This window comes from Vreelandella profundi (genome assembly GCF_019722725.1).
Lineage (GTDB): Bacteria > Pseudomonadota > Gammaproteobacteria > Pseudomonadales > Halomonadaceae > Vreelandella > Vreelandella profundi.
In genome coordinates, this window is record NZ_CP077941.1 from 2066964 (window position 1) to 2124634 (window position 57671).

The 57671-nt window shown below is 52.4% G+C and carries 55 protein-coding genes (2 of these 55 cut by a window edge); 19 read left to right on the forward strand and 36 right to left on the reverse strand.

Going from position 1 to position 57671, the window contains the following annotated elements; all coding sequences use genetic code 11:
• From KUO20_RS09510 to zwf, 4 genes are all read right to left on the reverse strand, one after another.
• Positions 1–587 carry the beginning of a solute:sodium symporter family transporter gene (locus tag KUO20_RS09510; protein WP_235039643.1) on the reverse strand. Its footprint begins 1009 nt before the window's first position, so 587 of the gene's 1596 nt are visible here — the first part of the coding sequence; its start codon is at positions 585–587; the stop codon falls past the left edge of the window.
• Between the two features lie 242 nt (positions 588–829).
• A complete protein-coding gene (locus KUO20_RS09515; RefSeq protein ID WP_235039644.1) occupies positions 830–1492 on the reverse strand; it encodes a bifunctional 4-hydroxy-2-oxoglutarate aldolase/2-dehydro-3-deoxy-phosphogluconate aldolase in 663 nt (220 codons plus the stop codon).
• 59 nt (positions 1493–1551) lie between these two features.
• Positions 1552–2217, reverse strand: coding sequence for a 6-phosphogluconolactonase (pgl, locus tag KUO20_RS09520; RefSeq protein WP_235039645.1), 666 nt, complete (start codon positions 2215–2217; stop codon positions 1552–1554).
• 1 nt (position 2218) lies between these two features.
• Positions 2219–3724: a glucose-6-phosphate dehydrogenase gene (gene zwf / locus KUO20_RS09525; protein WP_235039646.1), complete on the reverse strand. Its 1506-nt coding sequence runs from the start codon at positions 3722–3724 to the stop codon at positions 2219–2221.
• A gap of 237 nt (positions 3725–3961) precedes the next feature.
• Here zwf and KUO20_RS09530 point away from each other — a divergent pair, with 237 nt between their 5' ends.
• Positions 3962–5452, forward strand: a complete 1491-nt coding sequence (locus KUO20_RS09530; protein WP_235039647.1) for a TrkH family potassium uptake protein — start codon at positions 3962–3964, stop codon at positions 5450–5452.
• Here the strand turns inward: KUO20_RS09530 and KUO20_RS09535 are convergent.
• The 10 genes from KUO20_RS09535 to gap form a co-directional block, all read right to left on the reverse strand.
• On the reverse strand, positions 5449–6174 hold the full coding sequence (locus tag KUO20_RS09535; RefSeq protein ID WP_235039648.1) for a response regulator: 726 nt from the start codon (positions 6172–6174) through the stop codon (positions 5449–5451). The two genes, KUO20_RS09530 and KUO20_RS09535, sit on opposite strands and share 4 nt — an antisense overlap.
• On the reverse strand, positions 6164–8851 hold the full coding sequence (locus KUO20_RS09540) for a sensor histidine kinase (protein WP_235039649.1): 2688 nt from the start codon (positions 8849–8851) through the stop codon (positions 6164–6166). The genes KUO20_RS09535 and KUO20_RS09540 overlap by 11 nt, the downstream gene beginning before the upstream one ends.
• A 4-nt stretch (positions 8852–8855) precedes the next feature.
• Positions 8856–9503: a potassium-transporting ATPase subunit KdpC gene (gene kdpC / locus KUO20_RS09545; protein WP_235039650.1), complete on the reverse strand. Its 648-nt coding sequence runs from the start codon at positions 9501–9503 to the stop codon at positions 8856–8858.
• 10 nt (positions 9504–9513) lie between these two features.
• Complete coding sequence (kdpB, locus tag KUO20_RS09550) at positions 9514–11550, reverse strand: potassium-transporting ATPase subunit KdpB (protein ID WP_235039651.1); 2037 nt, start codon at positions 11548–11550, stop codon at positions 9514–9516.
• A gap of 10 nt (positions 11551–11560) precedes the next feature.
• Complete coding sequence (gene kdpA, locus KUO20_RS09555) at positions 11561–13252, reverse strand: potassium-transporting ATPase subunit KdpA (RefSeq protein ID WP_235039652.1); 1692 nt, start codon at positions 13250–13252, stop codon at positions 11561–11563.
• A gap of 9 nt (positions 13253–13261) precedes the next feature.
• Complete coding sequence (gene kdpF, locus KUO20_RS16835) at positions 13262–13342, reverse strand: K(+)-transporting ATPase subunit F (RefSeq protein WP_422823141.1); 81 nt, start codon at positions 13340–13342, stop codon at positions 13262–13264.
• 368 nt (positions 13343–13710) lie between these two features.
• Complete coding sequence (locus tag KUO20_RS09560; protein ID WP_235039653.1) at positions 13711–14442, reverse strand: anti-sigma factor; 732 nt, start codon at positions 14440–14442, stop codon at positions 13711–13713.
• On the reverse strand, positions 14439–15002 hold the full coding sequence (locus KUO20_RS09565; protein ID WP_235039654.1) for a sigma-70 family RNA polymerase sigma factor: 564 nt from the start codon (positions 15000–15002) through the stop codon (positions 14439–14441). The genes KUO20_RS09560 and KUO20_RS09565 overlap by 4 nt, the downstream gene beginning before the upstream one ends.
• A gap of 113 nt (positions 15003–15115) precedes the next feature.
• Positions 15116–15637, reverse strand: a complete 522-nt coding sequence (locus tag KUO20_RS09570) for a DUF3455 domain-containing protein (protein WP_235039655.1) — start codon at positions 15635–15637, stop codon at positions 15116–15118.
• A 177-nt stretch (positions 15638–15814) separates the two neighbouring features.
• Positions 15815–16816 (reverse strand): type I glyceraldehyde-3-phosphate dehydrogenase, encoded by a 1002-nt coding sequence (gap, locus tag KUO20_RS09575; protein ID WP_235039656.1) that lies wholly within the window; start codon positions 16814–16816, stop codon positions 15815–15817.
• A 199-nt stretch (positions 16817–17015) separates the two neighbouring features.
• On the opposite strand from gap, the gene KUO20_RS09580 reads away from it, so the two are divergent.
• Entirely contained in the window at positions 17016–17492 is a 477-nt protein-coding gene (locus KUO20_RS09580; protein ID WP_235039657.1) for a methylglyoxal synthase, read from the forward strand.
• Positions 17493–17512: 20 nt separating this feature from the next.
• On the opposite strand, the gene cra is transcribed toward KUO20_RS09580, so the two are convergent.
• Positions 17513–18496 (reverse strand): catabolite repressor/activator, encoded by a 984-nt coding sequence (gene cra / locus KUO20_RS09585; protein ID WP_235039658.1) that lies wholly within the window; start codon positions 18494–18496, stop codon positions 17513–17515.
• Between the two features lie 262 nt (positions 18497–18758).
• Between cra and ptsP the strand changes: the two genes are divergently transcribed.
• The 6 genes from ptsP (at position 18759) to KUO20_RS09615 (ending at position 26960) form a co-directional block, all read left to right on the forward strand.
• Positions 18759–21653 carry a phosphoenolpyruvate--protein phosphotransferase gene (gene ptsP, locus KUO20_RS09590; RefSeq protein WP_235039659.1) on the forward strand — a complete coding sequence of 965 codons (2895 nt, stop codon included), beginning with the start codon at positions 18759–18761 and terminating at the stop codon, positions 21651–21653.
• On the forward strand, positions 21653–22624 hold the full coding sequence (pfkB, locus tag KUO20_RS09595) for a 1-phosphofructokinase (protein WP_235039660.1): 972 nt from the start codon (positions 21653–21655) through the stop codon (positions 22622–22624). The genes ptsP and pfkB overlap by 1 nt, the downstream gene beginning before the upstream one ends.
• A complete protein-coding gene (locus KUO20_RS09600) occupies positions 22621–24354 on the forward strand; it encodes a PTS fructose-like transporter subunit IIB (protein ID WP_235039661.1) in 1734 nt (577 codons plus the stop codon). The genes pfkB and KUO20_RS09600 overlap by 4 nt, the downstream gene beginning before the upstream one ends.
• Positions 24355–24547: 193 nt before the next feature.
• Positions 24548–26197 (forward strand): glucose-6-phosphate isomerase, encoded by a 1650-nt coding sequence (gene pgi, locus KUO20_RS09605; RefSeq protein ID WP_235039662.1) that lies wholly within the window; start codon positions 24548–24550, stop codon positions 26195–26197.
• 237 nt (positions 26198–26434) lie between these two features.
• Positions 26435–26707, forward strand: coding sequence for a type II toxin-antitoxin system Phd/YefM family antitoxin (locus KUO20_RS09610; protein WP_235039663.1), 273 nt, complete (start codon positions 26435–26437; stop codon positions 26705–26707).
• A 28-nt stretch (positions 26708–26735) separates the two neighbouring features.
• Positions 26736–26960: a Txe/YoeB family addiction module toxin gene (locus tag KUO20_RS09615; RefSeq protein ID WP_235042458.1), complete on the forward strand. Its 225-nt coding sequence runs from the start codon at positions 26736–26738 to the stop codon at positions 26958–26960.
• A gap of 101 nt (positions 26961–27061) precedes the next feature.
• Here the strand turns inward: KUO20_RS09615 and KUO20_RS09620 are convergent, their stop codons facing one another.
• From KUO20_RS09620 to KUO20_RS09670, 11 genes are all read right to left on the reverse strand, one after another.
• Positions 27062–27694 (reverse strand): hypothetical protein, encoded by a 633-nt coding sequence (locus KUO20_RS09620; RefSeq protein ID WP_235039664.1) that lies wholly within the window; start codon positions 27692–27694, stop codon positions 27062–27064.
• Positions 27695–27825: 131 nt separating this feature from the next.
• On the reverse strand, positions 27826–28347 hold the full coding sequence (locus tag KUO20_RS09625) for a hypothetical protein (RefSeq protein ID WP_235039665.1): 522 nt from the start codon (positions 28345–28347) through the stop codon (positions 27826–27828).
• Between the two features lie 101 nt (positions 28348–28448).
• Positions 28449–31532, reverse strand: a complete 3084-nt coding sequence (locus KUO20_RS09630) for a TrlF family AAA-like ATPase (RefSeq protein WP_235039666.1) — start codon at positions 31530–31532, stop codon at positions 28449–28451.
• Positions 31533–31708: 176 nt separating this feature from the next.
• Positions 31709–32332 (reverse strand): LysE family translocator, encoded by a 624-nt coding sequence (locus tag KUO20_RS09635; protein ID WP_235039667.1) that lies wholly within the window; start codon positions 32330–32332, stop codon positions 31709–31711.
• A 180-nt stretch (positions 32333–32512) separates the two neighbouring features.
• Positions 32513–33013: a hypothetical protein gene (locus KUO20_RS09640; protein WP_235039668.1), complete on the reverse strand. Its 501-nt coding sequence runs from the start codon at positions 33011–33013 to the stop codon at positions 32513–32515.
• Between the two features lie 249 nt (positions 33014–33262).
• Positions 33263–33859, reverse strand: coding sequence for a GNAT family N-acetyltransferase (locus tag KUO20_RS09645; protein WP_235039669.1), 597 nt, complete (start codon positions 33857–33859; stop codon positions 33263–33265).
• Between the two features lie 254 nt (positions 33860–34113).
• Complete coding sequence (locus KUO20_RS09650; RefSeq protein WP_235039670.1) at positions 34114–35340, reverse strand: metal-dependent hydrolase family protein; 1227 nt, start codon at positions 35338–35340, stop codon at positions 34114–34116.
• A gap of 23 nt (positions 35341–35363) precedes the next feature.
• Entirely contained in the window at positions 35364–36671 is a 1308-nt protein-coding gene (locus tag KUO20_RS09655; RefSeq protein ID WP_235039671.1) for a TRAP transporter large permease, read from the reverse strand.
• A gap of 10 nt (positions 36672–36681) precedes the next feature.
• Positions 36682–37182 (reverse strand): TRAP transporter small permease subunit, encoded by a 501-nt coding sequence (locus KUO20_RS09660; protein ID WP_235039672.1) that lies wholly within the window; start codon positions 37180–37182, stop codon positions 36682–36684.
• A 20-nt stretch (positions 37183–37202) separates the two neighbouring features.
• Complete coding sequence (locus KUO20_RS09665) at positions 37203–37808, reverse strand: TetR/AcrR family transcriptional regulator (protein ID WP_235039673.1); 606 nt, start codon at positions 37806–37808, stop codon at positions 37203–37205.
• Positions 37809–37868: 60 nt separating this feature from the next.
• Entirely contained in the window at positions 37869–39005 is a 1137-nt protein-coding gene (locus tag KUO20_RS09670) for a C4-dicarboxylate TRAP transporter substrate-binding protein (RefSeq protein ID WP_235039674.1), read from the reverse strand.
• 237 nt (positions 39006–39242) lie between these two features.
• Between KUO20_RS09670 and KUO20_RS09675 the strand changes: the two genes are divergently transcribed.
• Both KUO20_RS09675 and KUO20_RS09680 read left to right on the forward strand, forming a co-directional pair.
• Entirely contained in the window at positions 39243–39905 is a 663-nt protein-coding gene (locus KUO20_RS09675; protein WP_235039675.1) for an AzlC family ABC transporter permease, read from the forward strand.
• Positions 39902–40216: an AzlD domain-containing protein gene (locus tag KUO20_RS09680; protein WP_235039676.1), complete on the forward strand. Its 315-nt coding sequence runs from the start codon at positions 39902–39904 to the stop codon at positions 40214–40216. The genes KUO20_RS09675 and KUO20_RS09680 overlap by 4 nt, the downstream gene beginning before the upstream one ends.
• Before the next feature lie 17 nt (positions 40217–40233).
• Here KUO20_RS09680 and KUO20_RS09685 read toward each other — a convergent pair whose 3' ends face one another.
• Both KUO20_RS09685 and KUO20_RS09690 read right to left on the reverse strand, forming a co-directional pair.
• Positions 40234–40602: an MliC family protein gene (locus tag KUO20_RS09685; protein WP_235039677.1), complete on the reverse strand. Its 369-nt coding sequence runs from the start codon at positions 40600–40602 to the stop codon at positions 40234–40236.
• A gap of 69 nt (positions 40603–40671) precedes the next feature.
• On the reverse strand, positions 40672–41403 hold the full coding sequence (locus KUO20_RS09690) for an SDR family oxidoreductase (RefSeq protein WP_235039678.1): 732 nt from the start codon (positions 41401–41403) through the stop codon (positions 40672–40674).
• 170 nt (positions 41404–41573) lie between these two features.
• Between KUO20_RS09690 and KUO20_RS09695 the strand changes: the two genes are divergently transcribed.
• Both KUO20_RS09695 and KUO20_RS09700 read left to right on the forward strand, forming a co-directional pair.
• On the forward strand, positions 41574–42656 hold the full coding sequence (locus tag KUO20_RS09695; protein WP_235039679.1) for a PA0069 family radical SAM protein: 1083 nt from the start codon (positions 41574–41576) through the stop codon (positions 42654–42656).
• Positions 42657–42698: 42 nt separating this feature from the next.
• On the forward strand, positions 42699–42998 hold the full coding sequence (locus tag KUO20_RS09700) for a winged helix-turn-helix domain-containing protein (RefSeq protein WP_235039680.1): 300 nt from the start codon (positions 42699–42701) through the stop codon (positions 42996–42998).
• Between the two features lie 9 nt (positions 42999–43007).
• On the opposite strand, the gene KUO20_RS09705 is transcribed toward KUO20_RS09700, so the two are convergent.
• The 7 genes from KUO20_RS09705 to KUO20_RS09735 form a co-directional block, all read right to left on the reverse strand.
• A complete protein-coding gene (locus KUO20_RS09705) occupies positions 43008–43853 on the reverse strand; it encodes a DUF2797 domain-containing protein (protein ID WP_235039681.1) in 846 nt (281 codons plus the stop codon).
• A complete protein-coding gene (locus tag KUO20_RS09710) occupies positions 43837–44121 on the reverse strand; it encodes a YeaC family protein (protein ID WP_235039682.1) in 285 nt (94 codons plus the stop codon). Before KUO20_RS09710 ends, KUO20_RS09705 begins: the two co-directional genes overlap by 17 nt.
• Positions 44122–44131: 10 nt before the next feature.
• Positions 44132–44983, reverse strand: a complete 852-nt coding sequence (locus KUO20_RS09715) for a rhomboid family intramembrane serine protease (protein ID WP_235039683.1) — start codon at positions 44981–44983, stop codon at positions 44132–44134.
• Positions 44984–45225: 242 nt separating this feature from the next.
• A complete protein-coding gene (locus KUO20_RS09720; protein ID WP_235039684.1) occupies positions 45226–46242 on the reverse strand; it encodes a metallophosphoesterase in 1017 nt (338 codons plus the stop codon).
• Positions 46243–46244: 2 nt separating this feature from the next.
• Positions 46245–47177, reverse strand: a complete 933-nt coding sequence (locus KUO20_RS09725; protein WP_235039685.1) for an NAD(+) kinase — start codon at positions 47175–47177, stop codon at positions 46245–46247.
• 81 nt (positions 47178–47258) lie between these two features.
• Complete coding sequence (locus tag KUO20_RS09730) at positions 47259–48131, reverse strand: carboxylate/amino acid/amine transporter (protein ID WP_235039686.1); 873 nt, start codon at positions 48129–48131, stop codon at positions 47259–47261.
• Between the two features lie 88 nt (positions 48132–48219).
• On the reverse strand, positions 48220–48747 hold the full coding sequence (locus KUO20_RS09735; RefSeq protein WP_235039687.1) for a YqaE/Pmp3 family membrane protein: 528 nt from the start codon (positions 48745–48747) through the stop codon (positions 48220–48222).
• A 277-nt stretch (positions 48748–49024) separates the two neighbouring features.
• On the opposite strand from KUO20_RS09735, the gene KUO20_RS09740 reads away from it, so the two are divergent.
• The 5 genes from KUO20_RS09740 (at position 49025) to putP (ending at position 55878) form a co-directional block, all read left to right on the forward strand.
• Positions 49025–49447 (forward strand): CBS domain-containing protein, encoded by a 423-nt coding sequence (locus KUO20_RS09740; RefSeq protein WP_235042459.1) that lies wholly within the window; start codon positions 49025–49027, stop codon positions 49445–49447.
• A gap of 267 nt (positions 49448–49714) precedes the next feature.
• Positions 49715–50074, forward strand: coding sequence for a hypothetical protein (locus KUO20_RS09745; protein WP_235039688.1), 360 nt, complete (start codon positions 49715–49717; stop codon positions 50072–50074).
• 66 nt (positions 50075–50140) lie between these two features.
• Positions 50141–50974 (forward strand): AraC family transcriptional regulator, encoded by an 834-nt coding sequence (locus KUO20_RS09750; protein ID WP_235039689.1) that lies wholly within the window; start codon positions 50141–50143, stop codon positions 50972–50974.
• Between the two features lie 150 nt (positions 50975–51124).
• Positions 51125–54316, forward strand: coding sequence for a bifunctional proline dehydrogenase/L-glutamate gamma-semialdehyde dehydrogenase PutA (gene putA / locus KUO20_RS09755; protein ID WP_235039690.1), 3192 nt, complete (start codon positions 51125–51127; stop codon positions 54314–54316).
• A 71-nt stretch (positions 54317–54387) separates the two neighbouring features.
• A complete protein-coding gene (gene putP / locus KUO20_RS09760; protein WP_235039691.1) occupies positions 54388–55878 on the forward strand; it encodes a sodium/proline symporter PutP in 1491 nt (496 codons plus the stop codon).
• 96 nt (positions 55879–55974) lie between these two features.
• On the opposite strand, the gene KUO20_RS09765 is transcribed toward putP, so the two are convergent.
• A complete protein-coding gene (locus tag KUO20_RS09765; RefSeq protein ID WP_235039692.1) occupies positions 55975–56307 on the reverse strand; it encodes a YqcC family protein in 333 nt (110 codons plus the stop codon).
• A gap of 289 nt (positions 56308–56596) precedes the next feature.
• On the opposite strand from KUO20_RS09765, the gene KUO20_RS09770 reads away from it, so the two are divergent.
• Positions 56597–57634: a DUF3549 family protein gene (locus tag KUO20_RS09770; protein WP_235039693.1), complete on the forward strand. Its 1038-nt coding sequence runs from the start codon at positions 56597–56599 to the stop codon at positions 57632–57634.
• A gap of 36 nt (positions 57635–57670) precedes the next feature.
• A protein-coding gene (locus KUO20_RS09775; RefSeq protein ID WP_235039694.1) for an ATP-dependent zinc protease family protein crosses the window boundary here: on the forward strand, position 57671 shows a 1-nt sliver of it. 440 nt of this gene lie beyond the right edge of the window; only 1 of the gene's 441 nt is visible here; the start codon is cut by the window's right edge — 1 of its three bases falls inside, at position 57671; the stop codon falls past the right edge of the window.

The window sequence follows — 57671 nt, forward strand, 5'->3', positions numbered from 1 at the left end:
ACGCCATTAAGCGTGTCGGAAACCGCCACCGTACGCAGCCCACCAAATAGGGCATACACCGCGCCGATGATGCCCACAATCCAGACCGTTAACCAAAGCAGCGTCGTGGAAGACTCAATGCCGGTTAACCCCTGCAGATCAAGCATGCCCTGAAGCCCTATCGCTCCCGAATAGAGGATGATCGGCAGCAGAATAACGGCATAAGCAAGCAGGAAAATAATGTTGGTAATCAGCTGTGTATCTTTATCGAAACGAATTTCAAGCAGCTGCGGCAGCGTTGCTATACCGCTTTTCAAAAAGCGTGGCAGGAAAAACAGTGCTAGCGCCACCAGCGCGATAACCGCCACGACTTCCCAAGCCATCACGCTCAAGCCATCAGCGAAGGCCGCGCCGTTGAGCCCCACCATCTGTTCGGTGGAGAGGTTGGTCATCAGCAATGAACCGGCGATCAGTGGGAACGTTAGCGTACGCCCCGCTAGAAAGTAGCCGTTGGTACTCGAATGATCATCTCGGCGGGTGATACGCCAAGTGATAAAGGCGACCAGTCCTGTAAAAAACAGAAAAGACGCCAGGGTCAACGCGTGCATAGGGCTCACCTCATCATCGTTATTAGTGGCACGCACGTCGAAATCAGTGCGCACTCAAAATGTCAGACATATCGCCTGTCATTTTAGACGAGCTGAATATAACTTAGTTATGAGTCTTTGGTCTTAAATCTGTGCCGGAGCGCTTAATAACTGCCGCGAGGCCATAAAAAAACCCTAACAGTTATTTAAAACAGTTAGGGTGCATGTTGCTTAGCTAGCGGTTACCCGCCGATGTAGCGTGATTAGTGGTGAAAGCGCTCGGCCGCTTGACGGGCCAGCTCACGAATGCCGTCCCAATCTTCCGCCTCGACCATGGCTTTCGGCGTTAGCCAGGAGCCACCGACGCACATCACGTTAGGCAGCGACAGGTAATCATCGGCGTTATCTACCGTGATACCGCCGGTAGGGCAAAAACGCGCTTCGGGAATAGGGGCGCCAAACGCTTTGATTGCTTTAGCACCACCGCTAGATTCTGCCGGGAAGAACTTAAACCGACGATAGCCGTACTGCCAGCCGGTCATTAGTTCAGAAACCGTCGACACACCCGGCAACATAGGCACTGCGCTTTCAATGCCATATCGATAAAGCGCTTCTGTCGCGCCCGGCGTCACGATAAAGTCAGCACCTACCTGCTCAGCCTGGCGATACTGCGCCGGCGTTAGCACTGTTCCAACGCCAATGCTGGCGCCCGGCAACGCTTCACGCATCCGTTTAACGGCTTCGAGCGCACAGTCAGTACGTAACGTCACTTCAAGTACGGTCAAACCGCCTTCGACCAAAGCACGCCCAAGCGGCACGGCGTCTTCCAAGCGCTCTACAGTAATCACTGGAATAACTTCGGCTTTTAGGCAGATGCTATCAAGCTCGGCGGTGCGGGTAGACGGTAACTGTTTTTCAATGCTCATGTGCGAGTCTCCATAAAAATCTGTTATTGCCCGGCTGTTGAATGGTTAAGCGCGAAGCGTTAAGGCGCCCAGTAAATCGCCAGCGGGCAGGACAAAAAGGCCCGGATAGGCAGTTGGCGTACATCGTCGCCATTTAGAGCTTTCGCCAGCACGGCGCGCTTATCTTCACCGGTAATGTGCAAAAAATGACGGCGCGCTTGATGTAAGCGATCCGCTGAAAAGGTAATGCGTGGCTGTAACTGGCTTGGTGTTCTTACCGCGACCAGCGGCTCATCTGTCGCCAGTGCCAGCGTAAGCTCTGGACTGTCGGGGAATAGCGAGGCCGTATGGCCATCGCCGCCCATACCTAAAATCACCGCACTGGCAGGCCAAGCAAGCAAAGCAGCCTGCTTAGCGACGTGCTCGACGCCCTCTTCGGGCGTCTCAGCATCGCAGGTTAACGGTAGAAAGGTGGCGGCCGCGGCGTTGGCTTGCAACAAGTACTCACGCACTAACTTGGCGTTGCTGTCGCTGCTGTGTTCGTCTACCCAGCGCTCGTCGGCAAGCGTGATGTCTACGCGCTCCCAAGGCAGTGGTTTCGCCGCCAGTGCGGTGAAAAAAGGCACCGGCGTGGAGCCACCAGACACCACTAGCAGGGCACGCTCGTGGTGCGTTAAGTCTTCATGCAAGGCCTGAGCAACGGCTTCGGCAAGCTGCTCAGCCAGCTGTTGGCGTGCTTGACTCATATCAATAATCCTCGTACCAGCTGCGGCCGTCTTGGGTAATCATTGCGATAGACGCGACGGGCCCCCAAGAACCCGCGGGATAGCGGCGCGGCGGCGTTTCACGTTTTTTCCAACCATCAATGAGCTGATCACACCAACGCCACGAATGTTCAATCTCATCGCGACGCACAAACAGATATTGCTGCCCTTTCATGACTTCTAGGAGTAGGCGCTCGTAGGCGTCAGGTATCCGCGATTTAGGAAACGCACTGTTGAAATCAAGATGCAAAGGCCCGGGGCGCAAACGCATGCCCTTATCCAGGCCGCTGTCCTTGGTCAGCACTTGCAGAGCGATACCCTCTTCGGGCTGCAAGCGAATAATGAGTTTGTTTGATGCGATACCGCGCTGGTCGGGATCAAAGATATAGTGCGGCTGCTGGCGAAAATGAATCACAATTTGCGAGAGCTTCTCCGGCATACGCTTGCCCGTGCGCAGGTAGAAAGGCACCCCCGCCCAACGCCAATTGGCCACTTCCGTTTTCATGGCCACAAAGGTTTCTGTCTGGCTTTGTTTATTGGCATCCTCTTCTTCCAGATACCCGGGCACTGACTTGCCGTCAGTATTACCTGCGATATATTGGCCGCGCACAACGTCACGCCCAAGCGCTTCGCCAACAAAGGGTTTAAGCGCTTTCAGCACCTTCACCTTCTCATCCCGAATCGCATCGGCATCCAAATTAGACGGAGGGTCCATAGCGATTAAGCACAGCAGCTGCAGCAAATGGTTTTGCACCATGTCACGCAGCTGCCCTGCCTCATCAAAGTAGCCCCAGCGCCCCTCAATGCCGACTTTCTCTGCCACCGTAATTTCAACGTGGGAGATATTATTCTGATTCCACTGGGTGCCAAACAGAGGATTGGCAAAGCGTAGTGCAATCAAATTCTGTACGGTTTCTTTACCTAAATAGTGATCAATGCGGTAAATCCGCGACTCGGGAAAAACGTCGCCAATGGCGTCGTTAATCTCAATCGACGACTGCAGGTCGTAGCCAATAGGCTTTTCAACGATGATCCGTGAGTCTTCGCTCACACTGTTACTGGCCTGAAGATGGCGACAGATATCGCCGTAAATACGCGCCGCTACCGAAAGATAAACCACCATCGGCTGGGACGAACCCTCCCGCCACTGACGGATCGCGTCAAAACCTTCAACCTTCGTGAAATCTAGCTGGCGATAGTCAAGACGATTCAGAAAACGCGTTAGGCTTTCCTCGTCCTGCTCATCTTTTTTAAGGCGTTTCTGTAGCGCGGCGTTAACCAGCTCGCGAAACTCGGCAACGTCGTGCTCCTGGCGGGCCAGCCCCATAATGCGGGTGCTTTCAGGCATTAAGCCTTCGCGATCTAGGTGATACAAGGCAGGAAACAGCTTGCGCATGGCAAGGTCGCCCAGCGCCCCGAACAGCGCCAGATCAATGGCGTGTTCGGGATCACCGAGGGGAGTACTTTGTGAAGCACTAGACTGGCTCATCGTTGCTCCTATTAATATACAAACAGCTACTTGTAGTTAGATTACCTAAAATTTACCGTAAACTAGGCATTGTACGCAATAATTCATGTAATTTTACTACAAAAAACACAGTGACTGGCAATCAATCGCTGCTAGCCCCACTTTACTCGTTAATAGCCTTACATTTTTACAGACTTTTTATGGAAGGCAGTGATCTCTTAGCGCATGCTTAAGGATACTAAATGGCGAGCTGGGTATATGACATCGATGACACCGTGGTTTTATCGTAGCAGGGATGTGTACCGGCACTGGGCGCCTGTTTTTAAAATCATTTCGATTCTGTGGATGGTGCTAGCGCTGTTTATGCTGGTGCCGCTCGTCGTATTGCTCATTGAGAACGATCCCGATGCCATGGCTTTCGGCATTTCTGTACTGATCATACTAGGCGCTGCGGCGCTCATCTGGCTATTGACGTACCGCGTGTCGTTGGAGCTAAAGCCGTGGCAGATGTTTATACTCACCGCCGCCAGCTGGGTCAGTATTAGCGGCTTTGCCAGCCTACCGCTTGTGCTTGGCGCACCTCAATTAACGTTCACAAACGCGGTGTTTGAATCAGTCTCGGCGATTACCACCACAGGTTCGACCATTCTGGTCGGCATTGAACACTTTTCCGATGGTTTGAAGCTATGGCGTGGCCTAATGCAGTGGATAGGCGGCATCGGCATTATTGTGATGGGCATTGCAATTTTACCGTTTTTGAAAGTCGGCGGTATGCGGCTGTTTCATACCGAGTCATCCGACTGGTCGGATAAAGTGATGCCCCGCACTGGTGGGATTGCCAAAGCGACGTTAACGATTTATGTCAGCCTCACCTTTATTGCTATCGTCAGCTATTGGTTTGGCGGAATGACGCCGCTGGATGCGACCGTGCACGGTATGTCATCGCTGTCGACTGGTGGCTTTGCCAATTCTGATGCCTCTTTCGGCGCCTACGCCGACCAGCCGTGGCTGCTGTGGATGGCCAGTTTATTTATGCTCAGCGGCGCGCTGCCCTTTGTGCTTTATATCCGCTTTATACGCGGTTCGGGCAGTGCCTTATGGCAAGACCAGCAGGTGCGCGGGCTGCTTAAACTACTGCTGGTGGCGATCGCTATTTTGAGCATATGGCGTGTGACTCACGGCAGCGACCCTTTTGAAGCCATCACTCACGTGACGTTTAATATTGTGTCAGTAGTGACCACCACCGGCTATGCCTCAGATGACTACACTCTATGGGGCGCCCTACCGGTAGTGGCCTTCTTTTATCTCACCTTTATCGGTGGCTGTAGCGGCTCGACCAGCGGCGGGATGAAAATCTTCCGCTTTCAAATTGCCACCCTGATGCTGCGTAATCAGCTGCGCTACTTAATTCATGCAAATGGAGTCTTCACCACTCGCTATAATCAACAGCCCGTAACGAGCGATATTTCGCGCAGCGTGGTGGCTTTCTCATTCTTCTTCTTTATTACCATTGCCGTTTTGGCACTGAGCTTATCCGCGCTGGGGTTGGATTTAGTGACCGCCCTTTCCGGTGCCGCCACGGCGGTAACCAACGTGGGGCCCGGGCTTGGCGACATCATTGGCCCTGCGGGTAATTTTGCCCCTCTGCCTGACGCCGCGAAATGGCTGCTGTGCATTGGCATGCTGATGGGCCGATTAGAAATACTCACCGTGGTGGTACTCATGACCCCAATGTTCTGGCGACGCTAGAACCCGTTTTGGTGGGTAGCCGGTTCTACCAATAAACGGTAGCCAACGCCCGCCTCGGTTTGTAGCAAGGTCGGTGTTTGTGGATCATCACCGAGTTTCTGTCTTAAACGACTGACGACGATGCGTAAATAGTGGGTGTCATTGACATGGGTAGGGCCCCATACCTCTTTCAACAATTGCGTTTGCGTCATTACCCGCCCAGCGTAGCGGCACAGCCGCTCGACTACCGCATATTCTTTACGGGTTAAGCGAACCTCCTGGTGGCGAAGAGTGATACGGCGCAGCGCCAAGTCAATCACCAGTTCCTGGCTGGTATATACATTGGATGTTGCCTCCCCGCGCGCCTGCTGGGAACGGCGCAGCACCGCGCGTACGCGGGCGAGCATTTCCTGGATGCCAAAGGGTTTGGTCACATAGTCATTGGCACCGTTATCTAGCGCCAAGACCTTTTCTTCTTCCCGCTCTCGTACTGAGACCACAATCACCGGTACCGCGCTATGCTCACGGATAGCGCTGAGTACGTCCTGGCCATCTTGGTCGGGCAGGCCTAAATCTAGCAGCACTACGTCAGGCGCCTGCGTATACACCGCGGCCAGAGCCTGCTCGCCGCTTTCGGCTTCGATAACGTCATAGCCTTGAGACGCCAAGCTAATACGCAAAAATCGGCGTATCTGCAGCTCATCATCAACAATAAGAATCCGCCCACTGCATTCAGTCTTCATCTATTCCCCTGGTTTCAATACCCAACAAAGGCAGCGTCATAATGATCGAGGTGCCATGACCGTCCTCACCAATATCGGCCTTAATAGTGCCGCCATGAGCACCAATCATGCCACGACAAATAGCCAGGCCAAGCCCACTACCATGGGCACTTCGATCACCATCACCCCCGCTGTAAAACATATCAAACACCTGCTCACGCAGTTCAGCGGGGATACCTGGGCCTTGATCTGTGATGATAATAAATAGCGCCGGCTGGCCATCCTTCAGACCGGTATAGGCGTTGATAAATAGCCCGCCGCCGGGCGGTGAAAACCGCTGCGCATTATCCAGCACATTGACGATCGCCTGCTCAACCAGCGCAGGATGGACGTATAGAAGCGGCAACGAGGAAGGCCATAACTTATGTATCACCACGTGCTTTAGCGTTTGCCCCAAACGCTTGATAGCCGTATCAATAACGTCATCAAACGCTACCCAGTCACGCTCAATTTTAAGCGTGCCGTGGCCTAGCCGCGTCATATCCAGCAGGTTTTGAATATAGCGGTTTAAGCGCTCTCCCTCCGACAAAATGCCATCCAACAGCTCACGCTGGTCGTTCTCGTTTAGCTGGGGTTTGAGCTCAATCAATGAGCTGGCCGCGCCAATAATTGATGAAAGCGGTGTGCGCAAATCATGCGATACCGAAGACAGCAACGCCGAACGCAGCCGCTCGTTTTCTTCTGACACTCGGGCGGCATTTAGCTCTGCCACTAGGCGCGTGCGCTCCAGCGCCATACTCAGCTGCCGGGTAAGCGTATCGAGTAATGCCTCACTTTCTTGCGTAAGACTTGCCTGGCTTGCCGATAGCTTCAATGCCAGCATGCCGATTTTTTTACCCTGCACGTTTAAAGCGATCAGCCGCCATGCCTGTTTGCTCAGCGTATGCGTGCCATGGCCACTGGATTTTTGATGCTGCCAGCTCCATACCGCCGCCTGTTTTGCCGCTATATCTAAATGCTCTGACTCAGGCCACGCATAGTCGATGCGTATCTCACTGCCACTTTCCGCCGATCCAATAAAGGCAGTAGGCACGCCGAAACAGCGCGCCAGCGTATCAACCCCAATCTTTGCCACGCTGTTGCTATCAGTGGCGGTGGATAGCTGTTCGGCATAGCGCAGCAGCAGCTGCGCCTGGTCCCGACTAACCCGCAGTGCGATTAACCGCTGCCGCCCGAGCCCGGCTAGTTGACCCACGACCAGCGCTACCAGAAAGAAAAAAAACACCGTGAGCAGCTGCCCCTTTTCTACCATAGCCAACGTCAGCCGCGGCTCGGTAAAGAAGAAATTGAATATCAGAAAGCCCACCACCGCGCTTAGCATCGCCATGGCGGTGCCCGCCCATACAGCGCTAAAAAGCACTGCCGCCAGGAACACGAGTGATAAGTTAGCCAGCTCAAGCCAGGGTTCCAGCAAGAGCGCCAACCCTAGCGCGGCAAGGAGCGACATGCTGCTAATAAGCACGCGCGGAAAAGACAGCGACCAGGGCTGTAACTGCCTACCTAAGCGTCGCTTAGGTGCGGCTTGCGCAACGACAACCACGTCAAAGGCATCCGCATGATCCAAAAGACGCTGCGCCAACGAACGCGGTCCTACCCACCACCGCCGATGGTGCTGCCTTCCGACCAGCATAGTCGTCGCATTAATCGAGCGGGCGTAGCTAAGAATTTCGGTCAATTGGCTCTGGCCTTGAAGACGCAACGCTTCGCCACCCAGCCGTGCCACGAGGCTAAAGCCTTGTTCAACGGCTAGCTGCTGTTCGGGTGATGAGGTGCTTTTTTCAACATATACAGCCCGCCAGACGGCCAAACGCCGCTCGGCCATTCTGTGCGCAGAACGGATAAGCGTTAAGTCCTCTTCACTGCCGTTTAGAATCACCAGCAGATGTGGCCGCACGGGCCATGGCCCTTCTTTACCGCCAGCGGTCATTGCCACTTTAACGTCGGCGTCAACGCGCTCCGCCATGGTTTGAATAGCGAGTTCACGCAGGGCATTAAGATTTGATTCGTTGAAATAGCCTTCCATCGCGGCTCGGGCCTGTTCTGGGATATACACCTTGCCGCGCTTTAAACGTTCAAGTAACTCTTCTGGCGTGATATCCACCAACGAAATATCACGCGCGCGAGACAGTAGCGCATCAGGCACGGTTTCCCGCATTCGAATGCCGGTAATGCGCGCCACGTCATCGTTGAGACTTTCCAGATGTTGAATATTAACCGTTGTCCAGACATCAATGCCGGCGTCTAGGAGCTCTTCTATATCCTGATAACGGCGAGGATGCCGGCTGCCCGGTATATTGCGATGGGCCAGTTCATCCACTAATAAAATACGTGGCCGGCGAGCCAGGGCGGCGTCGATATCAAACTCATAAAAGACCCGTGAATGGTGTTCAATGGGGGCTAATGGCAATCGTGGCAGCCCCTCGCAAAGCGCCTCTGTATCAGCCCTGCCATGAGATTCAACCACGCCAATAACGATATCGTCGCCATCTTCACAACGCTCGCGAGCGGTGCGCAGCATGGTGTACGTTTTGCCAACGCCAGGTGCTGCACCTAAAAATACACGCAAACAACCGCGGGCCTCTCGGCGCGCGGCTTTCAACAATGTATTGGGATCGGGGCGCTGATCCGCTGAATACATTCATTTACTCCATAGAGTTAGCAGAGATGGCCGCAGGTATGGGAAAGCGTTCGTCCAAACTCACGTTTAAGCGCAGCACATTGACTACCGGGGCACCCAGCCAGCCGGTATTTTCAAGCGCCTGATCAATAAGTAAAATCACGCTAGCTTCGTCTATTCCACGCGCCTGCGCCACTCTAGGAGCCTGTAAATTAGCGGCAGGTAGTGAAATGTGCGGATCAATGCCGGATCCTGACGCGGCAATTAAATCGACAGGAATCTGCTCAATACTCACCCCCTCTCGCTGAGCAATCAAAGCACCATCTATCGCGGCTCGTTCCCGCAGCGCGCTGTTGCTGGGTGCCAAGTTAGATCCCGCGACGCTTGCTGCATCGTTATTAGCGCCAGAAGGACGGCCAATAAAGTACTCATCACTGACAAAGGTTTGAGATACAAACCTGGAGCCTATGACCTGCCCTGAAGCATTTCTTAATACGCTGCCCTGGGCTTGCTCTGGGAACAGCCAGCCCCCTAATGTCGTCGTCACGAAAGGATAAGCGAGCCCCAGCAGAATCGCCATTACCGCCATAAACTGAACGGCGCTCTGCCAGGACGCCTTGGTCTGAAGCTCATCGTCATGGGCAGCTATTTGGCTTTGATTCTCTATATTCATAGCATTTCTCCTAAAAGAACAGCGCGATTAGCATGTCTAGTAGTTTGATGGCAGGAAACGGTAGAAGGAGCCCACCCAGGCCATAGATCAACAGGTTGCGGCGCAGTAGCTCTGTTGCTGACGCGGCTTTTACCGATACGCCGCGTAACGCGAAGGGAATCAAGGCCGGAATAATTAACGCATTGAACATCACCGCGGCGAGTACTGCGCTAGTGGGTGAATGCAAATTCATAACGTTCAGCACCCCTAGGGCTGGGAAGCTGGCAGCGAATAATGCAGGCAAAATGACAAAGTATTTGGCCACATCGTTAGCCAGCGAAAACGTCGTGAGGGCTCCCCTAGTGATTAGCAGCTGTTTACCAATCTCCACGGCGCTAATGAGTTTGCCGGGGTCAGAATCTAAGTCCACCATGTTGGCCGCTTCGCGTGCGGCCTGAGTGCCTGAGTTCATTGCCAAACCCAGGTCGGCCTGGGCCAGCGCCGGCGCATCGTTTGTGCCGTCCCCTACCATGGCAACCAACCGACCACTGGCCTGTTCTTCACGAATCAGCGCTAGCTTGCGTTCCGGGGTGGCTTCAGCAATATAATCGTCTACGCCCGCCGTGGCGGCTATCGCTGCGGCGGTGATCGGATTATCACCCGTGATCATCACGGTTTTTATACCCATGGCACGTAGCTCGGCAAACTTCTCCGCCATACCGCTTTTAATCACGTCTGAGAGTGCAATCACGCCTAGCAGCTGCGCGTCTTCTGCCACCGCAATGGGCGTCGCCCCATCTTTGGCAATGCGCTCAATCACCTGTTCATAATCATTGGGGATACGACCACCTTGCGCTGTTACCCATTTTGCAATGGCGTTGGGCGCGCCTTTTCGGAGTCGTTTACCATTAGTGAGGTCGGCGCCAGACAAGCGTGTTTCCGCGCTAAAGGGTTCAAAGACGGCGCCATCAGCCTGTTCACTCAGCTGAAGATCGACGCCCTGCTCTTTCGCTAGCGTGATAATCGAGCGGGCTTCTGGAGTGGGATCATCTAGCGATGCAATAAAAGCCACGTCGCGTAACCGCTGATGGGGTACCTGTTGGCAAGTGGCAAACTCCGTTGCCCGTCGATCTCCCAGCGTAATAGTGCCGGTCTTATCCAAAAGCAACGTATCAATACTGCCGGCAATTTCGACAGCTTTACCCGGTTTAGCCACCAGGTTAGCGCGCATAGCGCGCTCCATACCGGCAATACCAATCGCAGGCAACAAGCCGCCAATGGTGGTGGGAATCAGACACACCAGCAGAGCGACCAGCATGATCGGTGAGGTTTCCACTCCGACAAAAGCGGCCATAGGCACTAGCGTGACCACGACAATCAGAAATACCAGCGTCAGCATGGCGAGCAGCACCGAGAGCGCCAGTTCAGTGGGTGTTTTCTGGCGGCTGGCACCTTCAACCAGCGCAATCATTCTATCCAGCAGCGATTCACCGGGATTAGCGCTGACCTGAATAACCAGCTGGTCCGAAAGCACCTTGGTGCCTGCGCTTACTCCGCTGTTATCGGTACCGGCTTCGCGTAACACCGGGGCTGATTCACCGGTTACCGCCGACTCGTTAATAGACGCCGCACCTACAACGATTTCGCCATCTGCCGGTATTAGCTCACCCGCCAAAACCTTGACTCGATCACCTTTACGCAACGCGTCAGCGCTAACGTTGCTTGTTGTGCCATCATCATTGAGCTTAACGGCTGTCAGCAGGCCCTTGGTTTGACGCAGCGCACCCGCGTGCGCTTTGCCGCGTGATTCCGCAAGCGACTCCGCGCCCGTCGCAAATAAAACGGTCGCTAGCAGCAGTATGGCGATGGTTAAGGCGAAGCCACCGTTTTCCCCCTCAGCAAAAGCTATGGGCGTTAGCCCAAAGCACACCAAGGTACCAATGGCCACCACCGCCATGACGGGATTACGCGCCAGCTGGCGTGGTGAAAGCCCTTTAAACGCGCCGGCCGCTATTGTGCTAAAAGAAAGTGAGTGCTGCGACGGTTTAGCAAGTTGTGTACCTGACATCTCATTTCTCCTAGAAGCCTTGCACCACGGCTTCTGCCATTGGACCAAGCACAAGCACGGGTAAAAAACCGAGTAAGTTAACAATCACAATGACCCCAGCTGTTAGCCCCATAAAGGCGGGACTATCGACTGGCAGCGTGCCACGACCTGACGGCGCTGTACGTTTAACGGCCAGCCATCCAGCCACCGCCAACGGCACCAGCATCGGTAAAAATCGGCCAATAAACAGCGCAATAACACAGGTTAAATTCCACCACGGCGTATCGTCACCAAGCCCTTCAAAGCCCGAGCCATTATTGGCAAAAGCCGATGTAAATTCGTAAAGCACTTGGGTTAAACCATGAAAGCCTGGGTTAGAGATTTGCGCGGCACCGGGTAGCGCCACGGTTAGCGCCGTTAGCCCCAGAATGATCAGCGGCTGGGCCAGAATGGCCAGTGAGATCCAGCGTATCTCACGTGTTTCCAGCGGCTTACCGAGTAGCTCCGGTGCTCTTCCGATCATCAATGAACCCACAAAGGCCGCTAACATTAGATACAGAAAAAATCCGATCAACCCGACACCTATGCCGCCAAACGTGACGTTGACGAACATATCCATCAGCAACACCATGCCGCCTAAGGGATTGAAGCTATCGTGCATGGCATTGACGGAGCCGTTGGATGTTTGAGTTGTCCAACTGCCCCATAGCGCCGAAAGATCGGTGCCAAAGCGCAGCTCTTTACCCTCTAAATTACCTTCAGCTTGGGTAAACTCGGCAAACGCTGGGTTGGGCATCCGTTCGGAATACACCACTAATGAGGTGGATATCAGCGAGAACACCAGCATTACGCAACCAATGCCTATCATTAAGCGGCGGCGCCCGGTCATGACGGCTAGCGCGATTAATAGGGCGATGGGAATCAGCGTTAGTGAGGCAGTTTCAATCACGTTTGCCAGCGGTGTGGGATTCTCAAGCGGAACACTCGAATTGGGGCCATACCAGCCGCCACCATTGGTACCTAGCTGCTTAATCGCCACCATGGAGGCGACTGGCCCGAGAGGAATCGACTGCACCTCTGCTACTTGTGGGTCCAGCATGTCTAGCTGGTGGGCAGCCTGATAGCTGGCGGGCACGCCCTGCCAAGTCAAAAGCAGTGCGACCACGGCGGCCAGAGGAAGCAGTACGCGCACCACGCTACGCGTTACATCGCGATAATAATTGCCGACACCCTTCATCAGACCAATCGGTTTAGCCACGAAAATAGTTCTGGCGATGGCAACCAATACCGCCATGCCCGTTGCCGGGGTAATAAATTGCAGGGTTACGATGGCAAAGGTCTGGCTTAAATGAGAAAGCTGCGCCTGCCCGGAGTAATGCTGCTGATTGGTATTAGTCGCAAATGACACCGCCGTGTGCAGCGCGGTATCCCAGCGCATGCCCGGGATACCGTCAGGATTTAAAGGCAACATGCCCTGAGACATAAACACCAGCCACGCCAGTAGCATTAAGCCGATATGTAGTTTCAAGACGGCGATCACATACGCTTGCCATGTCATGGTTTGTTGGCTATCAACGCCTGCCAGGCGATAAATAGGCTGCTCTATCACCCTAAATATTTTGTCTATTCGGCTTGGTTGAGCACTCAGCGCTTTGGCCATATAAACACCGAGAGGAACACTAAGCAGTGCGACGAGTGCATAAATGGCGACCATATCGTTCATTATGATCTCCTAAAAACGTTCGGGGCAAAGCAGGGCATAAAACAGATACCCAGCCGTTGCCATGGCGATAATCAGCAATACGATATTCATTGACGTGCCTCCTTTGATTGGCACCTCAAGCTTATTGAGTAAGCGCGTAAAAATTCGATGCTGATTACGGCATTCGCCGTTAAAAATACGTAAAAATATGCCTTTGCGTCGCTAAAATTTGGATGCGCAAACGCGCTTACAGCACATGGCGCGGAAAGCCTGGGGAGAATGCAGAGGAGAAGTTAGAAGAGAGTTTAGAAGAGAGATTAGAGGAGAAACATGGGGCAAAAGAGCGCCCAAAATCACGTAGAAAAGACGGGGAGCCTCTGATTAACGTAATGAGCGAAGGCCAGACAAGGAAACTGGCAGCTATCATGCGCCTGTTAAAAATCGGATTAACGTTCTTTTAACAGGCGACTAGATACAGATTAAATCTCGACCGAGCGGCCGATAAATTCGATAGGCCCGCTTGGAAGCCCGCTTGATGAACCCGCCTCATCTTCAAGCGTTAGCTCAAATAGCTGGTTATCTTGCAGCGGTGGCAGCTCATCCAGGCGTAGCCGAATCGGCTTACCGGGTTCAACTAAACCAAGCGAAACAGGCGCTTGCCATTCATCGGCTTTGGTCCAGAACTGTAGCGCTTTGCCTTCAGGTACTGTAAAGGTACCAAGAGGGATTAGCTCTATTTCCTGGCGTGATGACGCCTGCACTACCCAACCAGCCGACTGAGTTTGCGGGGCTAACAGCACCACCATGTACTCGGGGGTCGTTGGCGAATTTACTTGGTTTGTCAGCAGCACACCCATAACCAGTGCCGCTGCCAACCCAAGGCCTGCTGCGCCGCGCCAAAGCGGCAGGCTGCGCAAAAAAGGACGTCGTGGCGAAGAAGCCAGTGGGCGAGCAGCGACTGACGGTTTTTTTGATGCCGTCAGGCTGCGCTCAATGCGCGGCCATAAATAGTCAGAAGGCTCTACTGGCGTTGTAATAGCGGTATAGGGTAAGAAACGCTCTTCCCATGCCATAACGGCTTTTTGCAATTCAGGCTCATTAGGCAGCCGTGCTTCAAATGCCTGACGTTGCGCTAACGACAGCGTGCCCAGCACGTATTCACCCGCCAAGGCATAGTCGTCTTCGTGTTCATATTGACTGGGGCGGGTCATGCCATACACTCCCGTAGACGCAGCAAACTGCGCTTAATCCAAGCTTTCACGGTACCGAGCGGCGCACCCGTGTGGGCGGAAATTTCTGCGTGACTGAGGCCATCTACATAGGCATGGAGTACGCAGTTACGTCGCTCCGGCTCAAGTTGTTCTAAACAGCGATCCATTTGTTGACCGGTCTGCCAATCAAAGGCTTCTTCTGCAACAGAGGCGAGTTGGAAATGCTCATCGTGGGCTAATTCGGTCGGATCGTTGCTATCAAAGGTAATTTCACGGTCACGATAGCGGATAGCATTTAATGCCAGGTGACGCGCTACGCTAAATATCCATGCTCGCGCGGATCCTTTATCAGGATCATAACTGCCGGCGCGTTGCCAAATATTAAGACAGGCATCGTGAACAATATCTTCTGCCATGCCACGATCTTTGACTATTCTAAAAACTACGCCTAAAAGCCTTGCACCTTCATGAGCATAGAGTTGATGCAAAGCGTCATGATCGCCGCGGGCACACTTAATTAATACGGCATCATGATCAAATTCATTAGCTATATCGGACACACCTTCGCTCCCTGATGACGCGTCGATCCCACTCGTCGCACGTCCAGACAGCATAGCGGCTAAGGGGCCGCGATACGACCCCTTAGCTTTACTGAACTCTAGCTTTTCTAAACTTAGTTAGCAGTCCAGAAGATGTAGTCGGCTTGATAAGTAACTACTGCAGTTGCGCCGTCGTGATCTGCATCACAAGTGACGTCAGGTGCAACACCGCCTTCGGTGTTTAAGCGCTGAATGTAGCTAACGTCCATCATCGCGCCTTCGCCTTCAGCTGGGTTGGCTTCTACTAACTGAAGAGGAATGTTGCCGTCACCGTTGGCAGCGGTTGCTAGCTGAGTACCGGTGATTTTAGAACCATCCAGCGCTTCCCACGTTGCTGGGGGACCGTAATAGCTACCTACTTGAGTGCCGTCAGTGTCATTGAGTGCAGCATGCGGGCCTTTGAAAACCCAAGCCATGTCGCCAGAGTCATTGGTTTCACACATATAGGTGATAGCGCCAACGCCAACGGTTTCAAGTGCTACGGTGTTGCCGTCTGGGACTTGTACGTCCGCTGGCGTTTCAGCCAAAGCGGCTTGACTGAAGGATGCAATCAGGGCTGCGGCCAGTGTGGTACGCGTCAGGTTTTGAATGGTCATTTCAGTCTCCTAAAAGAGTTATTATCAACCGCCTTAAATAGCGGCTGTATAGGGAATACCCGCGAGACTCTCTTTTGGATGCAGTGATGTTTAAAAAAATGTAAAAAAAGCCCTGAGCAGATTCTCAGGGCAGTATTGAGGGGTAATACGTCAGCATTAAAAGTCTAACAATAACGATTAGGCCGTTGCCTGCATCGCAAGCGTGGTATCTAGCATGCGGTTTGAAAAGCCCCACTCGTTGTCATACCACGCCATTACTTTGACCAAGCGACCATTCACGCGAGTGTGATTGGCATCAAAGGTCGAGGAGTTGGCATCATGGTTGAAATCGATAGAGACCAGCGGCTCAGCGTTCACGGCCAATACCGGCGAGTTAGCGGCGGCTTTCTCAACAATGGCGTTGATCTCTTCCTTAGTCGTATCGCGGCTCGCGGTGAACGTAAGATCCACCAGCGAAACGTTGATAACCGGTACGCGCACCGCTAGACCATCCAATTTACCTGCCAGTTCTGGCAACACCAGTCCTACCGCCGCGGCCGCACCGGTTTTGGTGGGTATCATTGAATGCGTAGCGCTACGAGCCCGGTATGGGTCGCTATGATACACATCCGACAAATTCTGATCATTAGTGTAGGCATGAACCGTGGTCATCAAGCCATTCTCAATCCCCACGGCATTGTTCAATGCTTTCGCTACCGGTGCCAGGCAGTTAGTCGTGCAGGAAGCATTTGAGACCACTTTATGATCAGCGGTTAATACATGGTCATTAACGCCATACACAATTGTGGCGTCTGCATCAGGGCTAGGCGCAGAGATCAACACGCGCTTAGCACCGGCAGTAATGTGCTTTGCTGCGGCCTCACGCTTGGTAAATAACCCCGTACACTCCATGACCAAATCAATTTTCATGGCTTCCCAAGGCAAATTCGCCGGGTCACGCTCAGAGGAGATCGCGATACGATCACCATCGACAGTGATGCTATCGGCATCATGCTCTACCTTAAAAGGAAAGTGGCCATGAACGGTATCGTGACGCAGCAGGTGTGAATTTAGCGACGGATCGCCAAGATCATTAATGGCGACGACCTGAATGCGATCGCGGTAGCTATTTTCGTAAAGGGCGCGCAGTACATTGCGGCCGATACGGCCAAATCCATTAATCGCAACTCTTATTGTCATGATAGCTCCTCAATAAATCAGTGGTGGAGAGTAAGGCTTCCTGTAAAAAAATTACTAAAAATACGTATTTAAGCCTCAAAAAAGCTTTTAACTGCTGCTTACCTGCCTCAAAAGGCCTATAAAAATACAATATGTAGTAAAATTACTATATAAACACCACTGTAGTCCAATACTAAAAAAACCCAAAGAGAGTGATGCCATGAGCGATGCGCAGCCGCCCCGCCAAACTATTCGCACACTGCAAGTACGTAAACGGATTGCCCTAATTGCCCACGATGGTAAGAAAAGTGAAATGCTCGAATGGGCGACGCGCTGGAAAGACACGCTTAGCCAGCACACACTTCTGGGCACCGGCACCACTGCCGAGCGTTTAAAGACAGCCTTAGGGCTAAGCGTAGAAGGACTCATGAGCGGGCCGCTGGGCGGTGACCAGCAGATTGGTGCGCGCATTGCAGAACAGCGCCTAGATATACTGATTTTTTTTTGGGATCCCTTCTCGCCGCAGCCACACGACCCGGATGTAAAAGCACTGCTGCGTTTAGCGGCGTTATGGAATGTACCGGTCGCCTGCAACGCAGCCACCGCTGACTTTCTGCTTTCCTCGCCCTACTTAAACGAAAGCTACGATTTGTCGATTCCAGATGCTAACGCCTGGGCGCAAGCGAGAACCCTCTAAGCACTAAGCGTAGCGAAGCACTAAACGGAGCGGGTGCGCAGGTGACGCGCCACCACTTGCCGCCCGCTGAGATAATGGCCGCTAGCCGCCGATAGCGCACAGGCAAGGGTTAACTCGGCAATGCGGTCGTAGTCCTGCAGCGCAGAGTTAACCGGCTGAGGGAGAAAATCCAGCAGCCGGTGATCGCCAAAAGTAGCCAAGCGAATATCTACCGGTAACCCTCCGCGCTCCAAGAACACATCAAATACTCCCTCCAGCAAAGCATAGGAAGCCGTCACCAGCGCATCCACATTGCCATGCTGATCCAGCAGCTGCGTGGCTAAGCGAGCGCCTTCGCTGCGCTCGTAATGCTCACCACTCAGCACAATCGGCTCAATGCCGGTGCCCGCCAGAGCACTCTGAAACCCTGAACGTCGCTCACTGCTGATGGATAAATCCGCCATCGCGTCAAACCACGCCACGCGCTTGGTTGCTTCGCTGATCACTGAGCGAGTCAACAACGTCGCTGCTTCCTGATCGTTGCTCACAACGCTGGCAAACAGCGCTGGGTTTAAGCCACGGTCCATACCCACAACACACCAGCCCTCGCCTACCAGGTCGGCGTAAAAGGTGTCATCACTTGGCAAGCAGCTAGCGGTTATCAATACCTCACAGCGCTGAGCACGCAATGACAGTGCCAAAGTGCGCTCGCTCTCAGCGCAATCATCCGAACTGACGATCAACAGCTGATAGCCCTTCTCCCGTGCGCCACGCTCTAAGCGCTTGGCGAGGCGGGCATAACTGATGTTCTCCAAATCCGGCACGATAAGCCCCAACAAACGGCTTGCGCCTCGGCGTAGCGCTGCCGCCTGCGGATCAATGTGGTAACGATGATGACGCACCACTGCCATTACTTTTTCAATCGTGGCTTTACTAATGCGTCGCTGCTCAGCCTGGCCATTCATCACATAGCTTGCGGTAGTGCGTGAAACGCCGGCTAATCGGGCAATATCGGCGAGTGTCATGAGGGTTCCCCTTGGCTTGACCGGGCAGTTTATCAGCAAGTTAGCGCATGCAAGACCAAAGTCTAAAAGATCAAACCTTGTGTCATTAAGTGAATCGATTCAGCATAGCACTATACTTCGATGAAACGACAGGCATGACACGATTCATCCAGCTAGGCGACATGCCACTATAACGATCAGTTTATGTACACGTCTTTGCGCCGCATAGGCAGTTAGCCTGCAGTCTTCAGAGGCAGCCAGAGCACGTTTACAGGAGAATACTATGTTGACACTCGGCCCCGATGACATCTTGCTAGGCCGCCACGCGGATAGCTGGAAAACCGCCTTGGACAACGCCGCTGAAGCGCTGGTAGACGCTGGATTCGTTGAGGCTGAGTACCGCGACGGCCTGCATGCCCGTGAGGCGCAGTCATCAACGTTTTTAGGCAATGCGATTGCGATACCCCACGGCACGCCAGAAAGCCGCCAGCACGTAAAGCGCACCGGCATTCGCGTGCTGCAGTTTCCCCAGGGCATTGAGTGGCACGATGGTCAAAACGTGCATGTGCTGGTCGCTATCGCGGCACAAAATGACGAGCATCTGGATATTCTGCGGCAGCTAACCCACGTACTCGACCGCGAAGGCGTGGCCGACCAGCTTGCCAGCGCCACCTCGGCTGCGGATATCGCGAGATTGCTTTCAAAGCCAGCGCTTGAACCGCGCCTGGACGCCGACACCTTATGTGTCAATTTTCCCGCTCGCGACCCACAAGAACTAGCCCTGGCTGCCGCGGCTCGTTTGCGCCAAAGCGGCTGTGTTGATAACACCTTTATCACCGCCGTCGCGAACGCTCAGCCTACTTGGCTAGGCAAGGGCTTATGGCTGTCGAGCAGTTCACACGGCGTTAACCAACCCGCGCTAGGCGTCGCCACACCGGCTGAACACACCCTGGAAAGTGCGGGTCACCCCGTGCATGCCCTGTTCTGTTTAGCGGCACATGGCGATGCCCACCGCCCACTGCTAGAGCAATTGATTGCGCTCGTCGACAGCGGCGCCAGCGACACTCTGCTCACCCGTAATAGTGATCAGTTGCTGGCACTGCTAGCCGGAGAAACCGCCAGCACACACACCCGTCGCGTACGGGTGCTTAATCCTCACGGCTTACACGCCCGCCCCGCGAAGCAGTTGGTGCAGGTAGCGCGCGCTCAGTCCATGCCGATCAATGTGCGCTTGGAAGAAGGCAGCGCTACACCGGTTTCTGCAGCGAGCCTGACAAAAGTAATTGGCCTAGGGGCGCGGCGCGGTCAGTGGCTAGTTCTGTCTGCCGAAGGCGATAGCGCGCAGCAGGCGCTTGAACAGGTAGCCGAGACGGTTGAAGCAGGTCTGGGTGAAAAAGTGACGCCCTTTGAAGATGGCCGCGATAGCGCTCAAATGCCCAAGGTGGCAGAAGCAAAAGTGACCCCGTTGAGTGCAGACACTCCCCATGCAGGCGTGGCGGCCTCGCCCGGCTTAGCCATCGCACCTGTGTTTGTTATCCGCCCGCTGCAGTTTGATTACCCTCAGCATGCGAACGACACCGAGCAGCAGATCACTCGGTTAAACAGCGCCATTCAAGAAGGCGCAGCGCAGCTACAGGCACTGGTGAAAAATGCCCAGGGGGGCGAGGTAGCGGATATTCTCTCAATGCACGAAGAGATGCTCGACGACCCCGAACTTCATCACGCAGCGACGGATGCCATTCGTGAAGGCCGCTCCGCGGAAGCTGGCTGGTGGGAGGCGATTGAAACCGCTGCCCACGCGCAGGAAATGCTAGCTGATCGTCTGCTTGCCGAGCGTGCTGCTGATCTACGCGACGTTGGTCGTCGGGTACTCAGTGTGCTCTGCGATGTGCAACTTCCCGAAGCCCCGGACCATCCTTATATTCTAGTAATGGACGATATTGGCCCGTCCGATGTCGCTCGCCTAGACACTTCCCGCGTGCGTGGTCTGCTGACCGTGCGTGGCGGCGCTACGGCGCACAGCGCTATTTTGGCACGCGCGCTGGGCATTCCAGCGGTGGTCGGTGCTGGGCAAGCGGTAATGGCACTTAACAACGCCAGCATGATGATCCTGGACGGCGAGCGTGGCCGGGTAACCTCACAGCCATCTGAGGAGCGTTTACAGCGCGCCGAGCAACAGCTGCTTGACCATCAGCAGCGCGAAGCCGATGCCTGGGAAACCCGCTTTGACCTTGGCCAAACCCGGGATGGTCACCGTGTCGAAGTTGCCGCGAACCTTGGCAATACCGCCCATGCCGCCGATGCAGTAGAGCGCGGCGCCGAAGGCGTTGGCCTGCTGCGTACTGAATTTCTGTTTATGGCCCACGCCAGCGCACCCGATTTAGCGACGCAAATTGGCGAGTATCGCCAGGCCGTGGAAGCGCTGGGCGAGCGCCCGCTGGTGGCGCGCACTTTGGATGTGGGTGGCGACAAGCCCCTGCCCTACTGGCCGGTGCCCCAAGAGGACAACCCGTTCCTGGGTCTTCGCGGTATTCGTTTAGCGCTCACCCAGCCCGAGGTACTCGAAACCCAGCTACGTGCGTTACTCATGGCAGCAGCGCCTGCGGCGGGTTTGAAAGATAAAAATCATCCGCTGCGCATCATGCTGCCAATGATCAAAGACATTGCCGAGTTCCGCGCCGTTAAAGTCATCTACGATCGACTACTGCAAGATATTCCCGCCGCCCAGCGCGCAACCGACGTGCAGCTGGGGGTGATGATTGAAGTGCCCTCCAGTGCGCTTTTGGCGCCCAGCCTGGCCGCCGAGGTGGACTTCTTCTCGGTGGGCACCAACGACTTAACCCAGTACACCCTGGCGATTGACCGTAGCCATCCAGAACTCTCAGCACAGGCCGATGGCCTGCATCCGGCGGTGCTGCGCCTGATCCAAATGACCGTGGCGGCCGCGCATGCCCAGGGCAAATGGGTGGGCGTATGCGGTGAGCTGGCCTCCGATGCCGCGGCTATTCCAGTCTTGGTCGGCCTGGGCGTGGACGAGCTTTCGGTCAGTGCGCGGCAGATCCCCTTAGTGAAGGCGCGCCTGCGTGAGTTTGATCTTGCCGATGCCCAGGCCAGTGCTCAGCTTGCGCTGAGCAAAGCAACCAGTGATGAGGTGCGCGACGCCCTGGAGGCCCGTTAATGGCCCGCGTGCTGTGTATCACCCTGAACCCGGCGCTGGATTTGGCGTTTAACCTTGACGCCTTAGTACTGGGCAGCGTGAATCGCCCCACCAGTGCGCAGTTAGAAGCGGCAGGAAAAGGCGTCAACGTCGCCCGAGTGCTGGCTGGGCTTGGCCATCAGGTAACGGTGAGCGGCTTTTTAGGCCGCGAGAACGATGCCCCCTTTACGCTCGCTTTTCAGCAGACGGGACTGGTCGATGCCTTTGTGCGCGTTCCGGGCAGCACTCGCATTAATGCCAAGCTGGCCGAACACAGCGGCCGCGTCACCGACATTAACGGCCCCGGCATGCCGATTGATGCCGCTCACCTGAACACGCTGATCAAAGCGGTGGATGCTGAGCTTATCAGCGCCACGCCGCCACACGCGGTCGTGATGGCGGGCAGCCTGCCCCCTGGGTGTTCACTGGACGATTTCAGCCAGCTGCTGGACCACCTAAACGCCAGCGGCGTTCCGCTTTGGGTTGATACCAGCGGGCCCGCCTTAAATACAGCGATTGCGTCAGGCCCCGCAGGCGTCAAACCGAATGAAACAGAGCTCGCTGAATGGGTCGGTGAACCCCTTGATGATATCCAGGCACGCTTGGGTGCCGCCCGGCGACTGCACGAAAGTGGTATCGCCCACGCGCTTATTTCGGCGGGCAGCGAAGGCGTGCTGTGGGTCAACGCTCAAGGTAGCTGGCACGCGACGCCACCCAGCGTCACCGCCACCAATACGGTGTGTGCCGGCGATACGTTGGTAGCTGGCATGCTGCATGGCCTGCTTAACCAGCATGACGCTGAACAAACACTGCGCTTCGCTACCGCGCTTTCTGCTGAAGCCGTGCGCCACGTAGGCGTGGGCGACCCCTACGCGGCTGATTTCGACTCACTCCAACAACATACCCGGATACAGCGTCTTGATGACGCCGTCACTGAGGGAGCCACGCTATGAATGTCATTTTGATTACCGCCTGCCCCAGCGGCATGGCGACGACCTTCCTCGCGGCCAAACGCCTGGAACAGGCTGCCCAGCGCCAAGGCTGGTCGGCTCATGTGGAAATGCACGGCGAAGTAGCCCCCCTGCACGCTGCTAGCGCAGAGCAGATCGCTAACGCTGATTTAATTGTGGTGGCCGCCGATCACGTGCCCGCGCCAGAGCGGTTCGAGGGCAAGCGTCTATTTCAGGCACCGATTGCGAGTACTCTGCCTGACCCTGGCGGCTTTCTTGCTCAAGCGAAGCGGGAAGCGCCTATTTATAGCGCGCCCGCAGCGTCTAGCGCATCCGCCGCTAGAAGTAGCGACGGTGGTAAGAAAATCGTTGCCGTCACCGCCTGCCCGACCGGCGTAGCGCATACCTTTATGGCCGCTGAAGCGCTGGCTGAGGCGGGCAAAGCTATGGGCCACGCCATTCGCGTTGAAACCCAAGGCTCGGTAGGCGCCCAGGATCGCTTAACCGAAGACGAAATCGCTCAGGCAGACATCGTCGTACTGGCCTGCGATATCGACGTTGATCCGTCGCGGTTTGCAGGCAAGCGTATCTACCGCACGTCGACAGGCAACGCGCTCAAAAAGCCGCGCCCCACCCTTGAAGCCGCCCTCAGCGAGGCTGCTATAGAGAGTGGCAGCAACAGTGCGGGCACAGCCAATAAGAGCGTCAAAGAGAAAGGCGTTTACAAGCACCTGCTCACCGGCGTTTCCTTTATGCTGCCGATGGTGGTGGCAGGCGGCCTGCTGATTGCGCTCTCCTTTGTATTTGGCATTGAGGCCTTTGAGCAGGAAGGCACGCTGGCCGCAGCGCTCATGCAGATCGGTGGCGGTACCGCCTTTGCACTGATGATTCCCGTTCTGGCAGGCTATATCGCCTACTCCATCGCCGACCGCCCCGGCATCGCCCCGGGTATGATTGGCGGCATGCTGGCGGCCAATATTGGCTCCGGCTTTATCGGCGGTATTTTGGCAGGCTTCCTGGCGGGCTATGTGGCGCTGGCGGTTACTCGCTACGTGAAACTGCCCTCCAGCGTTGAATCCCTGAAGCCGATTCTGATTATTCCGCTAGTGGCCAGCTTGGTCACTGGCCTGACCATGATCTACGTGATTGGCGAACCGGTTGCGGCGCTGCTGAGTGCTCTGACCAGTTTCCTGGAATCCATGGGCTCCACCAATGCCGTACTGCTGGGCATTCTGCTGGGCGCGATGATGTGCTTCGACCTGGGCGGTCCGGTTAACAAAGCCGCCTACACCTTTGGCGTGGGTTTGCTTGCCTCCGAAACTTACGGCCCAATGGCGGCGATTATGGCGGCGGGTATGGTACCGGCCATTGGTATGGGTATTGCCAGTTTTGTGGCACGTAACAAGTTTTCTGCACCGGAGCGCGAAGCGGGCAAAGCATCATTCGTGCTTGGCCTCTGTTTTATCAGTGAGGGGGCGATTCCGTTTGCCGCGAAAGATCCGCTGCGGGTCATCCCTGCCTGTATTGCAGGAGGCGCGTTAACTGGTGCCCTTTCGATGCTCGTGGGCGCAAAGTTAATGGCGCCTCACGGCGGTATCTTTGTACTGCTCATTCCCAATGCCATCACCCCTGCGCTTCTTTACCTTGGCGCCATTGTGGCGGGCTCGCTGGTGACAGGTTTAAGCTATGCGTTTATCAAACGCGGCGCTGCCCAGGTCGCTGTCGCCAGCTAAACGCTCTGAAACAATAGAGGCTAGGCAGGCGAGCAAACCTGCCTAGCGCTAAAAACACGTAGCTTTACGCAGTTAATCGCTTTAAAAGCTTTAACACGCTCCCCTTTATGCGCTTTTTTATGTAGTATTTTTACATAACGTCGATATAAGCCATTCCGCTTTTAACCGCCTCTTATAACAAACGGATCGCTCAATGTTTCAGCTGACTCGCAGTGTTACCTGGCAGGCGCTAGATCGCCTACGCGACAAAACCACGAACGACCGCATTCGTGACTACTTCGCCCATGATCCAAAGCGTTTTGAGAAAATGAGTTTACGCGTGGGCGGCCTGTTTCTTGATTACTCCAAAAATCACGTTTCTGATGAAGTACTCGCTAAGCTGATTGAACTGGCAGACCACTCTGCGCTAGTTCAACGCCGCGCGCAGATGTTCTCTGGTGACATTATTAACGTCACCGAAAATCGCCCGGTACTGCATACCGCGCTGCGTAATCTCAGCGATGAACCAGTGTATGTCGATGGCGAAGACGTGATGCCGGAGATCACGCGGACTCGCGAGCAGATCAAGCAATTCTCAGAAACGGTCCGTAGCGGCGAATGGAAAGGCTACAGCGGCAAACCGATCAAGGACGTGGTTAATATCGGCATTGGCGGCTCGGACCTTGGCCCTAATATGGCCGTGCGCGCGCTGCTTAAATATCGCCACCCCGAAATGCACTTTCACTTTGTCTCTAACGTGGACGGCACTCATATCCAGAAAGTGCTTTCGCGTCTGGACCCGGCTACCACGCTATTTATCGTCTCGACCAAGACATTCTCGACCCAGGAAACGCTGCTCAATGCCAAAACCGCGCGGCGCTGGTTCCTGGAAAACGCCGGTGACGATGCCGATATAGGCGCCCACTTTGTGGCGGCCTCCACCAACCGCAAAGCGGCCATGGAATTCGGCATTCGCGAAGAGAACGTGTTTGAATTTTGGGCCTGGGTCGGCGGACGTTACTCCATGTGGTCGTCGATTGGGCTACCGATTGCGCTTTCCATCGGCTTTGAGGGCTTTATCGAGCTGCTCGAAGGTGCCCACGAAATGGACCGCCATTTCATTGAGGCGCCTTTTGATCAGAACATGCCGGTGCTGATGGCACTGATGGGTATCTGGTACATCAATTTCATTGGTGCCGAGACCCAGGCCGTGGTGCCTTATGACCAGGCGCTCAACCAGCTGCCGGCCTTTTTGCAGCAGTTAGACATGGAGTCAAATGGTAAGTCCGTGGATATATTCGGCCACCCGGTCAACTACAAAACCGGCCCGATTGTCTGGGGGCAAACCGGCTCAAACGGCCAGCATGCGTTCTTCCAGCTGCTGCATCAGGGCACGCGCTATGTGCCAATTGATTTTATCGCTTCGCTCAAACCTGAGCCGGGCATGGAAGACCACCACTTCGCGCTACTAACCAACATGCTCGCCCAGGCCAATGCCTTTATGGAAGGCAGCCAGGGTGACAGTCAGCAAGACCCGTTCAGCTGCCCCGGTAACCGCCCTTCCAGCACGCTGCTGCTGGATGAACTCACGCCCCGCAATCTGGGCGCGTTGATTGCGCTTTACGAGCACAAAGTGTTCGTACAAGGCGTGATCTGGAACATCAACTCGTTCGATCAGTGGGGTGTTCAGCTAGGCAAACGTATTGCCGGTGAGATCAGCGAGCGCATTGATACCAATGCGGCTGATTTTGATGCTTCGACTCAAGGGTTGCTGGAGTTGGTGCGGGCGCATTTTTCGGGTGGCGGTTCAGAGGAGAATGGCCAAGCTGAAAGTGGTAAAAAGCCGGGAAAGAAGAAAGGATAGGCAGATAACGCCGTTTTAAACGATGGTACGCAAAATGCCTTGGCAAACGCCGAGGCATTTTTACTACACTGGACAGTAGCGGCGTCACATCACTTTCAGTGACAGCCTCAACGCCAACTAGCATGCGCGGCTACGGAATGGAGGCGAAACCGCAATGTAGTAGAGGTCGCCGTGACTGGCCTTGTTAGGGCTATTGCGATATAATTGTACGGAGTTTCCGTACATAACGGTGGAATTATGGATGTCATCAGTGTAAACAAATTCAGAGACAACCTGAAAACCCTTGTAGAACAGGTTGTTAACAAACATGAACCTCTCAAGGTGACACGCCGCGCCGGAGAGGCTTTCGTAATTATGAGTGCTGAAGACTGGGAAAGAGAACAGGAAACCCTGCATGTTCTTCAGAACCGAGACCTGATGCAGCAGATTGCGACCTCTATCGATACTCACAGCCGTGGCCAAGGATACACACCTAATGATGAGCAGATGAATGAGATCACTGGTATTTGAGGGCAGCACCTGGGAAGCCTATGAAAAGATGAGAGAGAAAGACAAGAAGCTGCACAAAGCTCTCTGCAAATTATTGAAAGAAATGCTCCGCTCCGACGACCCATCAACTGGCATAGGCAAACCTGAACCGCTGAAACACAATTTATCAGGCTTATGGTCACGACGCATCTCACAGAAAGACAGACTTATATACCGATTTGACGACAAATCCATATACGTTTTCGCCATTGGAGGGCACTACGACCAGCCCTAACGCTTGCAGCACGCGCGGCCTTGGAATGGAGCCGAAGGCGCAATGGAAAGGGCGTCGCCGTGCCTGCACTTGTTAAATGTGGTTGCCACGAAGTAACAGCCCTATTTTTTGTCAGAAATTGCAGATATGCCTTTAATGGTGAACCAGCCCTTTGAGGCGAGCAACGGAGAAGAAAATCTATTGCTCGAAGAACCCATCCTTGAGCAGGAATTTATTAGATTATCCATCGCCGTATCGATGCCTGCATCTAGATAAGCCGTCGAAGCGGAACCTTCCGTGGTGCAGGGCACAGATGGATGCCCAATCTCTTCCAAGTAATCATAAAAAGTGCCCTTAGCTACAGCCATACCGTAAATTCTCCAAGCGTACTTTTTCCCAAGATAGTGCCCGCTATTCGCACTATGAACTACCCGCTGATCAGACTTGGTTGTTTCTACGGCACGAAGTTGCTCTCCAAGGATGCGGGCTACATTGTGGCTGACTAGAGGATCAACTTCGTCCGCTTTAGCAGATGCTGAAACATCAACGATGTTTAATCCATTCTCGACGTCGTACCCAATATTGTACCGCTCACCTTGTGTAAAAACTGGTTCTCTATTGGCAATAAACTGGTACACGGTCGATGTAGTTTCTGGAGTAAATTGGTGCAAAAACTTCCCTGTCCCAGGGTCGGGGGTAATTCTGTAGTTGCTTACTATCACAACTGGAGTTGTTTGCAGATTCCTGGATCTCATGGATTCCCCTTATCTAGTTCCATTTAACGCCGCTATCTGCCGAAATTGGGTTGGCGTGGTTTGTGTTATTGTTTGAGCGCCAGCGAGTAAAACAAAACCGCGACGGCCCGGTTTTCGGCAGGATAGCCTTGTTATGCATTTGGCTCACTCCAACCTGACCCAGCAAAGTATTCAGAGTCTTTTAGAATGAGGTTTTGCTTTGTCGTATACTTTTTTCTGCTCAGTGCTCTATAGCTAATTTTAATAGGTAATTTAACACCGTAATTTAAAGGTGACTCTTGGTCCCCCGTAGTATGGCCAAAACCATTACTTACGGTATTGCCGCTATGAAGCAACGCAATTTCTCCCGCAGCCGAAAATATTCTTCGTATTTCCTTCTCTGCTGACAGCGTTGATGTTTTAGCAAGTAATTTGTTGATACTCTGTTCATCTGTAGTAAGTAGAATATCAGCAGCAGGGCGATTGCCAGTATTGTGCACTAAAATGCTATAGACAATCGCCATATTTCCAGCCGAATGCGTTTTTATCTCGGCAGTGATGATGGGACGATTACTTTCAAACCACGATCTTCTTGTAAATAGGTATGAAAAAACAGAAAGCAATAATGCCAAAGCTGCTACACCCGTTTTTATATCATCTGCGCCTAATGACAAAGAAATAACCTCCTGGTTTTTGATTGCATAACGCCGCACTCACCGGAATTTAGGGAGCGAAGCGATTTAAATTTCCGAGTGCAGTGCCTTGTTACATGCAATTAGTGATACTTCATTCTTCTGTTGTCAAATGCAGGCATTGTTCCCTCAAGCACATCGACAACTTTCCTATTAATAAGGCTGCATTCAATAGCACCAGGTGTATATGAAATCTTCTGCGCATTTTTCCTGTCAATTTCACAGTGGATTATCTGCTCCGCATCGCAGACTACAGCCAAATTAGGGTTATGAGTAACCATTATAATTTGTCGCTTTTGCTTTGCTTCGTTTAATACCGGCACCAACAAACTTACGATCGTTTCGTTATCTAGATTTTCTTCTGGTTGGTCTAAGATAATCGGATTATTACCCTTATCCACTAGAAGGTAGAAAATTAAAAGCAAAGAGCCTCTCTGTCCTGGAGAAAGCTGCCCTATATGAGCATCTTGAAACATCAGAGTATACCTAGGCTTCATATATTCCAAGTCAAACAGAAAGTCATAAACTTCATTTGCAGAACGTCCTTTGCGTAACATAGACTCAATACCAATCTGCCCACTCGAAGAATTCTCTAATTTATCGTGCAATTCCGATAGAAAATCGAGCAATGATTTTTTGTTGTTTAGGTCATGTTTATCAGTTAACTCCTTTATGGTAGCTAAACTTTCCGAGTCCCCTCTAAATTCACCAGATGCCTGTTTTACAAGCGAAAACAATTTATCAGCGATCAATTCTGTAGTGCTGCTTAGCTCGGCTTTAAACTGCAACTTGTATTCATCTCTAATAAGCTTATTGTTTTGAATAAGTTTCTGAACAGGATTAAATAACGTTTCTCTGTTAACTCTTTGTTCGTCAAGAAGATCAAATATTTGAGCGGATTTATCTAGCCGTACTTCTTGCAAACTCTTTCTTCTCACTGGCAAATTGTCTAACTGCTCCTTCCGATGCTCCAACCCTTTCAACGTGTCTGGTAAATCTCTATTCCCTAAAACACCAGCTCTCTTTTCTTCCCATTCTTTTAGCTTTTCGAGGTAATTTTGATAGACTTGTTGTGGGGCATTTAATTTCGAATTTAGAGGATCTCGCTTCGATACGAGGAATTTCTCTCGCTCTTCAAGATCTTTATTTTCCGTGATAACCTCGATTTCACGAGCCAACGTAACACTATCGATATCAGTAATACTCTGCTCATTTATTTTTAGCTTAATTATCTCTTTTATATCAAGCCCTAATAATGCAGCATCATCATTAAATGACGTGACAAATTGTTGAATGGTTCGATTAACTACATCTATACCTTCTCGGATATTTCGGCCGGCTTTTTTCTTGGCTGCTAACTTCGTTAACTCATCATGATTGTTTTCTTTTTTAATTTTGATTTCGTTTAGCTCATCCGATATCTCAGCAAGGCTATCAGATGCTGATTTCTGATCTTCTGATAATTCACTTTTTGGCTGAAAAACTTCTTCAGGCTTTACCTTATCATGCTCATCTAGAAGTCTAGATTTCTGTGAAAGCAACTCTTCTATTGTTCGCTTAGTCTCGGGCAACATTTGCTTTTCAATAGAATATATTTGCTGATTAACGGTATGTAATTCACTTCTTAATGCATCAAGACGACTTCTTAACGAACGTTCTTGTTGTTCGATTAACTGATCAAAATCAAGTGCGCCTAAACGAACAGCATCATCAGCGTGAGAAAATATTACTGCGCGAAGCTCTTTTTCAAATGCGTCCGATTTCCCAGAGACGTGCGCATTACAAAGTTCTTCAAAATGACCCTGGGGAATATATTTAACGAGTTCTACATTTTCTATTGCAGGGTTATCATTTAGATTTTTCTCCATCTCTTGACCATCCGCCCATGTGGACTTCGCCATGAAATGCTTAGCTGGCTCACCAGTTTTCCCCCTAAAACGATTCTCTTTTAAGAAAGAAAAATGGTGATTTTGTTTTGAGTTCCCTAATAGGGCGGTGATGTCTGCCAACGCGCTTTTACCACTTCCTTTATTTCCAATAATTGCTACTAAATCAGGATTTAAACTCAACTCGGCTTTATTGAGCCACTCATCATTAAGCGTAGAAGCTACAACTTTGTTAACTTCCAATTTATCAATAAACAAACTTCTATTTGCATTGAAGAGTTTTATCTTAGGTGGCTGTTCCCCAATGAACGAACGCTTCGCAGGCTCTTTGATTGCTTGTTGTAGCCCTTCGAAAGTTGGATTAGCTTTAATCCAAGTGGTTTTTCCCGATGGATAATCTCCATAGCCTCGTTTATCATTGTTACCAGGCTCTCCGATAAAGCAATGAGCATCACTACCAGATACTGCCAGTCTCGGGGTACTGTTAAGGGCAGTTTGAAATTCATCAATCCAACCGGAGTTCCGGTCAGTCTTTATTCCAGAAAATGCTTCCCAAAGACTCATATTTCTGGTCTCGAAAATCGGAGATGATTTAAATAACCCTAATACATAAGCATAGTGCTCGTTTCTCTCTATTTCAGTGAGCCCATCACTAGTATCAAAAGGCATAAAACCAATAGCTTTCTTGTCTTTGACTTTAGAGATCGCTTGTTTATAGCTGTCACAACTCAGCTCAGCCATTATTGAGCCTGCTCTAAGAGCGTAACTTTCATCTTCCATGATTTTGGTTTTATCTAAGGAGTGATGGTTCAACTTGTCAGCTGGAACTGATCGAGCGTATTCGGTCAAAGCTCTATTAGACAGTTTTCTTGCGTTTTGGCCTGGAAATTCGATGAGAAGATCTGACTTAAAGTCCATTAATTCTTGATCATCAATTTTGTCAGAAAACAAAACGTGGGCATTCAAGCGTCCTTTCATAGGAGCCATTAGACGTAATTCAATACCAGGAAAAACTGTCTTTTCTAACTTTGGGGCATCTGCTTGTGCGAGCCGACGCTTCAGTGCAAACCAACCATCGAATGTCCAATAATCCATAATCGCAAATACTGCCGGTTCAGCGGCATTTATTGCACGAATCATTTCATCGACAATAGCTATGTTTTCGGGACAGTCAAGTTCAGTCTTAAATCTTTGACCATTCCAGTGGAACGATGCTGGGGTATGTATATGAAGATCCCACTTCCGCCATTCGGAGCCGCGATTATAATTTAAGTCCGTCATGTAAATCCTTCTTCATAATCACACAAATGCTAGAAAAGAATGCGCACGCTTTGGGCATGTAACGCTGAAATAAGCGGCGGCCCGACAGGGACGTCCGGTGGAGGCCGCAGGCCGGAACGAACTTCATTGACTTGTTGGGCGGCACCGACACTACCCTCAGTTGTATCGTTTCAAGTCTATTGGCGTTGGGACTTGAGACCAAGTAAGAGTGCTGCGCCAATTAGGCCCGCTCCTGAAAATCTCTCAACCCATACCCGTGCGCTGTTGCTCAATTTGTTTGCTAGCCAACTTCCACCCTTACTGTAGGCGCTGAGAAATATTCCGTCGATCACGATGTAAGAAAAACCCAGCACGAGAATTTGCGGTAACAAACTATGAGTAGAGCTTAGAAACTGTGGAAATAGAGCGGCGAAGAATACAACGGCTTTTGGATTGGCAGCCGACGTGATAAACCCACGAGCCCATAGTACTTTCAATGATGCCCGGTGGACTGGTGCGGCTGTGCCATACGTTGCAAATGATTTGATAATCTGACGAGTGCCGAGCCAAACCAGGTAGCTCACGCCGAGCCATTTGACAACGGAGAACCCATATTTGGAAGCGTTCAAAGCCGCTGCCAATCCAAGCCCTGCCAAGACAATTTGAATGGCATTTGCTGTTAAGTCGCCTGCGGCCGTGGCAAGCGACCTTTGAAACCCATTCGACGCACTGACAGAAAGCATGAGTAAATGACTCGGTCCCGGTGTACACATGAACAGCAGTACCGTACCGACATATAGAGCCCATGTTTCAATAGTCATTTTGCGTTCCTACTGGTTGAGTTGGTATCTCGTGTTGAAATATCCAATATGAGCAATTTGGGTCTTTACAGAACCACGCACACCACATCAGTGCCGCACAACGCCCCAAGCAGCCGGCCAATTTTGTGAAGGCTTTGCTTTTTAAAGCCGTAACAAAAGTGGGTCGGCTGGCTTGGCTTGTTAACTGTTTTGGCTACGCACTAAAATTAGCGGAACCTGGTTAACGAATTCAGATATTACATCACGGAAAAGCCAAGTTCCGATTAAAGTATGCCCACCATCATGAAGCTTTACTAAAGCAGTTGCATAAGATGTCACTCGCTTGTCTTTGGGAGTGAAATTTAGGGTTACATACCCTTCCCACATATATCCGCCAACATCGAAGTCTAGATTAAAGTCTTTCTGTGGATTCTTAAATTTAAAAAGGAAAGATCCACTTAGTTGGTGCGCATTTTGTGATAGAAACAAACTGAACTCAGTCTCGAAGACATCTCCTTTTTCCGGATCTTCATTTTTTCCGGAGCCAACCCACTGCCCATCTATTTTCACACCCTGATATCTTGTCGCTACGAGAAATGGAACTACCTTTGCAGTCCAGGCTACCTTTATAAGGTAAAGAACAACTGTTGTGCATATGCCTGTTACTATCCCAATAACACCTTGCTCTAATAATATGCTCATAGCTTTCCTAGACAGTTAACAGTGATTATATACCCTGCTGCATAACCTCAATGATCGTGCTGGCGCGTTCATTGAGGTTATCTAGCCGCCTAGATCAAATCTACCTCATTGATTCTATTGCTAGCAAAGCAAATTTTGGCTGCCTATCCAAAATTCGCGTGCCTTCTCGCTTTACCTCTAGCACATGCGATTGGGTGCTGCGATCAGCGTCCTACCTCCACGTGTGCAATCGGGCCAAAGCCCTATTGATTAGCTACGTGGCCGGCTTAACAAATAGTTGAGATGTGCCTGCACTTCTGGCCACTCTCCCCTGTGCAGGCTATACATCACCGTGTCGCGAATGGTGCCATCGCGGCGTAGCTTGTGTCCGCGTATGACGCCATCCTTTTTAGCCCCCAGGCGCTCAATGGCACGTTGGCTTGCGTAGTTAAAGTTGTCGGTGCGCCAGCCAACCATGTTACAACCCAACGTATCGAAAGCATGTGTTAACAGCAGCAGCTTGCAGGTGGTATTGATATGGGTACGCTGCGCGCGTTTGGCATACCAGGTGTGGCCAATCTCTACCCGTTTTACCTCAGGTAAGATGTCGTGATAGCTGGTCGTGCCCAGCACGGTACCGCTGGCCTCCTCCATGACGGCAAAAGCAAAGCGGTGGCCTGCCTCACGGTCTTTCAAGGAGGTTTCAATAAAGGCGCTTGTTTCATCGGGCGACGGCACTGCTGTGACACGCAGATTCCACAACTCGCCATCGGAGGCAGCGGCGCGCAGGCCAGCTTTGTGATAGTGCGCTAGTGGCTCAAGCTTTACACCGTGCGCGTTAAGGGTGACAGGGCTCACATAAGTCATATCTATCCAAACGCCTCTTATATTTGGCAGTCGAAAAACAGTGATTAGTCGAGATTACTAAAATAAGATTCGAAATAGCCGTTAATGCCTATTAATAACACGAAGGAATGGTGATGGAAGTCGGCATTTACACGTTGGCTGGTTTTTATCGCAGCTTTTAGCTTAGCAGTGCCCAAGAACGCAGACGCCGGAACATAGAGTTCCGGCGCCGGTTCAGTCAGGTAAAATTACTACTGGGTGTTTAAGCCTAATGCTTAAAGCGTATTTTTATACGCCACGCCCCCTTTCATTATAAGCATCAGTTGCTCATCCGGCTCAGTAAGCACAGTGATATCGTCCAGAGGGTTATCTTTAAGAATAATCACATCACCACGGGCGCCGGGAATGATTTCACCAAAATCACCCGTATGGCCGTAGGCATCAGCCGCGTGGCTGGTGGCCGCACGTATTAGCTCATCGGCGGGCACCACCGCTTTGCGAAGGTGGAACTCATTAAGCTGATGACGCTGCATACGGCCCAGCAGGTCAGACCCGTAAAGCATCTTCACACCGTGGCGTTGTGCCATTTCAAGGGCTTTGCCACCCGCATCGAGCACCTCAAATACTTTTCGCTGCAGTTCCTCGGCCATCCCCGCTTCCACGCCTTCTTTCGCTAGCGCATCGTAAGTACACAGCGTCGGCGTCAAATAAGCATCATATTCGAGGAACAGGCGGCAGCTCTCTTCGTCCATAAGGTTACCGTGCTCAATGGTTTTAACGCCACGAGGCAGCAGTCGATTAATAGCACGCGCAGTATAAGCATGTGCCATGGTATGAATATTAGCAGCAGTCGCCTCTTCTACAATGGCATCGATTTCTTCAAGTGAGAACTGCGTGCTATCGATACGATCCGTTGGCGAAGATACGCCACCTGACGCCATGATCTTAATCTGAGTAGCGCCCTTGCGAATCTCATCGCGTGCGGCCTGGCGTACTTCACTGACACCGTCACATACACGGCCCAGACCTGCACAGCAAAAGCAGCCTTCAAAGGTTTGCTGGCCAGGCCCACGCATATCCCCGTGGCCACCGGTTTGCGAGAGTGCTCGCCCAGCGTACATGATGCGTGGCCCGGCCAGCGTTCCTTCGTCTACCGCTTTGGCGAGGCCATAATCCGCGCCACCTGCATCACGCACAGTGGTAAAGCCGCGCATCAGCATGGCTTCAAGCAGCTCGCTGGACTTGGCGCCGACGTAAAATGGCGAAAGCGTGCCTAGGAGCGCAAAGTTGGGAGTGATAGCGGTTACGTGTACGTGGGAGTCCACCAGGCCGGGCATCAAATAGCGGCCCTTGACATCGATCACCTGATCGTCATCGCCTTCAAGCAGCGTTGCGCTTACCGCGTCGATACGGCCATCTTTAATACGCACCTGATGATTAGGAAGCACTTTACCGTTGCGTGAATCGATAACGTTGGCGTTGATAAAACGAGTTGTTGTCATGTGTGTTCCTTATTGAGAAAGCGTCAGAACATTTTCTGAGGAAGATAAAGCGAAAGCGCGGGAATCAATACGATGAGTAATAGTGCGACGATATCCATTACGATAAACCAGCTCACGCCCTTAAAAACTTCGCTAAGAGTAACGCTGTTGCCTAGCGCACCCTTGATGACATACACGTTAAGCCCGATGGGCGGAGTCACTAATCCGACTTCAAGGAGCTTAACCACGATAATGCCAAACCAAATTAAATTAAGGTCTGCGCCTTCAACTAAGGGAAGTATCAGCGGCAGTGTTAGCAGCAGCAGACCAATTGAGTCGATAAACATTCCAAGCACAAGATAGATCAGCGCTACCGCCAGAATGATCCACCATGTTTCAGTACTGACACCCAGAATCAACTCAGCGAATGCAGCAGGCACGCCGCTCATGGCCAAGAAACGGGTAAAAAAGAGCGACCCAATCAAAATAATGAAAATACTCGCCGTGCTGACTGCAGTTTGCGTTACGGCTTCACGAACAGCTTCAAGGGTCAGGGTACGTCGAGCCAAGGCAATTAATGCGGCAATGGTGGTTCCTACCGCTCCTGCTTCGGTAGGTGAAAAGACTCCCAGGAAGATCCCGCCAAGCACTGAGCCAATAAGCAATGGCAGTGGCCAAATATGTTTGAACGCCTCCCATTTTTCATTCCAAGTGGAGCGAATATCAGTATCACCCGCAAGCTTCGGATTCAGCTTGGTCCTCACCATAATCATGCCGATGTATAACAGCGCAGAAATTACGCCTGGAATGAAGCCTGCCATAAACAGCTGGCCGACGGACACTTGGGCATAAACTCCATAAAGCACTAATAAAACGCTGGGTGGGATCAGCGAACCCAGTGTCCCAGAAGCAGCTACGGTACCGGTGGCAAGCCCCTTGTCGTAATTGTGTTTGAGCATTTCGGGTACAGCGATGCGCGACATGGCCGCTGATGTCGCTACACTAGAGCCAGACGCAGCCGCAAAAAAGGCAGAGGCCATCACGCTGGAAACGGCCAAGCCTCCCGGAAGACGCGCTAGATAAAGACGCATAGCCTGAAATAACCCTTGCGTCATATTTGTAGTGGTACACAAATAGCCCATGAACAAAAACATAGGCGCAGCGGTTAACTCCCAAGTGCCTGCAAAGTCGAAAGGAGTGGCAGAAATCATCCCCCATGCCACGCGCATACTGGTCATTTCGCCTATACCAATAATCGATACCAGGCCAAGGGCAATGCCGATTGGCACCCGTAGGGCGATCAGGGCCAAGGCAATGGCGATACCCGCCACACCTATCTCGATGTTAGTCATTGATTAGCTCCTACAATGCTTGACGTTGCTGCACTGCCTTGATCATGTTGGCGAGAATCGCTAGGCACATGGCGGCAAAGCCAGCCGGTAAAGCCCAACGGCTGGGCCACAAATAAAACGTGAAGTTGGCCATCGCGGTTTCTTGGCGGACCGTGGCACGCACGGCATCAAGATAGCTCTGGTAACAGAGCATGCCGAAGTACACCAGGCCAAGCGTACCGGCGAATAGGTAGAACGCCAGCTGTACAGGAGGCGAAAACCTGCCTACAAAAACATCGACACTGATGTGCTCCCGCTTCAGCTCTACATAGGCAATGGGCAAAAAAACCACCGCAACCATGTAATAGAAGGAGACGAACTCCAGCGTTCCGGTAAACGATTTGCCAAAGAAATAACGCAGCCCTACATCCAGCGAGACATGTAGTGCCATGAGGATAAGAAACAGCGCCGCCAACACTAGTGCACTCTTGGCAACCCATTGGCTTAATGACTCAACAATGCGCGCGATCATACATACTCTCTTTTCTTCGCTTACGAAGATGAAAAGCCAAGCTCGATAAGGGCATCTTTCCAGAACAGCAGCATATCGCGGTAAAGCTCTGGATCGTCACGCCATATGCTCTGAGCGCCCATGCCGCGCATCATGCAAAGCGTGGCATTCAGGGCCACGCGCTTTTTCCGTGACGTATGCCTGGAGCTGGCAACCAGCTGTTCCCATATAGCCTCTAAAGAGCCATTGAACTTGGCCGCAAGGGGAATAAGCACTTTCATGATGTCAGGATCGGTACGAGCGGTAGTCAAATACTCCAACGTCACCATGTACAGATCTCCTTTGAAATGCTCGTGCAGTACTCTCAGCAGGCTATCGAAGTCAAAATTTCCCTCCTGCACGCTGACCGCCAGTTGGCGAACGCTCTCAACCTCTTGGTTAAGTAAGTCCTCCAGTGCTGACTGCATCAAAAGCGTTTTGGACGGATAGTGATGAACCAAAGCCCCGCGAGAGACACCGGCCTGACGAGCGACATCCACCGTCGAAGTGGCACGAATTCCCTTGGCAAGGACGCATTCGATCGTTGCCTGCATCACGCGAGCCTGAGTGTTGCGTGAGCGCTCTTCCTGGTTTTGTCGCTTCGTCATACCGGTCCCTACTTATTGCATTAACGTTGGCTGCCTAAGAGGCAAACAGAATACGTTAAATTAATAAATGCCGTAATCAGCGGGAAGCTTGCTATAGATTTCATCCATCGCCAGCTGGGCCAAGGCAGCTTCATCGCTGCGATCAACGCCTTCAAGCAGCTCTTGCCACTTTTCATAAGTTCTTAGGAAATCATCAATCAGAGCTTCGGGGTCTTCCACACCGTACTCATCGCGCGCTTTGTCGTAGACGTTGGCAAGTGCCTGCTCGCGGAAAGCGACCACGGAATCCATGAGATCGGCTTCCGGCTCATAGACGTTGTTACCTAGCTCTTTGGCCTCTTCGATAGCAGACTCTGAAGCGCTAATAAATTGCACAATCATGCGCGTCATGGCTTGGGCCGTAGCTTGCTTGAAAACATCGCGCTGCGCGTCATCAAGGCCTGACCAAAACTCTTCGTTAAAGCCCCACTGAGGGCCAGACCAGTACATGCCGGTAGGCAGAAGCGTTGTATGCTCGGCAACTTCCCAGAGGGAGCGATCAATCAGGTCGTTAGTCGCGTTGGTAGCACAATCCAGTGATCCACGATCAAGACCACTATACATTTCACTGGAAGGAACATTTACTGGAGTACCGCCCGCTTGTTCTACCCAGGCAGACACCGTTGAACCTGCGGTGCGGATACGCTTGCCGCGCAGCTCTTCAAGATTACGCACCGGCTCCCTGCAAAACATCATGTACGGTGGGGTGCTATAAGCTCCCAGATAAACGATATTAAGCTCTTCCCACTCAGCTAGCTGGGTGGGATTGTTCAGGCTAAAGTCGGTAACCGCCAGTATGCTGATTAGCGGGTCATCATAGTTAAACCCCAGTTCCTGAACCGCATTGGCAACCGGCATTTCGGAAGGCGTGTAAATAGCCGCATGGTGCGCTACCTGCACAATATTGTCTTGAATACCCTGCAAATTAGCACGCGGTGCTAGCAGTACAGTCCCGGTATAAACCTCGGGCTGAAGCTCTCCATTAGAAAGCTCCTTGACCATTTCAGCCCATTCGATATAACCATAGCGGGAGTGAGGATGCTGCTGGTCATAAAACGAATTGGCAATAAATGAAGTTGAGGCTTGAGCGGAATTTGCTATTACCGGTAAGGCTAAAGCCGCCACAGCCATTGTTATTACATTGCGCTTGAAGTTCATATATCAGTCTCCTGAACCGAATCAATCGGCTTTTTTTAGTGTTATATTGTTTCATTTTTTTAATAACACATTGCCTAGCGGTATATGTGTACTGTTAAATCTAAACGTCAGGAATAATAAAAACAAGCAGGACTGTTTGTTTTTATTATTCACTATCAAAAGATGCCAAGTAAGCTTATGAATAAAAGAGAAAATAAAATAAAATTAGATACGGCAGGCACGTGGCGAGGTATCCGTATGATGCTTCCTTTGGCCGCTTTCACGGTGGCGTTTGGTTTAGCCTTCGGCGTAGCAGCTATCCATGCAGGCATCGCTCGTTGGGAAGCGATGTTAATGAGCGTGTTTGTATTTGCTGCTCCCTCACAGTTTGCGGCACTTGAACTATGGACAACACCGCTGCCCCTTCTGGCCCTGGCGATGACGACCATGGCCATTCATACCAGACACCTATTAATGAGTGCATCGCTTTATCCTTGGCTCAAGCCATTACCTTTACCGCAGCGATTTGCCGTCATTTTTATGCTAACGGATTCAAATTGGGCCATGGCACTGGGCGAATATCAGCGAGGAGAGCGCAATATTGGCATTCTTCTAGGAGGGGGTATCGCGCTATGGGCTGCCTGGGTAATAGGCACGGGTATAGGCTTGGCATTTGGCGGTGGCATCCATCAACCTGAACGCTTTGGTCTTGACGTGATCATGCTATGTTTTCTGTTGGTGATCGTGATAGGTGGTAACCCAAAGGTAGTAATGATTCTTCCGTGGCTAGCAGCAGCGCTCAGTGCACTGCTAGCCTATTGGTGGCTACCGCCCTATCTACATGTAATGGTTGGCGCACTGACAGGAGGAATGGTCGCCATATTACTTCCCAAACGTTGGTATAAGGCGGGTGTTTTGTGAGTTTGTCACCAGTATGGCAATCGCTATTCGCCATCGTGCTGATGGTAGTTATCGGCTACGGGTCTCGAATTTTGGGACTACTCATTATGGCCCGCATACCATTAAGCCCTAACACTCGTCTGTTTATTGACGCCATGTCTAGCTCAGTGCTTATTGCCATCATCACCCCCATCATTGTGCATGGTGACGGCGGAACCCGGTTTGCTGCTTTAATGGCAGGCGCTGTCGCTATTATCTTAAAAAGTCCTCTGGCATCAATTGCCGTTGGCATTATATGTGCGGCAAGCTGGCGTTGGTGGTTTGTTACATAACTAATTGCTAGCCTAGTTCAAAGTTCCGCACAGCGCTCGATGGTGCCACCAGAAGTGCCGTCAGCCAAGTGGCTGAAAAGAGTACCCTCAGATCCCGAGCCAGAGCCTTTGGCCCACCACTCTAAATCGTCACCCACATAGCGCGCCCCGCTGCCAGAAACTGCAATTTGCATACCGTAGCTTCGACCCTTGTATTGCACCCTCGCCGTGTCTGTTGAGGGGTAGGCAGCGGCTATCGTTTCTCCGCTTTCACACTGATAGCGGTGCAGACTAGATGCTGAAGGTGTCGCGGCAGGCGCTTGGGCAGCTACTTGATTCTGCACTGAAGTTGCACAGCCCGACATGAGCAGTATTGAAGTAATTGTCAGTGGAACGAAAATTTTCAAATGAACCTCCCAATTCTTGTGACATAGACGGGTCAACATCGCTTAGTTCTGTCTTCAATATGAGGGATATTACCGCCCGCCCGCTACATCAATAAATGATCCCGTCACATAAGAGGCTTCATCCGACAGTAACCAAGCGATGCTATTCGCCACTTCCTCAGCGGTACCGCCACGCTGCATAGGAATCTGCGGTGCCAAGCGATCAACCCGCCCTGGCTCGCCACCATCGGCATGCATATCGGTGTAGATAGATCCGGGGCGAACGGCGTTGACACGAATACCCAAGGCGGCAACTTCTAAAGATAATCCTTTAGTCAGCGTGTCCATGGCTCCTTTCGATACGGCGTAGTCAACGTATTCAAAGGGCGAGCCTGTTTGTGAGGCGCGCGAAGAGACATTGACGATCGCACTGCCTTGCTCAAAGCGCCGGATAGCTTCTCTGCAACACAGAAAACAGCTGTCGACGTTGCTACTCATAACCTGTTTGAAGCGTTCAAAGTCGATATCAACTAACTTAGATTGCGTAAACAAAACACCCGCATTGTTAACCAAGTGGGTCACGCTTCCAAGGTGCGTCTCTGCCGCATCAAACAAGCGGATGACGTCAGCTTCCTTGCTGACATCCGCTTGACAAGCAAAGGCTCGGCCGCCGCCACGTACAATGGAATCAACCACCTCTTTTGCTCGCTCTTGATTAGCCAGATAGTTGACACACACCGCATAGCCTTTGGCGCCAAGCAGTAATGACGTGGCCGCTCCAATACCTCGGCCTCCTCCTGTCACGATGACTACTTTCGACATAATTCTTCCTCAGTAGCGCGTTAATGGCCGGTTCATGCAAATACCTTAACCGTGAAATAACGCATTGGATAGCGTCTTGTTCACTGCATTACACGCTGAACAACTGGCTGGCTATTGATTTCTTTTCGCTTCGCAACTACTGTATATAAAATCATAAAAGAGGTGAACACATGGCATCTCTTGGCCAGCCTTTCCAGCCAAACCACTACAAGGGCCGCGGTGCGACGTATGATCCGCACAACCGCTTTGCGCCGACACAAAGCATCGCAGAAGACGACGGATGGTGGCGTGAGGAAGCGTCCGCGACCATTGCCACAGAAGTGCGTGAGGAAGTTAGCAAGAGCGCACTGTCGTGGAATAAATCGCCGGATTTACCTTTTGACCGCTCATTAAATCCTTATCGCGGCTGCGAGCATGGCTGCGTTTACTGCTATGCCCGCCCTTCCCATGCCTACTGGGATCTGTCGCCTGGGTTAGATTTTGAAACCAAGCTGATTGCCCGCAGCGGTTTGGTTGAGCAATTATCAGAGGAGCTTTGCCACCCCAGCTATGTGTGCAGGCCAATTAATCTTTCCGGCAATACTGACTGTTATCAACCTTTAGAGGCTACCCATCAAACCACCCGCCGGTTGTTGGAACTGTTATTAGCGTGCCGCCACCCCGTCACCATTGTGACCAAAAGCACCTTAGTGCTGCGTGATTTAGAGCTATTGGCCGAGATGGCCGAGCACCGCTTGGTGCGTGTTTTTGTTAGCTTGACCAGCCTGGATGCCAACTTAAAACGCACCTTAGAGCCACGCGCGGCGTCGCCCCAGGCACGTTTGAGAGCGATACGAGAACTGAATACGGCGGGCATTCCGGTGGGAACGCTGATTTCGCCGGTGATACCAGGGCTTACGGATCACGAAATCGAAAAACTATTGGAAGCCGCCAGCCGCGCCGGTGCACGCACCGCGGCCTGGATGCTGCTGCGCTTGCCCTATGAAGTCGCACCGCTGTTTGAAGCGTGGTTGGAAACACACTACCCAGAGCGGGCCGCTAAAGTCATGAGCCTAATGCGCCAATGCCGGGGCGGGAAGATATACGACGCTCAGTTCGGTAAACGCTTTCGCGGTGAAGGCGTCTTTGCAGATTTGATCGCGCAACGCTTCGCCCGCGCCAGCCGCCAATGGAAGATGCAGGATCGCACCGAGCAGGGCTTAAACACGCGCGATTTTCGTCCACCACGGGCGCAGGGAGATTTATTCATTTAAGCTAGGCAGCAACGCCAATAAGTTTGCTGCAAAGGAAGCCCCATGCCCGACCTTAGTAAAACCAAATCAAGCTTTTATAGACGTTTATACGTGGCCCATTTGATTGAGCAAGGCATTGCCAGTGTACCTGCGATAATAGAAACCACCGGCATGCCACGACGCACTGCTCAGGACACGATAACATCGCTTGCCGAACTGGATATTGAGTGTGTATTTACGAAAGACGAGGGCCAACGCCATAACATTGGCCGCTACCAGATTCAAAACTGGGGCGCCATTGACCCCCGCTGGGTAGCCACACATGCTGAACGGTTAAAACAAGTGCTTGGCTATGCAGGTTAGTGTTTTCATCTAACTCACCTGAATCTCGTAACCCGTGAATTTACGCAGGTTAATCACGCCGCTATCGAGTATCAAATACTGCCCTTTAATCCCCTGCAGCAGGCCTTCCACCAGCGGCTGCTTATCAAAGTTATGCGACGCGACTTTTTTTGGAAAGACGCTAACCGGATAGTGAAAATGATGCGCTGGCTGATCTAGCGTGCGAATAGCGTCTGCGCCATGGGTATCACGCAACTGGCTCAAGCCACTGGATAACAGGCTTAGCAAACGGTCACGCTCGGCGCTTAAATCCATGACGTCGACATCGCCCTTAAGCATGGCTCGCCAGTTAGTGCGGTCTGACACCTGCTCTTTGAACAGCATTTCGACGAACCCTGACTGCTGACGAGTATCCACTTCAAGAATAGGCAGCGCCTGAATCGCGCCTTGATCTAGCCAACGGGTAGGCATCTGTGTGTTGCGCGTAATGCCTACCTTGATGCCGGAAGAGTTGGCCAAATACACCACGTGAGGCTGAAAGCAATGGCGCTCGCCCCACTCAGGCTCGCGGCAGGTGCCTTGAAAAAAGTGGCAGGTTTCAGGCTTCATAATGCAGGTATCGCACTGCGCTAATCGTTTGAAACACGGATAACAGTGGCCCTGGGCAAAACTCTTCTTCGTGGCTCGCCCGCAGTGAGTACATGCAATGGCGCCTGTCCAACGTAGGCTAATCGGCTCACCAATGCGCTCGTTAAGCGCAACGCGATGTTCACCGGCACGTAAATGGTAGACCACTTGATCATCTTGGCGGGCTGGTAACGCGACCGCCATTTTGCTTAAACAACCTTGTATTGCCGCTTCAATCACGCGTTGCATCCCGCGCTAAGCCCGCCATTTCTGGCGTTACGCCTGCGCCCGTCGTCGCCGCACCGCAGGTGCGCTGCTCTAAGTAGCCCACGCGATTCTCTTCAGGCACGTTATTTTCTGATTCATAGCGCATCACGGCTTCCAAGCACAGCTCGGTTTGTTCCGGCGTTAGCCGGCGGCCATCGGGCCACTTACGTAACGAGACCGCCTGCTTCAGGCTCTCATAGATCGCCGGCGTCATTTGATTAATCATTTTTTCGAAGGTCATTTCGCTCATTGCAGGCCTCTTAACTGTTTTTCAAACGGCGGGACGAATAATACCAGCCTGTGACAAGGCCCACGAGTAGGCCGCCCAAATGCGCTTCATTAGCGACATTGCCAAAGCCAACGCTGCCTGCCAGGCCCGTCATGGTAAAGACCATCCAGCCCAGCATAAATACCACTAACATTTGAGGCACAAAAAAGCCGCTTTGGGGTACTCGGCGCGACATCAGCCAAACGTGTGCTAACAGGGCATACACCACGCCTGACATGCCACCAAAAAGCACGGTACCGGTCATATATTGAGCGATGTTCGCACCGATACCGGCAACAATAAGCAGTAAAAGCATGGTGCGGCTGCCTTGTAAGGCTTCAATCTGACGACCGAAATACCACACCCACATCAAGTTAAAGATGAGATGCATCAAGCCAAAGTGTAGAAAAGCCGGCGATAGTAAGCGCCAGACTTGTCCTGAAGAAAGCATCTGCGACAGATTACCGAACGACAGCTCACCACCAGAAATGCCAACGGGCACGATGGTTAAGGCAACGATTAGCTGATTGCCCAGCACTTCGATCAGTGCAAACACCACCACGCTAATAATAATCATCAGCGACGTGACCGGCACTTGGCGCAGCGATGCGAGCGAGTTGGCCATAGAACGCGGGGGCTTAGTCGTTTGTTGAAGCGTTAAGGGTTCACCCTGCTTCCACTGCTCGACAAGCGCAGTGAGTTCACTCTGCTGGCGTGGGTCGGCGATCCATAATAGCTGGCCGTCGGCCTCGTTGGTAATGCGGTGACCAATACGGTGTCGCCATAGAGCTTGGCGCAGTTCGCTCGTATCCGCGTGATCGGGCAAAAGCATCACTGGATGCATAACATCCCTCTAATCAAAGCGCTCGCGGCATACTGGCCGTAGCGGGTAGGTGTTCATTGCAACGATGGTAACTAACGCGCTGGAAAGCCAACAAACAGGCAAAAAAAACCGGCGGTAAGGACCGCCGGAGAATAAAAGCAAGGGATCATTCAAGGGAACACTTACTCTGATAGCCGACAGCAGGGTTAGTTCATCTGATTTGCAAAAATTATGTAAAGATATGTAAATTTTAAAAAATACCGCTAATCGAAATCTATTTCCCATGGTTTAGGAAGCATCCGCTCTTCTTTAGGCACCTTCACCCAAGCAAAGTGATCGGCATTTAACGTCGCCTCTCCACTCCAGCGATAAGCGACCAAACGCCCATATTTAACCGCGCTATAGTCTAAACAGGCGATATTGTGGGCAGGCAGTGCCGGTATACCTTCGCACCAATAATGACCAATAAATAACGGAGGCTGCTCAGGGCCATAATAACTAAGTTTCTGGCGCTCGTGGTCTGATAGTTCGCGAGTTTCAAGATCGCCGGGTAAGTTATCCGGCTGAAAGACAACATCCCCCCACTGCTGCGGCGCCTGAGCCCAAAAATGAGCGCGAAAACTTTGCCGAGTAAAACCATCGCCTGAGTGAATTGCAATGCCGTCAGGTAAAGAGACATGCGGGCCTCGGGTTAAGCGATCTAAAATACGAAACGCCTGCGTAGTCGGATCCGTCGATTCCACTAAAAATTGCGTATCCATGCAGCAGTCAGGGCGGCGCTGCTTAAGCTCGGCAATCAGTTTCTCGTCCCAGCAAGCGTGCACCACGCGAATGCCTTCTAACTCTAGGCATAGCGGAATGGTTTTAAACCACGCCAGCGTATCGTCCCATTCATTGGTGTAATCGCGGTACTGCGCCAGGGTGTCTTGAATAATACGGTTGTGCCTGGGCGTATGCTCGCGCAGCCACCGCTTATGGCTGCCCGCAGGCCCCGGGTGAGTATATGCCAAGGCGTTATATTCGTGATTACCCATCACAATATATGCCTCGCCCTGCTCCACCATCCGACGAGCGATAGTCACCGCTAGGCGAATACGCGGCCCGCGATCAATCAAATCACCTAAGAAAACAACTTTTCGGCGCGGGTGTCGATAAACGCCGTGACTTTGGTGATAGCCCAGTTTTTCTAGTAACGAGGCAAGCGTAACGCCACATCCATGCACATCACCAATCAGGTCGTAGCCTTCTAGCGGGAGCTTGCCCTGCGTTTGACGCTGCATGCTTAATCCCCCAACCGGTGGCTCCAGCCTAACTTGCTGCGCAGTACTTCGTAGAAATTATGGCCGATGGGATGTACTAGCTGTACTCGCTCAGGCTTGCGTGTAATGACCAGCACATCATTGGGCTTGGCCACCGCCCGGGTCTGTCCATCACAGCTAATATGTGGATAGGTTTGGTTCGTTTCGCCAATGTGAATACGAATTTCGCTGGCAGCATCAATAACGATGGGCCGACTCGACAGCGTATGCGGAAACATCGGCACTAGCGTCACCACATCGAGCTTTGGATGCATGATCGGCCCGCCGCCCGATAGCGCATAGGCCGTTGAGCCGGTTGGCGTGGCAACAATCAAACCGTCGCTGCGCTGGCTATAAACAAACTGGCCGTCAATAAACAACTCAAACTCAATCATGCGTACCGCTTTACCAGGATGAAGCACGACTTCATTTAGGGCATCGCCATTGCCGACTGCAACCCCGTTACGATAAAGCACCGCATCGAGTAGGAAGCGCTGTTCAATCTCAAACTCGCCCGCCAGCACTTCACCAACGCGGGTTTCTAGTTCATCCGGAGAAATATCGGTGAGAAATCCCAGCCGCCCACGATTAACGCCTAAAATGAGCGTACCGCTTCGGCACAGGGTGCGCGCCGCGCCCAGTAGGCTGCCATCACCACCGATCACAATGACAAGATCGCATAGCTCTCCCAATACGCGGCGGCTAGCTTCTGGCTGGCCGTGCTGGGGCAAAGCAGTGGCTGTGCGATCTTCTACCAGCACGCTATAGCCGTGCGCGACAAGGTACGTCACCAGCCGCTGAAGGGAGTCGACCACTTTATCGCTACCCAAACGACCAATCAGCCCAATCGTTTTAAAGGGTTTTTCTGACGGGCCGCCTGAAGAAGGCATAGTGTCTGGAAGTAACGTGTTGCTCATGGGCCGACTCTCGCTAGCATAAGTCGCCATTATGGAGACACCTTACCTGCCGGGCAAATAGGCTTAAGCCCTGCTTGAACATTAGCTGGCCGGCGCCGCCTGCCGACGCTGGCACCACCAGTGATTCAACCAAAGCGATGCGGCCATGATAAGCGCACCTAATACCAAACGCGGAATATCCGCATCGCGGTTCCAAATCAATAAATTAACAATTAACCCCGCGGGCACTAGCGCATTGTTCATAACGGCTAGGGTGCCCGCATCCACCTTGGTGGCGCCCTGATTCCAAGCAAAGTAGCCCACGCCGGAGGCCACTAGGCCTAGCCAAGCCAACACGCCCCACTGCACCGGTGTGCTTGGTAGTGCCGCGCTGTTGCCAAAGAGTAAATACGCGGGGAGCGCAACAATCATCGCACCAATAAAAAACCAGCCAAACACGTTGTGCCATGCAAGCGTAGGCGGCAAATCAGCCGCCAAACGACGATAGCCCACTTGGCCCAGGGCAAAGCAAAGATTGGCCCCCTGCACGACTAAAAAGCCCGTCCAGAAGCCACTATCAATGCCGTCGTAGCGTATAACGCCCGCTCCAATCACGGCGAGCAGCGCCGTCACAATATAAATCGGCGTAAAGCGGCCAAACAGTAAGTCATCAAGCAGCGCGATATAAATAGGTGTAAAGATGGTGAACAGCAGCACTTCCGGCACTGATAGCAGTAAAAAGGACTGGTAGAAGAAGGTATACATCACTCCCAGCTGCACGGCACCTAGCGCCATTAGCGCCAGACGCTGCTTACCTCGCAACAAGCTTGGCCGTAAAAAGGGCAGAAATATCAGCATAGCCAGCGATACCCTTAACAGCACTGCAAAGTAGCTATCGACCTGCCCTGCCAGATAAACGCCTATTAGCGAAAAGGAAAAAGCCCAAAGCGCTGTAACGCCAACTAAATACCCCATCGTAAACTCCATTATTGAAATAAGTTTACGCAGATTATACGCAACTACGTCAGCCTGCCAAGCAGTAAACACTCTTAGCGCAGATAGGTTAACGGCGCTGCAGCCACCAAAAGGCATAGGCAACGCCGGGCAGCCAGCCCGCCACTGTCAACACCGCCGCAATAGCGACACGCTTAGCGCCACCCTGCGTTAATCCTACCGCCAAAGGCGGCAGCAGAAGTGCCAGCGCTTGATAGGCCAGCGCTAAGCCCGCAGTAGGCGCGGCTACTTGTTCAGAGGCTGGCTGCTGCGGATGCTGCTGCTCACTGGCGGCCACTGGCGGTGGCGTGAAGTGTTCAACGCTAGCGGAGGCTGGGCGAGCGGGAACCTGTGCCGCCTGCTCTTGAGTAGATCGATGCGCATCTTTGTCAATTTTCTGCTCTAACGTCTCAGCACCTTCCGCAAGATCATCATGGTGGCGTTCCCAATCTTCCCAATCATGGGGCGTCCCGGATTTAGGCCGCTTGAAACCGGCACCGCGCGCGCGTTCCCAGGCTTTTTCTTCCAAGGTATTTGGACGATCAGCGTCCCGCTCAACGCCCACCCCTTTCCGGTTTAAATACTCACGTGCATCCATCAGAGGGTCCTTTCAAAGTTAAATAATAGTGCTTTCAGGGTGAGAGCCGTAACGGCTTATAAAATTCACTGCTCACAACGTTGAATAGCGCCAGCCTTCCACAGGCGCATAAAAAGCCAATTCAGCTACAGTTTACGACGACAGTTTCAACTACAGTCAATAGAGTCGATGATACATGAAGGCCAAGCACTAAGGATTGCCCTTTAACAGCAGCGGCACTGCACGCGATGAGAAAGGAGTACCTACGATGAGTACCACCAGCATGCATACCTCATCTATGAACAAAGCAACGATGAAGGCAGCACATCCCAATACCGTTCGCGACATTATGTCCCGGGATTGCTACCGAGTGGCACCAGACGCTTCAATTACTACGTTAGCCAAGGGGTTAGCACTACACCGTTTACCCGGCGCACCGGTCGTTGACGCCACCGATCGCCTAATCGGCTTTATCTCAGAACAGGATATTCTAGGGCGAGTACTCGACAGTATTTATCATGACCATGAAGCACCGCTGGTTAAAGAGCTAATGCGCCATGAGGTGCTCAGCGTATCGCCGAATAAAAGCATTACCGACTTAGCTCAGGAAATGCTTGGCGCCAAACCAAAAGTGTATCCAGTCGTTGAGCAGCAGCGGTTGGTGGGAATCGTCACCCGGCGTGATATCCTGGTGGCACTATTGACTATTCGTTGCCATTAGCCAGTTATAAAAATGTCGAGTGGCAAAGAAGATAGACAAAAAAAACCGTTACTCGAAGAGTAACGGAAGCAAGGGATCAAAACATATAGAGCCAGAACAACTTTAGCGACTGCTATCGCGATGTTGCCTGTACTAACTCAGACACGCTGTGAAGGAAAAGTTCGCAAAAAAGTAATTTTTTCCGTGTGAAGACCGCCAAGCGTATAGTTAAGTGGCGATTGACTGACCGGCCACGCCTAATCGCATAGATAGATAGGAGCACAGACAATGGCGCTGTTTTTATTAGTGTTCGCAGTGTGCCTGCTGGTGATCGGCGCGGTCATGCTTGTGCTAATGACGTCAAGTACGCCTCGCTACCGCACTGAACCCAAAGATTTAATCGCTTTGTTCGATAAGGCGCTTAGCAGCCAAGTAAGCGAGACAGAGTGGAATGCTACGATCGGCTATCCAATCCGCCATAATGAGTATTTGGAAAGCATCCGGCGACGCGGCGAGCACTTAATGGAGCAGCACGGTCGGCGCTGGATGATTGCCCAGGGCAAGCCACTGCTTAACCAAGAGGGGCAACAAGAGCTTAAGGCCCTGCGCGATCATTTGTCCGCTCACACCGCCCTTCGTCAGCAGTAGAGACTGTTTAAAAAGACTGCTCAAAAAGACTGTCCAAAAGAGCTATGGCGGCTCAGGAGACCGATTATGCCCAGCACGATTCGTCAGATTCCGTTAGCCAGTGCTACGCATCACCACACGCACGACTTTCATCAGATCGTAATTACGCTGTGTGGCTCATCGGAGTTTGAAATCGAAGGGCTTGGCGGACGCGTCAATGCCTTTTCAGGCTGTATCGTTCCGGCGCACCACGAGCACTACTACTCAGGTTACGGCCATAATCGACAGCTAATCTTTGACCTCCCAGAAGATGCCCCCGCATTGACCGGAGAAAACCGTGAGCTGGTGGCGCTGTTTGATGCACCGCGCTTTTTTGGCTTAGATAACGCGCTTCGCCACTATCTCGCCTTTATGCAAAGCGAGCTTGCTCAAGAGTTTGATACCTCTACTGATTCTTTTCAGCAAGATCGCTTAGCGGCCACCATGCTCGGCGCACTCAAGTCGCGACTGGGCAAGGACACTCACACAAGCCCGAAGCGCTTAGACTTGACCCGCATTGATCACTTCATCCGCCAGCATCTCGCCGATGACATGCGGGTTGCCGATCTAGCGCAGATTGCCTGTTTAAGCGAAGCCCATTTCTCAGACTGTTTCCGTATGCAAACGGGTCTCTCGCCCTGGCAATACGTTAAACGACAGCGGTTGCATGCGGCACGCCAGCTGATTTTACAAAGCAGGCTTCCCCTTACCGACATCGCTATGCAAACAGGCTTTGCCAACCAAAGTGCGCTATCCCATGCGTTTCGTCGCAGCTATGGATTATCGCCGCGCAAGTTGCGCCAAGCAGACATTGCGCCAGTGACCGTTGGCTCGCTAAATCCGTCATCAGGGCCACTAGCAGGCCAACAAAAACTCTACTAAAGTCTTAAAGACTCGGCGCTTGCCGTGGAATTGACACGTTTTACCTTGAAACCAGCATGCACCTAACGTGGTCGCGCTCTACATTCGCTTATTAGCTTGGGCCTGATGCCCTGTTACCCATTCGTTCCGTTCAGACTTCCGGAGGCTTCAATGCTCAATGCCAAGAAAATGCGTGACCCAGCCATCTGGCAAACTGATCTCGACACACTCATGGCTCGCGTTAGCGATCACTACTTAGTCGATGAAAGTGCTTACGTCAGCGAATTGATCAAAGTGCTTGATACAGGCCGCGATGACTTTGCCCGCATTGAAGCCAACACAGCGGCGCTGGTTCAAGATGTCCGTAAAATGGATACAGCCGTCGACACCATTGATGAACTACTTCAGCAATACAGCCTGGACACTCACGAAGGGCTGATGCTGATGTGTCTAGCGGAAGCCATGCTACGGATTCCCGACAAGGCGACCGCAGATGCACTGATTGAGGACAAGCTGGGCCCTGCCGATTGGCAAGCCCACGTCGGCAAAAGCGACTCATGGATGGTTAATGCCTCTACCTGGGGCCTATTGATGACCGGTCGCGTGCTTAAAATGGATCATCCTAAAGAGGGGCAGCCTGCTAACTTCATCCATCGCATGGTTAATCGCATGGGCGAGCCGGTTATTCGCCGCGCCATGTACGAAGCAATGAAAATCATGGGCAAACAGTTCGTGCTGGGCCGCGATATCAATGAAGCCCTTAAGCGCTCAAAGCCACTGTTCAATAAAGGCTACACCTACTCTTACGATATGCTGGGCGAAGCGGCGCGCACCCGCGATGATGCCAAGCGCTATTTTGATGATTACGCTCGCGCTATCGAACAAGTCGGCAAAACCTGTAAAACCTTAGGCGATAAGACGCCTGCACCATCGGTGTCTATCAAGCTTTCGGCGCTACATCCGCGCTATGAGTTTGGCCGCCGTGAGCAGGTGCTTGTCGAGCTGGTCAACACCGTCATCCAACTGGTTAGCAGAGCCCGCGAGCTAGAGGTGGCAGTCACTATCGATGCCGAAGAAGTGGATCGCCTAGAGCTTTCAATGGAAGTATTCCGCGCGGTTTATGAAAGTGAAGCGGTCAAAGGCTGGGGCCACTTCGGGCTGGTGGTTCAGGCTTATTCCAAACGCGCGCTGCCGGTATTGCACTACATCAACCGGCTAGCCGAGCAACAAGGTGATGAAATTCCGCTGCGCCTCGTCAAAGGCGCCTACTGGGATACCGAAATTAAAGAGTCCCAGCAGCTGGGGGTTGACGGTTACCCGGTCTTCACCCGCAAAGCGGGCACCGATGTGGCGTACCTCGCCTGCGCTCAGTTCCTGCTTTCTAACGACACCCGTGGGCGTATTTTCCCGCAGTTTGCGACTCACAATGCGCACACTGTGACGACTATTTTAGAGTTCGCCAACAACGACAGCCGCCCGTTTGAGTTTCAACGCCTGCACGGAATGGGCGAAGCCCTTTACGAAGCCGCCCTGGAGCGAGCGCCTGAAGGCACCTACTGCCGTATTTACGCCCCGGTAGGCGCACATAAAGATCTGCTGCCTTACTTGGTACGCCGCCTACTTGAGAACGGCGCAAACTCGTCGTTTGTTCACCAGCTAGTAGATCCAGACGTTCCGGTTGAATGGCTATGCCAGCATCCTATTGAAACGCTGCGTCAGCAAAAAAGTTTAACCAACATGAATATTCCGCTACCTAAGGATATTTACGGCCCCAAACGACTCAACTCTCGCGGCGTGAATCTCAACATCCGCAGCCAGTACTATCCGCTGATGGAAAATATGGCCGCGTTTATGGACAAGCAGTATCCGGCTAAGCCGCTGCTAGCCTTTGATGTTGCCGATGATGCAGCCCTTACCCATAGCGTTACCAGCCCCTTTGATCGCCGCCAAACGGTGGGCAGCGTGCAGTGGACTAGCAAAGAACAGGCCACTCAAGCACTTGACGCTGCCTGGGCGGCATTCCCCCGCTGGGATGCAACGCCCGTGGTTGAGCGTGCAGCCATTGTGCGTCGGCTAGGAGATTTGATGGAAACGCACATGCCGGAGTTAATGGCACTGTGCTCGCGTGAAGGCGGCAAGCTACTTACCGATGGCGTCGATGAGATCAAAGAAGCCGTCGATTTCTGTCGCTTTTATGCCATGCGCGCTGAGGAAGATTTCGGCGAAGCGATCGTACTGCCTGGCCCCACCGGTGAATCTAACCGTCTCATGATGGGCGGTAAAGGTGTGTTCGCCGCCATCAGCCCCTGGAACTTCCCCGTCGCCATCTTCTGCGGTCAGGTAGTGGCGGCCGCTGTAGCAGGTAATACCGTGCTGGCCAAACCGGCGGAGCAAACCTCAATTGTGGCGCACCGTGTCATTGAACTGCTTTACGAAGCCGGTATGCCACGTGACGTTGTGCAGCTGTTACCCGGCGATGGCCCTACCGTAGGCAGCGTTTTGACCTCCGACCCGCGGATTACCGGCGTGGTATTTACCGGTGGCACCGACACCGCTCACATTATCAACCGCGCACTTGCGGCACGCGAAAACGCACCTTTGGCCACGCTAATCGCTGAAACTGGCGGTATGAACGCGATGATTGTCGACTCCACCGCCCTGCCTGAGCAGGTTGTGGTTGATGTTGTGCAATCCGCGTTTCAAAGTGCCGGGCAGCGCTGCTCCGCGTTGCGCGTGCTTTATCTTCAGGATGACGTGGCTGACCGGGTGATTGAAATCCTGAAAGGCGCGATGAACGAGCTGCGCATTGGCGATCCTCGCGACTTGGGTACCGATGTTGGCCCCGTTATCGATGAAGACGCCCGTAAAGGCTTGCTTGAACATATCGAAAAGCTTAAGGCTGAAAATCGCTTGGTGGCGGAAACGCCGATGGATGCCGAACATACTCAAGAAGGTACTTTCATTGCGCCGGTAGCGTTCACTATCGATAACATTGATGCGCTTACTCGCGAGCAGTTCGGCCCGGTGCTACATATTGTGCGTTACAAGGCCAGCGAGATTGATAAAGTCATTAACGATATCAATGGCCGAAACTACGGCTTAACGTTTGGTGTGCATAGCCGAAACGAGTCTTTTGCCGCTGAAATAGCGCAGAAAATTCGAGTCGGCAATGTGTATATTAATCGTAATATCATTGGTGCTGTCGTGGGTGTGCAGCCCTTTGGTGGCCAAGGGCTATCGGGAACAGGCCCGAAAGCCGGTGGGCCACACTACCTACAGCGCTTTGTGACTGAGAAAACGATTACCAATAACACCGCTGCTTTAGGAGGGAACGCGTCGCTGTTGGCGCTTGGTGATGAGTAAATAACTCATACAATACTAATAACCTGTCGGAGCCGCATCCGACCTCATAACTAAGAATAGGGAGACGTTTTATGGCTATTGGCGTTTGGATCAGCCTTTCTGCTTACTTTGCGCTTATGATCGGCATTGGGCTTTATGCTATGCGCACATCCACGTCCACGTCTGAAGATTATATTCTGGGCGGCCGAACACTTAGCCCTCAGGTAGCGGCTTTGTCGGCCGGTGCTTCAGATATGAGCGGCTGGCTGCTGCTGGGCTTGCCCGGCGCGATGTTTGTGTCCGGTCTAGGCTCAGCTTGGATCGGCATCGGCCTGTTCGTGGGTGCCTTCTTCAACTGGGTTTTGGTCGCACCGCGCCTGCGTGAACAGACGGTTCACTACGGTAATGCGATCACCATTCCCGCCTTCCTGGCAAATCGATTCCCGACACGGGCGCTGTCGTTAAGAACGGTTTCCGCTATCGTCATCGTCGTTTTCTTCGCGGTTTACACCGCATCAGGCCTAGTCGCCGGCGGCAAATTGTTCGAAAGCGCGTTTTCCGGCGTTATCAGCATTGGCAGCCTGAGCGATTACACGGTTGGCATCATTATCACGCTGGGCGTGGTATTGGCTTATACCGTAATCGGAGGCTTCTTGGCCGTGAGCCTGACAGACTTCGTGCAAGGCTGCATCATGATGTTCGCGCTGATCATCATGCCAGCCGTTGTGCTCTTTGGTGAAGGCGGTGGCGGCTTCAGCCAGGCGTCACAGACGCTGAATGAGGTCGATCCCGCGCTGCTGTCTTGGACCGACGGGCTAACCTTCATCGGCTGGCTATCGGCGGTAACATGGGGCCTGGGATATTTCGGGCAGCCGCATATTATTGTGCGCTTCATGGCGATTCGAACGCTGAAAGATGTGCCGATTGCTCGAAACATTGGCATGAGCTGGATGGCCATCTCGCTGATCGGCGCCGTGTCTCTAGGTATTTTCGGCCGCGCCTATGCCGTTCGCAACGGCATGGACGTCCAGGATCCGGAGACGATCTTTATCATTCTGGCAGACCTGCTGTTCCATCCATTGGTAACCGGCTTCCTGTATGCGGCGCTACTTGCCGCTATCATGAGCACCATTTCTAGCCAGCTTCTAGTGGCGTCTTCATCACTAACCGAAGACTTCTACCGCCTGTTCCTGAACAAGCAGGCGTCAGAGAAACAAACGGTTGGCGTAGGCCGGATCAGTGTTGTGCTAGTAGGTTTGGTGGCGGCCGTTATTGCGTCTGACCCGAATTCACAAGTACTAGGATTAGTGAGCAACGCCTGGGCAGGCTTTGGCGCGGCATTTGGCCCGCTGATTATCCTCTCGCTGATGTGGTCACGCACCAATGGCGCCGGCGCTATTGCGGGGATGATCGTCGGTGCTCTTACCGTGATGATCTGGATCTCGCTAGGCTGGAGTGGCGAGTTCATGGGTGGTCCCGGCGTTTACGAGATCATTCCTGGCTTCATCGCTTCCTTTATTGCCATTCTGGTCGTCAGCAGCGCGACTGCCGATGCCGGTGAATACCAGCACATTGATCGTTAGATCAGCATGAATGCAGTGACTTGATGCTGCACGTGTCATCCATAAAGCCTGCCTTGCGGCAGGCTTTATGCGTTTAAAGGCGTCGCCAGCAAACCATTAGCTTTCAGTCACTATCTGATCAACCTTTTCTACCGCCCGAACAACCAGCACTAAATGATGGGCAGGAACTTTCTCTTGCAGCAAATAGGCCGCCACGGCTGGGGCCACTTCACATTTAGACGGCATAGCGGCACCTGCTTCAATTAACGCGTTCAAACGCGCAACAAACACAAACCGTATCCACTGCGGAAGCGACATCGTATCGATGCAAAAAGGCTGCTGACTGGCCAGCGCGTCGGCATCCGGTGTTGGCATACGCCATAAATCGGCGGCTTTCATCGATGCTTCAAGTTCAAGAAGCGCAGTTTGCAGCGTCTGGTAAGTGCTCATAAATACCTTGGTAAAATTAAAAAAAGTGTTTATCCAGCGATTATCCCAACTCAAACGCTTGCTTACTACAGGTCATCGCTTTTGGGCATGGCTCATAGACCCACAGAAAACGTGCACGAGCCTGTGGATAAACTATGGAAAGGTGTCGCATCCTCAACTCTCATGCACCTTTCACCCAGTTGTTTAATTTTTAACCGCTCTGTCATGAACACTATGCTTTATTACCCGCTACGGCTGACAGCGTCATATCAGCAAGGTAGAGTGCGGGCTTGCAACGCGGAAGGATGTCATGCAATCAATTAAAACACTTGATGAGTTTTTTACCCGTAGCGGTGCCGAGGTCTCCCTCTATCATATGGGGCGACGCGTTATTCCCTGCCCACGGGAGTCACTCGCTGTCTTTGAGCGAGGCGAAATAGCGTGGGCGGAGCCCTGGCAAGGGCAGGCGCGAATGGCCATTATATTTCGCTTGGGCGATATGCCTGAGCCCGCAATCTGGTTTTTAGCGCTACCGCTGGATGAGCAAGGCCTGTTAGCGCCAGCCCAGCGCGATGCGTTTTTAAATCGACTGCTGGAGACACTAGGTCGCAATGTATCGCAAGTGGGCCGTGAAGAAACTGCAGACGTGGATCATTTAATGAAGGATAATCCTCTTGCCTTCACGCCTAACATCACCTTTCAAGCCATGCTTAATGCACGCGCCACAAGCGATATGGGGCTGCCTGCAAGCCAACATCTCGAACCCGTTGAGGCTTATGTTAGCGGTCAGCAAACGATTGACTGGCAGGCGTTGGGGCTGCAGGGAATCGCTGATTACATTGTTCGTATGCAAGCGCATGAAAGCGAATCGCTAGCGCGACTATTTGAGTCACTGCCTACCTCCGTTATCCAAACCTTGTGCTACTGTTTAGAGCATCGGGCATTTCCAGACACGTTAGTTTCTGCGATACACCAGCGCGGTGAGAAAGCCGCTCAAACGGGTGATATGGAAACACTGTGCGCCTGCTTGCGCGCCGTGGGTACCACTAGCGCCTCAGAAGCTGGCGATTGGTACACGAGCATATTGAGTGATACTGCCGCCTGTGGGCCTGATGTGCTGGCCGCAATCGCAGGCCGTGGCTGGCAGCACCTTGAAGACGCTCAGCGCCTGCCGCTTTTTCTACAGCGCCTAGCGGAAGATGAACGTACTGACTTTGCGGCGGCTGTACGCGATATTGCACTGATACCGCGGCTGCGTTTGCCCGTCATGATGGCACTGCGAGATGCTCCACAGGGTTCTGCTATTCAACGTCGCTTAGCCATAATGACGTCACATAGGAACGCTTGATTTAATGCAGTCCGTTATATTTTCAAGGAGTGAGCCG

Excerpts from the sequence above, each read along its gene's own strand:
- KUO20_RS09515 (WP_235039644.1), bottom strand. The coding sequence starts at position 1,492 with ATGAGCATTGAAAAACAGTTACCGTCTACCCGCACCGCCGAGCTTGAT.
- pgl (WP_235039645.1), bottom strand. The coding sequence starts at position 2,217 with ATGAGTCAAGCACGCCAACAGCTGGCTGAGCAGCTTGCCGAAGCCGTT.
- zwf (WP_235039646.1), bottom strand. The coding sequence starts at position 3,724 with ATGAGCCAGTCTAGTGCTTCACAAAGTACTCCCCTCGGTGATCCCGAA.
- KUO20_RS09530 (WP_235039647.1), top strand. The coding sequence starts at position 3,962 with ATGACATCGATGACACCGTGGTTTTATCGTAGCAGGGATGTGTACCGG.
- KUO20_RS09535 (WP_235039648.1), bottom strand. The coding sequence starts at position 6,174 with ATGAAGACTGAATGCAGTGGGCGGATTCTTATTGTTGATGATGAGCTG.
- KUO20_RS09540 (WP_235039649.1), bottom strand. The coding sequence starts at position 8,851 with ATGTATTCAGCGGATCAGCGCCCCGATCCCAATACATTGTTGAAAGCC.
- kdpC (WP_235039650.1), bottom strand. The coding sequence starts at position 9,503 with ATGAATATAGAGAATCAAAGCCAAATAGCTGCCCATGACGATGAGCTT.
- kdpB (WP_235039651.1), bottom strand. The coding sequence starts at position 11,550 with ATGTCAGGTACACAACTTGCTAAACCGTCGCAGCACTCACTTTCTTTT.
- kdpA (WP_235039652.1), bottom strand. The coding sequence starts at position 13,252 with ATGAACGATATGGTCGCCATTTATGCACTCGTCGCACTGCTTAGTGTT.
- kdpF (WP_422823141.1), bottom strand. The coding sequence starts at position 13,342 with ATGAATATCGTATTGCTGATTATCGCCATGGCAACGGCTGGGTATCTG.
- KUO20_RS09560 (WP_235039653.1), bottom strand. The coding sequence starts at position 14,442 with ATGACCCGCCCCAGTCAATATGAACACGAAGACGACTATGCCTTGGCG.
- KUO20_RS09570 (WP_235039655.1), bottom strand. The coding sequence starts at position 15,637 with ATGACCATTCAAAACCTGACGCGTACCACACTGGCCGCAGCCCTGATT.
- gap (WP_235039656.1), bottom strand. The coding sequence starts at position 16,816 with ATGACAATAAGAGTTGCGATTAATGGATTTGGCCGTATCGGCCGCAAT.
- KUO20_RS09580 (WP_235039657.1), top strand. The coding sequence starts at position 17,016 with ATGAGCGATGCGCAGCCGCCCCGCCAAACTATTCGCACACTGCAAGTA.
- cra (WP_235039658.1), bottom strand. The coding sequence starts at position 18,496 with ATGACACTCGCCGATATTGCCCGATTAGCCGGCGTTTCACGCACTACC.
- ptsP (WP_235039659.1), top strand. The coding sequence starts at position 18,759 with ATGTTGACACTCGGCCCCGATGACATCTTGCTAGGCCGCCACGCGGAT.
- pfkB (WP_235039660.1), top strand. The coding sequence starts at position 21,653 with ATGGCCCGCGTGCTGTGTATCACCCTGAACCCGGCGCTGGATTTGGCG.
- KUO20_RS09600 (WP_235039661.1), top strand. The coding sequence starts at position 22,621 with ATGAATGTCATTTTGATTACCGCCTGCCCCAGCGGCATGGCGACGACC.
- pgi (WP_235039662.1), top strand. The coding sequence starts at position 24,548 with ATGTTTCAGCTGACTCGCAGTGTTACCTGGCAGGCGCTAGATCGCCTA.
- KUO20_RS09610 (WP_235039663.1), top strand. The coding sequence starts at position 26,435 with ATGGATGTCATCAGTGTAAACAAATTCAGAGACAACCTGAAAACCCTT.
- KUO20_RS09615 (WP_235042458.1), top strand. The coding sequence starts at position 26,736 with ATGAGAGAGAAAGACAAGAAGCTGCACAAAGCTCTCTGCAAATTATTG.
- KUO20_RS09620 (WP_235039664.1), bottom strand. The coding sequence starts at position 27,694 with ATGAGATCCAGGAATCTGCAAACAACTCCAGTTGTGATAGTAAGCAAC.
- KUO20_RS09630 (WP_235039666.1), bottom strand. The coding sequence starts at position 31,532 with ATGACGGACTTAAATTATAATCGCGGCTCCGAATGGCGGAAGTGGGAT.
- KUO20_RS09635 (WP_235039667.1), bottom strand. The coding sequence starts at position 32,332 with ATGACTATTGAAACATGGGCTCTATATGTCGGTACGGTACTGCTGTTC.
- KUO20_RS09640 (WP_235039668.1), bottom strand. The coding sequence starts at position 33,013 with ATGAGCATATTATTAGAGCAAGGTGTTATTGGGATAGTAACAGGCATA.
- KUO20_RS09645 (WP_235039669.1), bottom strand. The coding sequence starts at position 33,859 with ATGACTTATGTGAGCCCTGTCACCCTTAACGCGCACGGTGTAAAGCTT.
- KUO20_RS09650 (WP_235039670.1), bottom strand. The coding sequence starts at position 35,340 with ATGACAACAACTCGTTTTATCAACGCCAACGTTATCGATTCACGCAAC.
- KUO20_RS09655 (WP_235039671.1), bottom strand. The coding sequence starts at position 36,671 with ATGACTAACATCGAGATAGGTGTGGCGGGTATCGCCATTGCCTTGGCC.
- KUO20_RS09660 (WP_235039672.1), bottom strand. The coding sequence starts at position 37,182 with ATGATCGCGCGCATTGTTGAGTCATTAAGCCAATGGGTTGCCAAGAGT.
- KUO20_RS09665 (WP_235039673.1), bottom strand. The coding sequence starts at position 37,808 with ATGACGAAGCGACAAAACCAGGAAGAGCGCTCACGCAACACTCAGGCT.
- KUO20_RS09670 (WP_235039674.1), bottom strand. The coding sequence starts at position 39,005 with ATGAACTTCAAGCGCAATGTAATAACAATGGCTGTGGCGGCTTTAGCC.
- KUO20_RS09675 (WP_235039675.1), top strand. The coding sequence starts at position 39,243 with ATGATGCTTCCTTTGGCCGCTTTCACGGTGGCGTTTGGTTTAGCCTTC.
- KUO20_RS09690 (WP_235039678.1), bottom strand. The coding sequence starts at position 41,403 with ATGTCGAAAGTAGTCATCGTGACAGGAGGAGGCCGAGGTATTGGAGCG.
- KUO20_RS09695 (WP_235039679.1), top strand. The coding sequence starts at position 41,574 with ATGGCATCTCTTGGCCAGCCTTTCCAGCCAAACCACTACAAGGGCCGC.
- KUO20_RS09700 (WP_235039680.1), top strand. The coding sequence starts at position 42,699 with ATGCCCGACCTTAGTAAAACCAAATCAAGCTTTTATAGACGTTTATAC.
- KUO20_RS09705 (WP_235039681.1), bottom strand. The coding sequence starts at position 43,853 with ATGCAACGCGTGATTGAAGCGGCAATACAAGGTTGTTTAAGCAAAATG.
- KUO20_RS09710 (WP_235039682.1), bottom strand. The coding sequence starts at position 44,121 with ATGAGCGAAATGACCTTCGAAAAAATGATTAATCAAATGACGCCGGCG.
- KUO20_RS09715 (WP_235039683.1), bottom strand. The coding sequence starts at position 44,983 with ATGCATCCAGTGATGCTTTTGCCCGATCACGCGGATACGAGCGAACTG.
- KUO20_RS09720 (WP_235039684.1), bottom strand. The coding sequence starts at position 46,242 with ATGCAGCGTCAAACGCAGGGCAAGCTCCCGCTAGAAGGCTACGACCTG.
- KUO20_RS09725 (WP_235039685.1), bottom strand. The coding sequence starts at position 47,177 with ATGAGCAACACGTTACTTCCAGACACTATGCCTTCTTCAGGCGGCCCG.
- KUO20_RS09730 (WP_235039686.1), bottom strand. The coding sequence starts at position 48,131 with ATGGGGTATTTAGTTGGCGTTACAGCGCTTTGGGCTTTTTCCTTTTCG.
- KUO20_RS09735 (WP_235039687.1), bottom strand. The coding sequence starts at position 48,747 with ATGGATGCACGTGAGTATTTAAACCGGAAAGGGGTGGGCGTTGAGCGG.
- KUO20_RS09740 (WP_235042459.1), top strand. The coding sequence starts at position 49,025 with ATGAACAAAGCAACGATGAAGGCAGCACATCCCAATACCGTTCGCGAC.
- KUO20_RS09745 (WP_235039688.1), top strand. The coding sequence starts at position 49,715 with ATGGCGCTGTTTTTATTAGTGTTCGCAGTGTGCCTGCTGGTGATCGGC.
- KUO20_RS09750 (WP_235039689.1), top strand. The coding sequence starts at position 50,141 with ATGCCCAGCACGATTCGTCAGATTCCGTTAGCCAGTGCTACGCATCAC.
- putA (WP_235039690.1), top strand. The coding sequence starts at position 51,125 with ATGCTCAATGCCAAGAAAATGCGTGACCCAGCCATCTGGCAAACTGAT.
- putP (WP_235039691.1), top strand. The coding sequence starts at position 54,388 with ATGGCTATTGGCGTTTGGATCAGCCTTTCTGCTTACTTTGCGCTTATG.
- KUO20_RS09765 (WP_235039692.1), bottom strand. The coding sequence starts at position 56,307 with ATGAGCACTTACCAGACGCTGCAAACTGCGCTTCTTGAACTTGAAGCA.
- KUO20_RS09770 (WP_235039693.1), top strand. The coding sequence starts at position 56,597 with ATGCAATCAATTAAAACACTTGATGAGTTTTTTACCCGTAGCGGTGCC.